Origin of the sequence: Pseudoalteromonas sp. XMcav2-N (assembly GCF_024124545.1) — a bacterium.
In the GTDB taxonomy this organism is placed as follows: domain Bacteria; phylum Pseudomonadota; class Gammaproteobacteria; order Enterobacterales; family Alteromonadaceae; genus Pseudoalteromonas.
The window spans coordinates 1-57,671 of record NZ_JAMXSF010000006.1 but is presented as its reverse complement, the minus strand read 5'-3'; the positions used below and the strand labels follow the sequence as shown (position 1 = coordinate 57,671).

The 57,671-nt window shown below is 49.4% G+C and carries 51 protein-coding genes; 14 read left to right on the top strand and 37 right to left on the bottom strand.

All coding sequences use genetic code 11. The annotated features are described in order from the left end of the window. Positions 1 to 162: 162 nt before the first annotated feature. The 8 genes from NH568_RS09765 to NH568_RS09730 form a co-directional block, all read right to left on the bottom strand. Positions 163 to 1,467, bottom strand: a complete 1,305-nt coding sequence (locus tag NH568_RS09765; protein WP_253046584.1) for a hypothetical protein — start codon at positions 1,465 to 1,467, stop codon at positions 163 to 165. Positions 1,468 to 1,531: 64 nt separating this feature from the next. Then, positions 1,532 to 2,425 carry an EamA family transporter gene (locus NH568_RS09760; RefSeq protein WP_253046582.1) on the bottom strand — a complete coding sequence of 298 codons (894 nt, stop codon included), beginning with the start codon at positions 2,423 to 2,425 and terminating at the stop codon, positions 1,532 to 1,534. Beyond that, positions 2,419 to 4,227, bottom strand: a complete 1,809-nt coding sequence (locus tag NH568_RS09755; RefSeq protein WP_253046580.1) for an alpha/beta fold hydrolase — start codon at positions 4,225 to 4,227, stop codon at positions 2,419 to 2,421. The genes NH568_RS09760 and NH568_RS09755 overlap by 7 nt, the downstream gene beginning before the upstream one ends. After that, positions 4,214 to 5,464, bottom strand: coding sequence for a condensation domain-containing protein (locus NH568_RS09750; RefSeq protein ID WP_253046578.1), 1,251 nt, complete (start codon positions 5,462 to 5,464; stop codon positions 4,214 to 4,216). Before NH568_RS09750 ends, NH568_RS09755 begins: the two co-directional genes overlap by 14 nt. A gap of 2 nt (positions 5,465 to 5,466) precedes the next feature. Continuing rightward, complete coding sequence (locus NH568_RS09745) at positions 5,467 to 6,930, bottom strand: FAD-dependent monooxygenase (protein WP_253046576.1); 1,464 nt, start codon at positions 6,928 to 6,930, stop codon at positions 5,467 to 5,469. A gap of 53 nt (positions 6,931 to 6,983) precedes the next feature. Next, positions 6,984 to 7,982, bottom strand: coding sequence for an aldo/keto reductase (locus NH568_RS09740; protein WP_253046574.1), 999 nt, complete (start codon positions 7,980 to 7,982; stop codon positions 6,984 to 6,986). Positions 7,983 to 8,119: 137 nt separating this feature from the next. Continuing rightward, positions 8,120 to 8,845 carry an HAD-IB family hydrolase gene (locus NH568_RS09735; RefSeq protein ID WP_253046970.1) on the bottom strand — a complete coding sequence of 242 codons (726 nt, stop codon included), beginning with the start codon at positions 8,843 to 8,845 and terminating at the stop codon, positions 8,120 to 8,122. Beyond that, positions 8,832 to 9,596: an AfsA-related hotdog domain-containing protein gene (locus NH568_RS09730; protein ID WP_253046572.1), complete on the bottom strand. Its 765-nt coding sequence runs from the start codon at positions 9,594 to 9,596 to the stop codon at positions 8,832 to 8,834. Before NH568_RS09730 ends, NH568_RS09735 begins: the two co-directional genes overlap by 14 nt. Before the next feature lie 273 nt (positions 9,597 to 9,869). Between NH568_RS09730 and NH568_RS09725 the strand changes: the two genes are divergently transcribed. Further along, positions 9,870 to 10,580 (top strand): hypothetical protein, encoded by a 711-nt coding sequence (locus tag NH568_RS09725; RefSeq protein ID WP_253046570.1) that lies wholly within the window; start codon positions 9,870 to 9,872, stop codon positions 10,578 to 10,580. 94 nt (positions 10,581 to 10,674) lie between these two features. On the opposite strand, the gene NH568_RS09720 is transcribed toward NH568_RS09725, so the two are convergent. The 7 genes from NH568_RS09720 to radC form a co-directional block, all read right to left on the bottom strand. After that, a complete protein-coding gene (locus NH568_RS09720; protein WP_253046568.1) occupies positions 10,675 to 12,018 on the bottom strand; it encodes an aminotransferase class III-fold pyridoxal phosphate-dependent enzyme in 1,344 nt (447 codons plus the stop codon). After that, positions 12,018 to 13,151, bottom strand: a complete 1,134-nt coding sequence (locus NH568_RS09715) for an aminotransferase class III-fold pyridoxal phosphate-dependent enzyme (protein ID WP_253046566.1) — start codon at positions 13,149 to 13,151, stop codon at positions 12,018 to 12,020. Before NH568_RS09715 ends, NH568_RS09720 begins: the two co-directional genes overlap by 1 nt. Positions 13,152 to 13,159: 8 nt before the next feature. Beyond that, complete coding sequence (locus NH568_RS09710) at positions 13,160 to 14,686, bottom strand: AMP-binding protein (RefSeq protein ID WP_253046564.1); 1,527 nt, start codon at positions 14,684 to 14,686, stop codon at positions 13,160 to 13,162. Positions 14,687 to 14,694: 8 nt separating this feature from the next. Beyond that, positions 14,695 to 15,585 (bottom strand): TauD/TfdA family dioxygenase, encoded by an 891-nt coding sequence (locus NH568_RS09705; RefSeq protein WP_253046563.1) that lies wholly within the window; start codon positions 15,583 to 15,585, stop codon positions 14,695 to 14,697. Positions 15,586 to 15,963: 378 nt separating this feature from the next. Next, on the bottom strand, positions 15,964 to 16,119 hold the full coding sequence (rpmG, locus tag NH568_RS09700; protein ID WP_005493124.1) for a 50S ribosomal protein L33: 156 nt from the start codon (positions 16,117 to 16,119) through the stop codon (positions 15,964 to 15,966). 12 nt (positions 16,120 to 16,131) lie between these two features. Next, positions 16,132 to 16,368, bottom strand: coding sequence for a 50S ribosomal protein L28 (rpmB, locus tag NH568_RS09695; protein WP_010383680.1), 237 nt, complete (start codon positions 16,366 to 16,368; stop codon positions 16,132 to 16,134). A gap of 278 nt (positions 16,369 to 16,646) precedes the next feature. Next, positions 16,647 to 17,321 carry a DNA repair protein RadC gene (radC, locus tag NH568_RS09690; protein ID WP_253046561.1) on the bottom strand — a complete coding sequence of 225 codons (675 nt, stop codon included), beginning with the start codon at positions 17,319 to 17,321 and terminating at the stop codon, positions 16,647 to 16,649. 160 nt (positions 17,322 to 17,481) lie between these two features. Here radC and coaBC point away from each other — a divergent pair, with 160 nt between their 5' ends. From coaBC to NH568_RS09675, 3 genes are all read left to right on the top strand, one after another. Then, on the top strand, positions 17,482 to 18,681 hold the full coding sequence (gene coaBC / locus NH568_RS09685; protein WP_253046559.1) for a bifunctional phosphopantothenoylcysteine decarboxylase/phosphopantothenate--cysteine ligase CoaBC: 1,200 nt from the start codon (positions 17,482 to 17,484) through the stop codon (positions 18,679 to 18,681). A gap of 156 nt (positions 18,682 to 18,837) precedes the next feature. Then, positions 18,838 to 19,428: a nucleoid occlusion factor SlmA gene (slmA, locus tag NH568_RS09680; RefSeq protein WP_138545261.1), complete on the top strand. Its 591-nt coding sequence runs from the start codon at positions 18,838 to 18,840 to the stop codon at positions 19,426 to 19,428. A 152-nt stretch (positions 19,429 to 19,580) separates the two neighbouring features. Next, on the top strand, positions 19,581 to 22,340 hold the full coding sequence (locus NH568_RS09675) for a prolyl oligopeptidase family serine peptidase (RefSeq protein WP_253046557.1): 2,760 nt from the start codon (positions 19,581 to 19,583) through the stop codon (positions 22,338 to 22,340). Positions 22,341 to 22,383: 43 nt separating this feature from the next. Here NH568_RS09675 and NH568_RS09670 read toward each other — a convergent pair whose 3' ends face one another. After that, positions 22,384 to 24,573, bottom strand: a complete 2,190-nt coding sequence (locus tag NH568_RS09670) for a YgiQ family radical SAM protein (RefSeq protein ID WP_253046555.1) — start codon at positions 24,571 to 24,573, stop codon at positions 22,384 to 22,386. 63 nt (positions 24,574 to 24,636) lie between these two features. Beyond that, positions 24,637 to 26,823: an EAL domain-containing protein gene (locus NH568_RS09665; protein WP_253046553.1), complete on the bottom strand. Its 2,187-nt coding sequence runs from the start codon at positions 26,821 to 26,823 to the stop codon at positions 24,637 to 24,639. Positions 26,824 to 27,007: 184 nt separating this feature from the next. On the opposite strand from NH568_RS09665, the gene NH568_RS09660 reads away from it, so the two are divergent. Continuing rightward, a complete protein-coding gene (locus NH568_RS09660) occupies positions 27,008 to 27,532 on the top strand; it encodes a hypothetical protein (protein WP_253046551.1) in 525 nt (174 codons plus the stop codon). A gap of 2 nt (positions 27,533 to 27,534) precedes the next feature. Beyond that, positions 27,535 to 28,416 carry a TIGR03899 family protein gene (locus tag NH568_RS09655; protein ID WP_253046549.1) on the top strand — a complete coding sequence of 294 codons (882 nt, stop codon included), beginning with the start codon at positions 27,535 to 27,537 and terminating at the stop codon, positions 28,414 to 28,416. Between the two features lie 62 nt (positions 28,417 to 28,478). Here NH568_RS09655 and NH568_RS09650 read toward each other — a convergent pair whose 3' ends face one another. From NH568_RS09650 to NH568_RS09610, 9 genes are all read right to left on the bottom strand, one after another. Further along, positions 28,479 to 29,240, bottom strand: coding sequence for a TIGR04219 family outer membrane beta-barrel protein (locus tag NH568_RS09650; RefSeq protein WP_253046547.1), 762 nt, complete (start codon positions 29,238 to 29,240; stop codon positions 28,479 to 28,481). A gap of 4 nt (positions 29,241 to 29,244) precedes the next feature. Then, positions 29,245 to 30,219, bottom strand: coding sequence for a DUF2333 family protein (locus NH568_RS09645; protein ID WP_253046968.1), 975 nt, complete (start codon positions 30,217 to 30,219; stop codon positions 29,245 to 29,247). 32 nt (positions 30,220 to 30,251) lie between these two features. Next, positions 30,252 to 30,764: a copper chaperone PCu(A)C gene (locus tag NH568_RS09640; RefSeq protein ID WP_253046545.1), complete on the bottom strand. Its 513-nt coding sequence runs from the start codon at positions 30,762 to 30,764 to the stop codon at positions 30,252 to 30,254. 139 nt (positions 30,765 to 30,903) lie between these two features. Beyond that, a complete protein-coding gene (locus NH568_RS09635) occupies positions 30,904 to 31,227 on the bottom strand; it encodes a hypothetical protein (protein ID WP_253046543.1) in 324 nt (107 codons plus the stop codon). A gap of 9 nt (positions 31,228 to 31,236) precedes the next feature. Next, on the bottom strand, positions 31,237 to 31,443 hold the full coding sequence (locus tag NH568_RS09630; protein WP_253046541.1) for a PspC domain-containing protein: 207 nt from the start codon (positions 31,441 to 31,443) through the stop codon (positions 31,237 to 31,239). A gap of 60 nt (positions 31,444 to 31,503) precedes the next feature. Beyond that, positions 31,504 to 32,169, bottom strand: a complete 666-nt coding sequence (locus tag NH568_RS09625) for a PspA/IM30 family protein (protein WP_253046539.1) — start codon at positions 32,167 to 32,169, stop codon at positions 31,504 to 31,506. Between the two features lie 172 nt (positions 32,170 to 32,341). Then, positions 32,342 to 33,355 (bottom strand): tRNA dihydrouridine(20/20a) synthase DusA, encoded by a 1,014-nt coding sequence (gene dusA / locus NH568_RS09620; protein WP_253046537.1) that lies wholly within the window; start codon positions 33,353 to 33,355, stop codon positions 32,342 to 32,344. A gap of 206 nt (positions 33,356 to 33,561) precedes the next feature. Continuing rightward, the gene (gene galE, locus NH568_RS09615; protein ID WP_253046535.1) at positions 33,562 to 34,578 is read right to left on the bottom strand and encodes a UDP-glucose 4-epimerase GalE; all 1,017 of its coding nucleotides are present in this window, start codon (positions 34,576 to 34,578) and stop codon (positions 33,562 to 33,564) included. Positions 34,579 to 34,655: 77 nt separating this feature from the next. Beyond that, positions 34,656 to 35,528 carry a hypothetical protein gene (locus NH568_RS09610; protein WP_253046533.1) on the bottom strand — a complete coding sequence of 291 codons (873 nt, stop codon included), beginning with the start codon at positions 35,526 to 35,528 and terminating at the stop codon, positions 34,656 to 34,658. A 170-nt stretch (positions 35,529 to 35,698) separates the two neighbouring features. Between NH568_RS09610 and NH568_RS09605 the strand changes: the two genes are divergently transcribed. From NH568_RS09605 to yjjG, 3 genes are all read left to right on the top strand, one after another. Next, positions 35,699 to 36,598: a phosphoribulokinase gene (locus NH568_RS09605; RefSeq protein ID WP_138550802.1), complete on the top strand. Its 900-nt coding sequence runs from the start codon at positions 35,699 to 35,701 to the stop codon at positions 36,596 to 36,598. A gap of 74 nt (positions 36,599 to 36,672) precedes the next feature. Next, complete coding sequence (gene yjjX / locus NH568_RS09600; RefSeq protein WP_253046531.1) at positions 36,673 to 37,206, top strand: inosine/xanthosine triphosphatase; 534 nt, start codon at positions 36,673 to 36,675, stop codon at positions 37,204 to 37,206. Beyond that, positions 37,203 to 37,898, top strand: coding sequence for a pyrimidine 5'-nucleotidase (gene yjjG, locus NH568_RS09595; RefSeq protein ID WP_253046529.1), 696 nt, complete (start codon positions 37,203 to 37,205; stop codon positions 37,896 to 37,898). Before yjjX ends, yjjG begins: the two co-directional genes overlap by 4 nt. A 31-nt stretch (positions 37,899 to 37,929) precedes the next feature. On the opposite strand, the gene rlmB is transcribed toward yjjG, so the two are convergent. The 3 genes from rlmB to NH568_RS09580 form a co-directional block, all read right to left on the bottom strand. Continuing rightward, positions 37,930 to 38,670, bottom strand: a complete 741-nt coding sequence (gene rlmB / locus NH568_RS09590; RefSeq protein ID WP_253046527.1) for a 23S rRNA (guanosine(2251)-2'-O)-methyltransferase RlmB — start codon at positions 38,668 to 38,670, stop codon at positions 37,930 to 37,932. Positions 38,671 to 38,672: 2 nt separating this feature from the next. Next, positions 38,673 to 41,168, bottom strand: a complete 2,496-nt coding sequence (gene rnr / locus NH568_RS09585; RefSeq protein WP_253046525.1) for a ribonuclease R — start codon at positions 41,166 to 41,168, stop codon at positions 38,673 to 38,675. 84 nt (positions 41,169 to 41,252) lie between these two features. Next, the gene (locus tag NH568_RS09580; RefSeq protein WP_253046523.1) at positions 41,253 to 43,352 is read right to left on the bottom strand and encodes an ATP-binding protein; all 2,100 of its coding nucleotides are present in this window, start codon (positions 43,350 to 43,352) and stop codon (positions 41,253 to 41,255) included. Positions 43,353 to 43,661: 309 nt separating this feature from the next. Between NH568_RS09580 and NH568_RS09575 the strand changes: the two genes are divergently transcribed. From NH568_RS09575 to NH568_RS09565, 3 genes are all read left to right on the top strand, one after another. Further along, on the top strand, positions 43,662 to 44,525 hold the full coding sequence (locus tag NH568_RS09575) for a DMT family transporter (RefSeq protein ID WP_253046521.1): 864 nt from the start codon (positions 43,662 to 43,664) through the stop codon (positions 44,523 to 44,525). After that, positions 44,522 to 45,244, top strand: a complete 723-nt coding sequence (locus NH568_RS09570; protein WP_253046520.1) for a glycerophosphodiester phosphodiesterase family protein — start codon at positions 44,522 to 44,524, stop codon at positions 45,242 to 45,244. Before NH568_RS09575 ends, NH568_RS09570 begins: the two co-directional genes overlap by 4 nt. 132 nt (positions 45,245 to 45,376) lie before the next feature. Further along, positions 45,377 to 46,582, top strand: coding sequence for a methyl-accepting chemotaxis protein (locus tag NH568_RS09565; RefSeq protein ID WP_253046518.1), 1,206 nt, complete (start codon positions 45,377 to 45,379; stop codon positions 46,580 to 46,582). A 34-nt stretch (positions 46,583 to 46,616) separates the two neighbouring features. Here the strand turns inward: NH568_RS09565 and epmA are convergent, their stop codons facing one another. Continuing rightward, positions 46,617 to 47,615: an elongation factor P--(R)-beta-lysine ligase gene (gene epmA / locus NH568_RS09560; protein ID WP_253046516.1), complete on the bottom strand. Its 999-nt coding sequence runs from the start codon at positions 47,613 to 47,615 to the stop codon at positions 46,617 to 46,619. 105 nt (positions 47,616 to 47,720) lie between these two features. Further along, complete coding sequence (gene efp / locus NH568_RS09555; protein WP_253046514.1) at positions 47,721 to 48,287, bottom strand: elongation factor P; 567 nt, start codon at positions 48,285 to 48,287, stop codon at positions 47,721 to 47,723. Positions 48,288 to 48,328: 41 nt separating this feature from the next. Here efp and epmB point away from each other — a divergent pair, with 41 nt between their 5' ends. Then, on the top strand, positions 48,329 to 49,348 hold the full coding sequence (epmB, locus tag NH568_RS09550) for an EF-P beta-lysylation protein EpmB (protein ID WP_253046512.1): 1,020 nt from the start codon (positions 48,329 to 48,331) through the stop codon (positions 49,346 to 49,348). 54 nt (positions 49,349 to 49,402) lie between these two features. On the opposite strand, the gene NH568_RS09545 is transcribed toward epmB, so the two are convergent. Further along, a complete protein-coding gene (locus NH568_RS09545) occupies positions 49,403 to 49,600 on the bottom strand; it encodes a hypothetical protein (protein ID WP_040644570.1) in 198 nt (65 codons plus the stop codon). Between the two features lie 72 nt (positions 49,601 to 49,672). On the opposite strand from NH568_RS09545, the gene NH568_RS09540 reads away from it, so the two are divergent. After that, entirely contained in the window at positions 49,673 to 49,966 is a 294-nt protein-coding gene (locus tag NH568_RS09540; protein WP_253046510.1) for a prephenate dehydrogenase, read from the top strand. Between the two features lie 64 nt (positions 49,967 to 50,030). On the opposite strand, the gene NH568_RS09535 is transcribed toward NH568_RS09540, so the two are convergent. The 5 genes from NH568_RS09535 to NH568_RS09515 all read right to left on the bottom strand — a co-directional run bounded on the left by NH568_RS09535 (position 50,031) and on the right by NH568_RS09515 (position 57,652). Further along, positions 50,031 to 50,516 carry a DUF3016 domain-containing protein gene (locus tag NH568_RS09535; protein ID WP_253046508.1) on the bottom strand — a complete coding sequence of 162 codons (486 nt, stop codon included), beginning with the start codon at positions 50,514 to 50,516 and terminating at the stop codon, positions 50,031 to 50,033. Between the two features lie 164 nt (positions 50,517 to 50,680). Then, positions 50,681 to 53,737: an efflux RND transporter permease subunit gene (locus NH568_RS09530; protein WP_253046506.1), complete on the bottom strand. Its 3,057-nt coding sequence runs from the start codon at positions 53,735 to 53,737 to the stop codon at positions 50,681 to 50,683. After that, positions 53,734 to 54,801, bottom strand: coding sequence for an efflux RND transporter periplasmic adaptor subunit (locus NH568_RS09525; RefSeq protein WP_253046504.1), 1,068 nt, complete (start codon positions 54,799 to 54,801; stop codon positions 53,734 to 53,736). The genes NH568_RS09530 and NH568_RS09525 overlap by 4 nt, the downstream gene beginning before the upstream one ends. Positions 54,802 to 54,813: 12 nt before the next feature. After that, positions 54,814 to 55,503 carry a DUF3313 family protein gene (locus NH568_RS09520; RefSeq protein ID WP_253046502.1) on the bottom strand — a complete coding sequence of 230 codons (690 nt, stop codon included), beginning with the start codon at positions 55,501 to 55,503 and terminating at the stop codon, positions 54,814 to 54,816. A gap of 238 nt (positions 55,504 to 55,741) precedes the next feature. Further along, positions 55,742 to 57,652: an FAD-dependent oxidoreductase gene (locus NH568_RS09515; RefSeq protein WP_253046500.1), complete on the bottom strand. Its 1,911-nt coding sequence runs from the start codon at positions 57,650 to 57,652 to the stop codon at positions 55,742 to 55,744. Positions 57,653 to 57,671: the final 19 nt, after the last annotated feature.

The following is a 57,671-nucleotide window of genomic DNA, read 5'->3' as shown; positions in this document are numbered from 1 at the left end:
AGACCATATAACAATGAATAAAAATAAAGCATACCAAATATTGAAATTAATCATGAACCATCGTGGTGCACTATTTACACTTAGTTCACCAACCAACATACGCGTTGTACTGTTGTAGTTATTCACACAAATACAGAAATACAACGCCCCGTCGTCATAATATTAAGCTGCCATTGCCTGTTCATCAGTTTCAGACTCCGCTATCTGCCAATTCTCAATGACAATTTCACAGCTATTCCCTTTGAGGACTTCAACATTTCCAAAGTTAATCCGCAGTGCGCCTTGCCTGTAGGCGCAGGGTTCAAATACATCCAGGCCCAGAGTTTTTGCAGCATCATGTAACTGCTTTTTAGCACGGCACAGTTTGACATTGAACTGAGTTTCATTGTCGCCAATCATACGGTGCAATAGCTCCCGCTCAACCCACCCGGTCAGCAAAGGATCGACTTTTTCGCCTTCTTCCCAGGCTTTCATTGCTTGCTCATGGTATTCGCGCACCAATAATAGCAAGATATAGTGATGTACACGCTCGCCCAGATCCACACTCTGAGAACCACGCTTAAGCAATAAGCGCACATGCCAGTCGTTGTCGCTGACCTCAAAACGCAGTGAGACTGGCGTGTCATTTTTTATCGCCGGCGTCATTTGCACGTTCCCAGGTACAGCAGTGGGAGCAGGCGTAACCTTCAGTGCTTCTTGCTCTACAAATGCCTCATCACCACCAAATAAACGTAGACAGATATATTTTTCGAGCAATGCCAGGTCAAAAAAACGCTGATAGTCACCGTAGCTTTCCAGCACTGAGCCGATCGCCAGAGCGCACTGATCTCGATTAAAAAAATGTGCACTCACCTGCAAGTAGTTGCAGCCATGTTCTATTGCACGCAGTGCATTATCATGAGCGTCAATGTTTGAAGAATAGAAGATAAATTCCGTATTCAGCTCGTAGGCCAGTGCTTTGGGCGCCAGCCACAGCATAAAATTTTCAACCCCGGCAGGGCGGAACCCGCCCAGACAATCTTCAAATGCGATCCGATCGCTGCCAATCATGTCGCAGACTCGCAGCGCTTTTTTAAGCTCCTGACTGCCAATGCGATACGCCTCTTGCAATACCAGCCTGAAGCGAAAGACCTTATGCGTCAGTGCCGACTCAAGTATATCGATCAGATCAGCAACCCGCGCTTTGCTTGCCAGCAATTCAGGCTCAACACGTACATAACATAACCGGGGCAAGTCCGCGCCTCCTTCCTCCAGCATCTGTTGCAACTGTGCTACTGTCATCGTGCCCCAGACGTCGTCCATACAGGCATCTGCCCCGGACCAGACTATGTCTGCAAATTTCGCCTGTTTACTCAGAGCCAGCAGCTCAGCCGCTACCGGCTGCTCTACACGTTCAACAAAACCCTGAAATGTGACTGGATACAGCTGTCTGTTCCAATTTTCCACCTGTTTTCGAACGGTTCCCATTTGTTGATCTCCTTTTAATCCCTCATAATCTCGACGGTAAACAGAACCACATAGTTAAATTTGTCTAGACAGCGTGCTGCGCCTGCGCACGCTGAGCCAGCACAAAGTACACCGCAATGCCGCCCCAGATAAATGCCAGTCCCAGCCACTGACCTGCCATCACCACTTCTTTAAACAGCAGCACCGCAATCAACAACATCAGTGTCGGGTTAAGATACTGGGACAGAGACACAAATGCGCTGCTAAGATGCTTCACAGAAAAGTTATAAAGTAACAAAGGCAATGTAGTTACCACCCCCAGTATGCACAGTTTCATCATGTCACCCTGCTGTAACTGATGCGATAAACCACTGCCCGGCGCGATATACTGAGACCACGCCAGATACAATAAAGCGGGTAATGCAGCACACACATGCTCCGCCGCCAGAACCACCACCGCAGGTTCCTGTAAATACCGCCTGAGCACCACATAAAGTGCAAACGTCAAGGCAATAACCAGCCCCTGCCAGGGTAGCGCAGCATAAGCTTGCATCTTGATGTACAGCAGCACGCCACACAGGCACAAGCTCAGACACGCGTACTCTTTGAGCTGCAGCCCTTCTCGATTAACCAGCTTGAGTAACAGCAAAGTCAGGACCGGTGCCAGGTAGTATCCCAGACTGGCGCTGTTGAGCTGCTCGCTGCTAATGCTGCTGATCACCAGCAACCAGTTGCTGGCTATGAGCAGAGCACTGAGGGCGATTAACTTAAACCGGGCACGCAGCAATGCAAGCAACGCGCTTTGTTGCCCCATCAGCGTTACTAACACCAGACACATCAACGTCGCCAGGACAATTCTCAGGCTCAGTAAATCAAACAGGGCAATGTGCGTCAGCTGATGAAAAAAAATCGCTGCTGACGCCCACAACAGGTAGGCAAGTAAATTACTTGCCTGCGCGGTTTTAGTGCGCCTCAACATGGCTGCGCACTCACTTGCTGAAACAACACAAAATCCTGGCCACTGGCCACACTCAGCCTGTCACCATTTCCTACTCGCTGAGGCCCGGCCTGAGGGGTGCCCTCATTGCTGAGTATGGCGGCCACCCGGGTAATATCACGACGACAGTCCGCCAACAGCTCCTGTACTGAACAACGCGGCAGCTGCTCCATTAACAGGTTAATCGGTACCAGACTGTGCAGGCTCAAACCTCGACCATAAAGTGCCCGGGTCGGGAACTCCCGGTGATAATGGAAAGTAAAGAACCCCCCGTCATGACAGCACAGTGGCAACAGCAGCTGAGGATCAATCACAGGCTCCAGTTCTATCACAGTGGTAAAGGCCCCCTGTAAGGCATCTTCTTCCAGCTGCACTGTGGTGACAGTCTCAATTCCAGCAATCTGGCTCTGGATAAGTGTCTGCTTTTGCTGTTTATTATCAACTAACAAACTCACCTGATAGCCAGCTTCGAGCAGGGCATCTGCAACCAGCGTCGTCGACAACCGCTCGCGGCCCACCAGCAAAACCCGTCCCTGCTGAACATGTTTGAGTTTTTGCCGTATCAGCCAGGCTTTGCTGTACGGGTAAATCAGGTTACCCAGCAGCTTATCATCGAGTTTCTCCGGTGCTTTAATAACATGCTGTTCACTCACCAGCACAAAATCCGCCAGCGCGCCCAGCCGCTGGCTTTCTGCCAGCAAGCACCCAAACACCCGATCGCCTATTTTTAGCGAGCTCCGACTCTCTGCCACATGCACCACTTCGCCGATAAACTGACTCAACGGTACCAAAGCACTTTGCGACAACAGCTGGGGGTATTCACCAGCTAAAATGCGCTGATCCAGCTCCGAGAAACCACATCCGGTCACTTTTACCAGCACTTGTCCGGCAGCCACCACAGGACGCGCCACAACCTGTTGATGTAAGGTCTGATCCTCGCTGTTTAACCGGCTTATCCGCATGACCTTATCATTCAGGCACCGCTCCAAAAAAGCGCTCAGTGCCCGGTTAAACTGCTGTGCATCTTCCACATGCGGACAATGATGACAATCCGCAAAAGTAAGGGCCTGAAACTGTGCAATTTGCTGCTCCAGGCCCGTGACATACTCACAGTGAATGAAAGGATCTGCTGCACCTGTGATGGCCAGTGACGGGATCTGAGCTTGCTGTAACAACGCAATTTCATCACATAGTGGCCCGCTCTGCAGACCTGCCAGGATCCCTTCGCGCACATCGGGCTGAGTCAATTCAACACTGTGCGACACTTTCAGCCACTGTGCCAAAGAAACTTGCTCTTTATTGACGAACAGACCACACACCTGCTCAACATCCTCATCGCTCAATTCAGAGCGAAAAATGCGCCCCTGAGAGGGCTCTTCTTTAAACGCTTGCGCAGCCGTATCGGCTGAAAATGGTGGTGCGCCTGCCAGTACGACGCCTTTCACCTGAGGCAAGTGAGGCAAAGCATCCAGTGCCACGTGTCCCCCCAGGCTGTGGCCAATGATGACACATTCATCCAGCTGCAATGCACCGATGAAATCACGTAATTGAATCACACATCCGGCAAAGCTGTAGGCATCACTCTTATGTGCAGCAGACGACTCCCCATGGCCAAGAAAATCCACAGCCAAACAATGGAAATGCGCACCGAAGTAGTTCATCTGGGCGTCAAACGCCGCCGCTTGTGAAGAGTTCCCATGCAAAAATATCAAAGTGGGGCCGCGCCCGGTCGACTCCAGATAACTGATGGTGCCCTGGGAGGTGGTGAGTCTAGCTCGCTTCATGATAAATCTCCTGATATTGTTCAATAAACGCGCTCACCTGACGACTAAATAGCGCATTAATTTGCTGTGCCATCGCCGTTGACATCAGAGGCTCACAGTAAGTGAAGACACAGTTCAACCTGTGCCCTGAGGTTGCCAGGTGACATGCAATCCCAACGTTTCCGGCATTGCGATTGGCAAAATTGGCATACTCCCGAACAACCACTCCGTGTCGGGCAGTATCAAACTGCACCACACCATGGTTTGTCATGGCAAAATCACAACTAAAGCGCGACGGGTTGTCCGCACTCTGACGTAACTGGTGCAGCGATTGCTCATCCATTGGCGACACATAGCCAAGCTCAGTATCAATCGTTTCAGCTAACTGCTGATCAAACTGTCGAGCAAAGGTCGGCCAGTTCGTGCTGCCTGGCATATCCAAAGCACTGACGGCTATCAAACACCCGAGTGCGGAAGCAGCGCTTTTTACTGCGGTACGCTGCCTGAGTGAGATAGCCATTAACAGGCGCAACTTGCCTGTGCTGTGCACTTGTTTAATGGCCTGAGTCAAAATGTATGTCAGGACCGTATTGAGCGCACTGCCACTGTGTTTGGCAATCGCTTTCAGTGCAATCAGTGCGTCTCGTTCAATGGTTTGTCGGCAAAACCGGGTGTGTCGTTGAGCCGGTTTTGCCTGGGTGATAACGGGCCAACCCAGATGAGCTGGCAGGGGCGCTACATTGCCTCGCGCCCGCTCGAGCTGAGATTCAATCGCCGGTGCCAGTGCACTGCGCTCGCTGTGTGTCAGGTTGTGATAACAATGCAGTAACTGGTCAAGCAGATAGGCCAGACTGTGGCCATCCACCAGCGCATGGTGGCAAGTCAGTGCAATGTGGCTTATCGCCGTATCCTGCTGCTGGACAAGCAGAACAGAGCATAACTGCCGCTGCGGCTGTAGGGGCGTGTTCAACACCGCCTGGATCAGCGACGCCAGAGCTTTGTCATGCGCGACTTCCGCCACACCGAGCTCGTGCAGCTGGCCGGTTGCAGCCGCCTCTGTAAAAGTATTCTGCTGATTATTCAGTGTCAGCATCAGTGCGGGGTTCAGCTGTAGCCAGCGTGCCATCGCTTTAGTCAGCCTCGCCTCGTCGAGCTGTTGCCCAAGTGTCAGTAAAGACGTCGTCTGAGCATTTCCCTGCACATCATGCAGGGCTGCCATTTTTCGCTCCAAAGTGCCAAGTGCTCTTATTTCATTCATGGTCAGGCACTCTCAGCCAGTAACAGTGTGTCGTTAAGAAAACGGCTGCACTGTCGTTCATTGCCACTGAAGGCAATGATCTTATCGGGCCGGACCAGCACACACTCGGCCTCAGGATCAAATTGATGTGCCACCGTCTCCCGTTGGCATACCTGGATCTGAGCCTGTTCACCGGAATACGCCACTTGTTGAGCCAAACGCTCCGCGCATGCAGCATCACTGGCAAACAAGGTATATCCCGTGCCCTGATGCCGATAGCCTTGCAGATCAAGGGGTAAATAAATACGGCCTACGCCTTTTGCTGACCCAGTTGCAGCATAATCAAGCTGATAACCTGCCGCCGCCTGAACAAATTGACGAATAAAAGGACGATTTTTCTGTTTGGGCGTAAATAGCGCTTCGTCATCTGCCGAGTGCCGGTCAAGACGCGCGATCAGCGAGGTATTTTTATCAGTCAGGCGCAGTAACGATTTGGCGTTCTGGCGGCGCTCTGCGTCATAGCTATCTAACAGCACTTCTGGCGCTTCGCCTTTAGCTACCTGAGCCAGCTTCCAGGCCAGATTATACGCATCACCAATGCCTGTATTCATACCAAAGCCACCGATCGGGCTAAATAAGTGACAGGCATCTCCGCAGATAAACACATTGCCACGTCTGAACTGGCTGGTTTCGCGATTATAAAAGGGGGCTGAGGAAATCCAGCTGGGTTCGAAAATCTCCAGATCAGGATCAAGACGCTGTAAATAGGCCTGGATCAGGTCAAAGTCGATGGTCTGCTTAGGGTCAAACGCCCCGGAAACCTTTATAACAATTCGGTGATAGCCCTCGGTCAGTGGCAGCAAAATAAAAAACCCATCTTCGCTGACCATGTAGTAGCTCTGACTGGTGTCACGGTTCCAGCGCACCTTCACATCCGCCAGAACAAAATGCATATCATAATCGTACCCACTGAAGGGTAATTTGAGTAACTCCCGGGTACGACTGCGCGCGCCATCACAGCCAACCACATAATCATAGGTCTCTTTATAAACCTGGCCATCTCGGGACAGCGTCACCTGTACCTGATCACCCTGCTGGTGCAAATCGACCAGCGCCGTGCCACGCGCCACCTCACAGCCGGTTTCGGCCATACGCGCCTGCAATGCTGCTTCGGTATCTGGTTGTGGCAGCATCAAAAAGTACGCAAAGCGGCTGTTCAGTTGTTTAAAGTCCAGCTTAAACAAACGCTGGCCTTCATAAATTAAGTTTACACTCTGGTTTTGTTTGCCACGCGCAAGTAACTGCTCCGTCACGCCCAAATCATCCAGAATATCTAGCGAAGCCGGGTTCACACTCAGCGCTTTAGAACCGGATCCCGCAGCCAAACGTGAATCAATCACGGTTGCATCAACGCCTAAACGTTTGAGTTGTAGCGCCAGCACCATGCCTGTTGGTCCGGCCCCTACAATTAAGACTTGCTTAACCATTACACATACTCTTTTGTTGAGGGGCACCCAAACCTGGGTGCCGGAACTTAGAATTACAGGTTAGTGCCTGCCAGAATCGCTTCAGGGTAGCGCTCACCCGCAACATTGTCGCGAGAGAACAACTCATCCAGAGACGTGATGATCGAGTCAGACAGGGTGACGTTCTGTGCGGCGAAATTGTCGCGCAGATATTTCACACGTTTGGTACCCGGGATAACATGGACGTTTTCATGACGGTTCAGTAGCCACGCCAGTGCAACCTGGCCTGTTGAGCAGCCCAGCTCGCGACTGATCTCTTCCACTTTATTGACCAGCGCCAGGTTAGTGTCGATATTTTCTTTCTGGAAACGAGGGAGTTTGGCGCGAAAATCTGAAGCCACGTCCGCCTGCTCGATTTGCTCTTTGCTGATCTGCCCGGTTAAAAAACCGCGCCCCAGCGGGCTGTAAGCGATAAACTGCACACCCAAGTCAATACAGGCAGGCAGGATCTCTGTTTCAATATCACGGCTCCACAGTGAATACTCACTCTGTAATGCTTCAACCTGGTGTACCTGGTTTGCACGACGCAGTGTATCGGCAGAGACTTCAGACAGACCGATGGCCTTGATCTTGCCCTCTTTAACCAGCTCAGCCAGCGCTTCCATAGGCTCTTCGATAGGCACATTCGGGTCACGACGGTGCATATAATAAATGTCCAGCGCTTCGAGGTTCATACGCTTCAGTGACGCCTCGCACGCTGCTTTGACATATTCTTTGCTGTTATCAATGATCAGGTTGTATTTGTCATTTGGATCGCGGCGAATACCAAATTTTGAGGCAAAGACGATATCATCACGCTTACTACCAATGTCACTGACAAACTGGCCCAGCAACGATTCGTTGTGACCCTGACCATACATATCCGCAGTATCGAAATGGTTATAACCCATATCCAGTGCTGCGTGCAGCGTTTCCAGAGATTGCGCATCATTGCGCTCACCGTAGAACTCACTCATTCCCATACAGCCCAAGCCAATTGGAGATACCAGTTTGTTTGCTAGTCGTTTAGACATAATTCTCTTCCATTTTAGTTAAGTTAAATTGTGTTCAATTACATTACCTGGATGCCAGAAAGCGCTTCCCCGCTGTGCAGTGCTGCTTTCTGGTTATCCTGCTGTGGTTATCCAGTTGCGTTTATTGTTGATTAAAATTAGTGGCAGACGTACTGCCTGAACGTACAGTTCTGATCAGAAATCGTGGTGAATACTTCATACCCGACGTCCTGATTTGCAATCAGAGTTGGCGCCAGCGGATCCACCAAAAACCCTTTATTAACAGCACCTAACATAGGGAAGTCACTGAGGTCATCACCAAAAGCCAGGCAAGCATCGGCAGAGATCTGGTGCTGATGTAAAAACTGCGCAATAAAATGTGCCTTCCCCTGACCTATGCTCGGCAGGTCATCCAGTTCGCCTGTATAGCGCCCACCTTTTTGCTGTTGAGGCGCGCACAACACATCACTGACCTGCCACACTGCCGCAAAAGGTGCCAGCAGGTGATACCCGGATCCGGAGACCAAAATGGTGTTATATCCGGCTTGCTGTAATGCCTTCAGTGCCGCCAGCGGAGCCGGCTTAGTGTAAGCATCTGGCTCGGGCAAAGTGGCAAACCACAGCTGCGCCGCCTCAGCAAACGCACTGACTTCAACCCCCTCAAATAAGGTGTAGTAAAAGCGATTGATTTCACTGCGAGGACGCTGCGCTGCAAATAAGCTCTCCAAGCGCTCGCGCCAGGCTCCGAAACGTTCAGCCGGAACCAAAAGCGCTTTGTCCTGTAAAAAATCGGCGAATGAAAACATACTTTTCAGGTCGATAAGCGTGTTATCGACGTCAAAGAAAGCGCAGGGTCTCTGCGCGATGACGTTAGGCTGCCACATCACAGACGGCTCCTTGCTCTGCCAATGCCGTTTGCAGGTGCTCCACCGCCTGCTTGGCCATGCTGCCTTCTTTGCGAGACAGGAATTTCTCCGGGTAGGTACTGAACTTGGTCTTCACACGAGCACAATCCTGACCGTTTTGCGATAAGGTCATCTCTACATCGAAGCACAAAGTGCCGCGTCCTTTGTCGGTGAAGCTCAAAATGCGATATTCCAGCTCCAGCGGCAGTGGAAACGCAAAGCTCAGATATTCACTATCCAGCGAGTTAATCACGAAGTAACTTTTTTCAGCTTCGGCCAGGAAATAGCGTTCGGTAATAGCCAAAAACGCCTGACGTGCCGATTCTGTCAGCACCATGCCCTGAATGTGGTGCCCGGTGACATGGTCACCCATTTCATCGCAGGCATCGTCAATATAAATAGGCAGGCGGTATACATTGTCTTCAATTTGTTGCGGTTCCCCTAACATACCGTTGCGTTTTTGATGTTTATGGGTTTCCTGTTTATTCAGCTTATTAAAGGAAGGAGTTGCAAAGGCTGCTGCCATGCCTTTTTCCTCCGCCAAATTAAGTAGTGCCTGGTAAGCATCTGCACAAATTCCCTGACCTAATACAAACTGGGTGGTCGAGAGCTGTTCATCATTGGTTTCCAGCATAGTGCGTGCTTGTTCATAAGTAGTAACGCCCGGGTTTTGTGCAAAGTTAGTGAATTTATTCCCGACCAGTACTTGGGTTTGCTTAACTGTTTTCATGATTATCTCCGTTGATGTTGGTTTATTAAGCCCGCGGCAATATTGTTGTTGCTGTCTGCCGCTTTGGTGTTTCCCATTAAAATCAACAATCGCCATGAAATATATTTCACAACCCAACACGCTGTTTCAGGTACACCGTGAAATGAAGCGATAAGCAAAGAAATATCCTGAAATGGTCTGAAATAAGGTTCCGGGTCAGACTGGTAAGCAAGTCAACACCACGTTGACAACCAACAATAACGAACTCAACTTCCACACTAAGGAACAAAGACAATGAATAAATTTCTGACTCTGGCAGCAACCACCGCACTGACTTTTGGCACAACCAGCGCTATGGCGCAGGATGATGACTGGCAAGACAATGAGATGGCTTACCAGCAAGCACAAGATGCGCCGCCATTTAACATTAAGCGAATTCTCAGAAATAAAACCTTTTTACGCAGCCTCAATAAACAACATGCATATTTTGAGGGCAGCCAGATTGTGCGACGCTTTTTCCTGTGCATTCCGGAAGCGTCTAACTTTAAGGAGGATTATGTACGGGTTGATGAAGTCAAAGCCTGCTTTAATGACATTGTCAGCCCGGCGATTGAGCTGGATCTCAATGGTAGCCTGTCCACCGGGATTGATTCCACCATACAGATCGCAACAGAAGGTCTGGCCCAACTGAGACAGAATGCATCTTTTTCACCTACTTCTTTCTATATCAGTCATTATGAAGAAGGTAACCGCCCGGGTACTGGCAGAATGGAGTTAAACTTTAATGTCCTGGTTCATCAGGAAATTGTGCAGTCCACGGATGTTGAGCTGCCATTTGAGCCATTGTTAGGGCCGCAGCTGTTCGTCAGCAATAACACCTTAGGCGTGATTGCCACTAAGCCGGGTGAGTGGAAGATTGATTTGCTAAAAGTGCGTTCAATTTTCACTGAGCAACGCCCGGATATCAGTTACCAGAATCCATTCCCTAACTATCCGATCAACTAATTGGGTGAATCCGCATCATCGCGGGTGAACTTCCATCTCCAATGTGGTCCCAAGCCCAAAAGACTGGCCTCGCGCCAGTCTTTTTATTTTTCGGTTATGCCGCTTTGACACCGGTAATTTTATATAACCACTTCCTGGGCATAGTGAACTGACGTTTGATCAGCGCATTCATCAGCTTCAGGAATAGTTTTGGACGCTTACCTAAGGTTGCAAGCACCCCTTCCAACGCTGTGATACAACGCGTGACCTCATCATGAGACACAGTCAGTGGCGGATAAAATCTTAGCACCGGATGCGTTGCCTTTTCATTCATGGAGTGACCCAAATGAATGTTGTGACGTCCCATCATCATAGTAATCGCCGTTTCAACTGCCGGACTGGCGCACTTTAATCCAGTCATCAGACCAACCCCGGGCACATCTAATACCAGATCTGGATATTTAGCTGCCACCCGGCGCATTTCGCTAAGCAGATATTCACCTTGCTTTTGCGCACGCGCCACCAATTGCTTCTGCTCGATAAAATCCAGGGCTGCCAGAGCGGCGCTGCTGCTATAGGGGTGGCCCCCGGCAGTCGCGAAGAAAGCCTCATCCACCAGGATGTCATTGCGCAGCCGCCTGTCCAGGCGCTCGGAGAAAACCGCAACAGCAATCGCCGCATGTCCACCGGTCAGACCTTTAGACAGGATCACGATATCCGGCTCCACCTGATCATAGTCGATCCCAAACATTTTGCCGCAACGACCAAACGCAGTCTGGATCTCATCTGCAACCAGGTAAGTACCATACTCCCGGCACAGGCTTTCCACTTGTTTCAGATAACCCAGCTGAGGCACCTGCAGGTAAGGCCCACCCAGTATGGGCTCGATGAAAACGGCTGCAGCACCACCTGCAATGGCTTCACGCATTTGTGCAATGTCACCAAAATCTACATACACGACGTTATCTGCCAGCTTACCAAATGGCAATCGATGACCACGCTGACCAAGAATATTGAGCGCCCCCAGAGTTTTGCCATGATAACTGTTACGGGCTACCACGATCCGGTCGCTGCTCGGGTGAGCGGTGATCACCGCACGCATAGACAATTCACTGGCCTCGGCACCCGAATTGCAGTAGTAGCTGCGATTCAGGTCGCCCGGCAGCATCTCTGCCAGACGCTGTGACAAACGCTGTGTTTGCTGGTCTTCCACCCCGACAGCACCAATTGATACTTGCTCCAGCTGCGCCGTCACTGCGGCTTGGATCTCAGGCTGGGTATGACCGACGATGAATACACCATAACTACAGGCAAAGTCGAGGAATTCATTACCAAGATGGTCGCGGATCACTGTATTGTGCGCGGTTTGTTCCATAGTACGACGGCTCACTCGGTACAGGCTCGCAGCTGTCGGGTTCCAGTGTTGATCTAAAGTCTCTACTGTTTGTTGCAGATCCATTATGCTGCCTCCTTGACGTTAACTTGCTTGATGACTTTACTTAATGTGGCGCAGGCCTGTGCTAGTTCACTGTCGCTGATCATCAAAGGCGGAGTCAGATGCAGCTCATGCCCCCGGGTAGCGACCAGTAACCCGGCTTCAGCTAATGCCAGCTTCATGGCCTTCGCTTGTGCAGCGTTTTTCAGCGTGACATACACCAGGCTCCCCGCCTGCTTACAGCTTGCCTGTCCGTCTATGCTGCTCACCAGTTGCGCACCTATCTGAGTTTGCCTGTTCGCAACCCCCTGAGACTCCAGCGCAATTAGTGCCTGTAATGCTGCCACACAACTGGCCGGGTTTCCGCCAGTGGTGCTACCATGCAACGATGGGTTTTGCTTGCCGTAAACCAAGTCATTCAGTGCCTTGTGTGTGACATACCCCCCCACTGGCACACACCCTGCGTTCAGGGCACCGCCAATGACCATCACATCGGGTACCACTGAAGTCAGTTCAGTCGCAAAATTGCGACCACAACGACCCATCCCCGTATTCACTTCATAGGCAATCATGGTGGCACCTGTACTCTTGGACAGGGTGCGCATGGTCGTCAGGAAATCTTCGTTCAATGGCAACAACTGCTGTTGCGTCAATACAGGCTCATAAACCACAGCAAGCGTTTGCGCGGTAATAGCGCTGGCTAACGCCTTACTGTCATTGGCTTCGACAAAGACAGGACGCAATGGCAGATAATCCAAAGACACGCCTGATTGTGAGAAATACTGGCCATAGCTCAGGCAACCTAAATGGCTCCCGGATACCACCACCACCTGATCGCGATCCGGGTTAGCGCCCCGGGCCAGCTTCAGTGCCCCATCAAAAGACTCTTCTCCAGAGTTACAGATATAGCTGACAGACAGCTCGCCTGGCATCAGCTGTGCAATTTTATCCACCAGACTTGCCAGCACTGGCGTGATCATTACCCGGTTTGATAATGGCATGGCCTCAACCTGGGCCTTAACCGCCGCGACAATCTCGCGCTGCCCATGACCAAAACCGCCACTGCACAAGTCAATTGCTGTACTGCCGTCATCAAATGTCAAAGTGGCGCCAGAGGCGCTTTGCAGCGCCCGGCTTGTTGATTTTACTGTCATCATTTGCTCCTTTATGCTGCGATATCAGCAAAGAAATCCTGGGCTATCTTGTCCCGCATAGGACGCCCGGTTACGGTAAAGTAGCGGCGTCTGAGTGATTCACTCAGATGTTGCACCCGCACTTGCTGGATCTGACAATATGTCGGTAGTCTCGAGGCCACCTTTGCCAGCGCAGTCTGGATCTGTGCTTCGTCCATTTCTTGGTTAGTAAACACCACACCGGAAATGCTTTCCTGTGCTTCACCGAACACCACCACATCAGCCACGTCATCCAGCTCTTTGTAGGTCGCCTCGACCCATTCAGGGCTGACATTGCGGCCACTGGATAAAATGATGACATTCTTGATCCGACCTTCAATATAGAGGTAACCCTGTTCATCAAAGTGAGCCAGATCACCGGTATGCAAAAACCCTTCGTCATTGAACTCACACGCACTGATATCGCGATTAAGGTAACCGGCACACAAGCTGGGACTCTTGATCAGCAGCTCGCCTTCTTCAATCCGTGCTTCAAGCCCGGGTAATAGCTTGCCAACACTGCCCAGTTTTTTCCCGGCACCAGTGTTAATCGCCACCACAGATGAGTTTTCGCTCAGCCCGTAGCCTTCATCAACCTCCAGTCCATACGCTTGCAGGTCAATCAGCAGTTGTGCCGACACTTTTGCCCCGCCAGTGACAACGTGTACCTGATTTGAACCGAAGATATCCGCAACACTTATTTCACCACGCTGTAATATGCTGAGTGTCTCCTCAAGTAGCTTAGGAGGCAGGTAAAGGACATTGCAGTCGGCATAACGGACACTTTCCAGATATTCGTCCGCCATACCGCTTTGGGTACTGAAAGGCCGGATCCCGCTCGGCAGTAAAGTGCAGGAGCCGCCGCTGCTAAAGGGCAAATAAATGGCCAGCACCTGCTCAATCAAGAGTGAAAACGGCACCATAGAATAGTAATGCCAGGGACCCAGATGTTGATAAACCTGCGCCAGCGTCTCTATCAGACCACCCAGCCCGGCATCGCGGATCAACACGCCTTTTGGCGCTGACGTTGTGCCCGAAGTATGAATGATTTTAATCACATCCTGCTTTTTCAGCTGGGATAGCAACTCCGCATTGGGTGCTTTTTCGGTGGCTTTGATAAGGGTGCCATCAGAGAATATCACGCCAACCTGAGGGGCTGCGGCCATGATCCGTTTTGCCACCTGAAAATCATCCACAAAACAGTAGCCAACCGGTTCAAGCAAATGCGCAATTTGCTCGTCACTGAATTCAGTTGGAATTGGAACACTGATTGTTTTGCTCACAATGCAATGGGTATCCAGCAAAATCCAGTTCGCACTCGGATCTATGGCTATCGCAACAAGGTGCTGATCGATGTCAGCCACTTGTGCGGTTAGTCTGGTATTGAGCTGTGCCAGTGCATGACGAAAATCCTGCATCGTCAGCTTCTGTGCACTGCCACACTGCTTAACAACAACCTGCTGCGCCTCTGTGTTTTGAAGAAATTGTCCGACTATCTCGGTTAATTTAGCCTGTTTCATGTCCACTCCTATGCCACATAACTGAGCGCGTTGAATAATTCGCGATCGGTGTCGATGATTTCGCGACGACCGTGCATCACCCGGGTGTTATCGAGTACCACGACATCATGATCCTGCCAGTCAATGTTTTTGGTATGGGCTTCGGTGACCTCATTAATGTGCTGCCAGACAGCCTCATCAATTTTCTGATCATCCCCAAAGGTGATTTTAGGTGGTTCATAGTTATAGGAAGGACCCAGCAAGCTGTTAGCAAACCCTTTAACCTGACTAAACTTAGACTGGCGGATTGCAGGCACAACCAGCTCTGAGTACACCACCCCCTCTTCAAGTAAGGTAAAAGTCTGGCCAGGATTGTGTGCAGCCAGTTGTTGCAAGTGCTCAAAGGTCACTTGCTCGATACGCTCCAGGCCATCCACTTCATTGAGCGTGTACTTTTTCCATAGTGCTTCAGGTAAGTGACGCGCATACTTGATTTGTCGCGTGGTAAAGTCTTGGTTGCAGGCAGGATCCAGGTCATCCAGCACGCTATAGCCATCGCAATAGGTTGTCTGAGAGCCTCGTTTCGCCGCTTTTTTACAGTAAAACCAGGCGAGATCCGGCAAGTTTGGCGCGTTACCATTTTCTAAGTGCAGTCCGACCGGATCAGTTCCGGCATCGACCAGCTGTGCATTATCAGAAAAATGCTTACGTGCGGGGTCCAGTGTCACTTTGTCGCTGGCACGGGAAACCAAGGCTGAAAATGCATCCAGAGTGGTGTCAAAGCCACGGAATAAAACCGCACCATGGGCTTTTACCAACTCCAGTACATCTTCTCGTGTCAACGCATCCAGGCCCAGTGCAGCATTCGCCTCGACTATTTGGATCTCCCCTTTTTCCCGATTTTTCAGTGTATATTTCATTACCATCTCCTTTTTGAATTCGATCGGAGATAGCCTAAGGGATTGCCCGACAAGCAATAACTGTCCAACTAAACAGGTAGGTCTCAAAGAGGTGGGAGTTCTAGGCTAAAAGCCCTATACCAATTTCACTTAATACATGTTCAATTTGACGGACCTAATATGGCGCTAACGGCGTTAAAAATTTCTTATTTAGAACAACTAAATAGCAAAATTTTTGCCTTGTTATCGACCATATTTTCTCGCCTCAAAATAGAACACTTAATTAAGCAAATTGGTATTAATTAACAAACAGGTAGGTATGAGTAAGAAAAGTAGCATGGCAGAAAACAGGCAATAAAAAACCCGGCCGGAGCCGGGTTTTTCGAATCTGAAAGCGAATTACTTGATTTTCGCTTCTTTGAAGATCACGTGCTTACGTACTTTAGGATCGTACTTTTTGATCTCCATTTTTTCAGGCATGTTACGCTTGTTCTTGTCGGTAGTGTAGAAATAACCAGTACCAGCAGTAGAAACTAGACGGATCTTATCACGCATGATTTAAGCTCCTTATACTTTTTCGCCGCGAGCACGGATATCAGTTAATACCGCGTCGATGCCTTTTTTATCGATGATACGCATACCTTTAGTAGTAGTGCGTAGAGTAACAAAGCGCTTTTCGCTTTCAACCCAGAAACGGTGTGTTTGCAGGTTAGGTAGGAAACGACGCTTAGTTGCGTTGCGCGCGTGTGAACGGTTGTTACCAACAACCGGGCGCTTACCTGTAACTTGACAGACTTTAGACATGTCTATATATCTCCAATAACTTCGCTCGAGCTTAATTTCCCCTTAGGCCTTCAAACTGTTTGCCCTGGGTAAAATCAAAGGGCGCTCTTTATACAGTATTTACAGGCAGAGTTCAAGGATCTGATGATATCCTAATCAGCTCATGGGTAAATTTGATAGCGGCCAATTATAATGATCCATGGCCGCTTAGGAAAGTAAAAACTGCATTTAAATTAAACTATTTTTAATTTATGCTAGGAAAGCGGGGTAAAACCAATCAAATAGCGCATAATCGGGCGCTATAACAGCCCTCTTTGTGCGAATGAGAGGCAACAACTGCCTGCCACTATCATGTGATCCAGTACCTGAATATCAACCAAAGCCAGCGCGCGCTGCAGCTTATTGGTGATCAACCTGTCAGCTTCACTGGGTTCAGCAACACCTGATGGGTGATTGTGCGCAAAGATCAGAGCCGCCGCATTATATTTGAGCGCAGCTTTGACCACTTCTCTGGGATAGACACTGGCGGCATTGATGGTCCCTGAAAATAAAATTTCATCGCGGATCAGGCGATTCTGATTATCTAAAAACAGCGCCATAAAGACTTCATGATGCAGCCCTTTGAGCTGAATTTTTAGGTAGTCACTGACCGCCTGAGGCGAACCAAACTGCGCATCACGTACCACTTCCTCCAGTAAATAACGTCGACTAAGCTCAAGCACGGCTTGTAACTGAACATATTTGGCTTCACCTACCCCTTTATATTCACAGAACTCACCCAGGGTGACGTTCATCAGATTGTGTAACGAGCCACTTTGTTCGATTAGAGACTGAGCCAGTTCTATCGCATTCATGCCGGCCACACCCGTGCGTAGAAAAATAGCCAGCAATTCGGCATCACTCAGTGCTCCCGCACCACACTTTAACAAACGCTCTCTTGGTCGCTGCGCTTTCGGTATTGTCATCAGTTGCATAATTCCTCCTTGTTAACCAAGCCAATCTGCTGAACAGGGGTGTAAATTGTTCATCATCACGTCACTGTGATGATCTGAGTGTAGACGGGCAGCAGAATAATTCAAAACCACAGGCGGGCTATGCTATCTTAGCGCTAGTTTCAATTTGCAGGGGCCGAGCATGAGCCAAACACACAAGCGTATTCTTCTGGGGATTAGCGGTGGGATCGCCGCCTATAAATGTGCCGAACTGGTACGACGGTTAAAAGATCAGGCCTGTGAAGTCAGGGTTGTAATGACGGAGTCAGCCAAACAGTTTATCACCCCGCTGACTATGCAGGCCGTATCCGGCGAGCCCGTTGCAGACTCATTGCTCGATCCGGCTGCCGAAGCCGCAATGGGCCACATCGAGCTTGCAAAGTGGGCTGACCTGGTTTTAGTGGCTCCGGCCAGTAGCAATATCATCGCCAAGATGGCCGCAGGTATTGCCGATGATCTACTTACTACCTTATTGCTGGCAACGCCGGCCAAAGTGGCCATAGCACCGGCCATGAATCAGCAAATGTATGCACACCCGGCAACCCAGGCCAACCTCAGCACACTGGCAAACCGGGAAGTGGCTATCTGGGGACCTGGTCAGGGCGAGCAAGCCTGTGGCGATGTGGGCAAAGGCCGCATGCTGGAGCCACATGAACTGGTCGCATTGGCACTGGGTGAGCTGACACCTGAAGCCCCGCTATTGGCAGGTAAAACCGTGACTATCACCGCAGGCCCCACGCGCGAAGCACTCGATCCGGTGCGCTATATCAGTAACCATAGCTCAGGTAAAATGGGGTATGCGCTGGCCGAAGCGGCACTTGCACTGGGCGCTCATGTTCACCTTATCTCCGGCCCGGTCGCACTCACACCACCACCAGACTGTGACGTGCACATGGTGAGCAGTGCGCTCGATATGCATCAGGCGGCCATGAAATTAGCGCCTAATTCAGATGTCTTCATTGGCTGCGCGGCCGTGGCGGATTACCGCGCCGCAGACATCGCCGAACAAAAAATCAAAAAGCAGGGCGATGAGATGACGCTGACGCTGGTGAAAAATCCCGACATCATTGCCGATGTTGCCGCGCTGACCGCGCAGCGACCCTATACCGTTGGCTTTGCCGCTGAAACTCAGGATGTCGCACAATATGCACAAGGTAAATTGAAAAACAAAGGTTTAGATATGATCTGCGCTAATGATGTGAGCCAGGCAGGGATCGGTTTTAATGCCAATGACAATGCACTTACCCTGTTCTGGGACAAGGAACAACAATCTTTACCGCTGGCAAGCAAGTCAGAGTTAGCGCTTACTGTCGTCAAAGCAATTGCGGGTAAACTTAATTAAGTTCATGTTAAAAGACTGGAAAGAAGCTGAATAAAGCATTAACATGGCCAGATAATTGAGTACAGGGCCCATTGTGCAATCGTTCAGGTGTGCGTAACGACTGCCTGCTCACGGGCCCGCTCCTACTAAAATAACGATAATCATAAAGGAAATCTCATGCCAGCGACTAAACGCAGTAATCGCAAAGAGCAAATACTTCAATCCCTTGCGCAGATGCTTGAAACCAGTCCCGGGCAGCGTATTACCACCGCCAAGCTGGCGACGGAAGTCGGTGTTTCTGAGGCTGCGTTGTATCGTCATTTCCCCAGCAAGGCCCGCATGTTTGAAGGGCTGATCGAATTTATCGAAGATACCTTACTGTCTCGCATTAATTTGATCCTGGAAAATGAGAAAGAAACGCAAAGCCGTGTATACAACATCCTGATGCTGTTACTCACCTTTTCCGAGAAAAACCCGGGGATCACCCGTATTCTTACTGGCGATGCACTGCAGGGTGAACAGGAACGATTACGAGAGCGTGTACAAGGTTTGTTTGAAAAGCTTGAGACACAGTTCAAGCAAGTACTGCGTGAACGCAAATTACGCGAAGGCAAAACCTTTGCCAGCGATGAAGCCGCCCTGGCAAACTTTTTTCTGGCCTATGTGGAAGGCAAAATGAACCAGTTTGTTCGCAGTGACTTCAAAGCCAAACCCGCAGCGAACTTTAGCAGTCACTGGCAAGAACTACAGCGTATCTGGTTGCCATAAAGGCGCGCCTGACGTTTTTAACTTGTGGTTTGTATGGCGGGCCTTGTCCGCCTGGCTTTATCCAGTTTTTCCTCACACCCAACGCAGCACTGTTTTGTCTCCCAGATAAAAGTGTTACAAAGTTACAACTCCTATCGAACAAGAATCATATTATGACGTTTGCGAAATCTTTACTCACGGCCGCGCTGTTTTCAGCTTCCGCACTGGCCGCTAAACCCAATCTGGAGTTTAGTGATGTATTTGACTTTAAATATGCACAAGGCAGAGTCTTATCAGAAGACGGGCGCTTTGTTGCGCTCAGCGCTAAGCCCTATCGCGGTGATAGCACAGGTCAGGTTTATGACCTCAAAACCAACCGACTGCTTGCCAGCGTTGAACGTGGTACCAAAGCTCAACTCAATCGCGCCGCTAACTGGGCTGCTTTCACTCAAGTCCCCAGCTTGCTGACGTCAGAGACGTCTGATAAAAAAGCCCGCAAAGAACTCAAACATGCGCTGGTACTGGTCAATACCCTCACTGGTGAGCAACGTACCTTTGATGCGGTCAAAGACTATCAGCTGAGCGACGATGGCCGCTGGCTGGCATACCGCCAGGATGTAAAAGCCGAGCCGTCAGAAAAATCAGAACAAAGCGACGACGCTAAAATCCCTGCTGATAAGAAAGACAAAGCCTATCCACTGGTTATTGTGGACTTAAACTCAGATCAGCAGCACCAATTTGAACAGGTTGGCCGTTATGCATTGAGCCCGGCAGAATACGGCGTACTCATGAGCCAACACAGTGAAGACGGCGCAAGCAATCAGATACAGTACTTTGACCTTGCTCGCGCTCAGGCCAGTGTGCTGATAGATGAACCGGGTGTAACCCTGTCACATATCGCCTGGCACCCCTACTCGTCACTGGTCGCCTTTACTCAGGGCAATTATGTCAACGACGATACGCGCCGCCGAGCTTACCAGGTTAGATTGTGGGATGCCAAAGTAGACCGCTTTACAGAGGTCGTGCAACCACAAGGCTGGTACAGTGCCAAATCAGCGGCACTAAGCTGGTCGGAACAAGGCGAGCGACTTTACTTTGAAAACCGCCCGCTATTGGCGCCAAAGCCGGTTGAGAAAAAATATCAGGATCAGGCGTCACTGACAGATCTGGATACCATTATGGCGCAGTCAGGACTTAAGGTCTGGCATAATAATGACGCCCAGATTAAACCCCGGGAGATCAAAACCTGGGAAGAGACAAATCGAGATCGCAATTATCAGGCGGTGTACCACTTGAACAATCAACGTGTTGCGCAGCTCAGTGATGAAACGGCCCGTGACGTCACACTCAATCGCGAAGCAACTTTCCTGCTTGCCAGTAATGATCAGCCCTACCTGGAACAGATCATGTATAAAGGTTTCTATGCGGACTATTATGCTGTTCAGGTTGCCACTGGCGCACGCAGCTTTATTGTGAAAGAAGCGCCCAATCGCCCGACCCTATCACCCACAGGCAAACACGCCGCTTACTTTATGCAGGATCAGCTGTGGCTCAAAGACTTGCGTGCGCAAAAAGAAACGGCCGTGAGCAAAGCTGTGCGCGATGCCTTGTTTGCCGATGCTCGCCATGATTACCCAGAGCCTAACCCAGGCTATGGATTTGCCGGCTGGCAACAAGACGGCGGTACACTATATGCCTACAGTAAATTCGATATCTGGGCTTTTGATACTAAAACAGGTCAGGGCACACGCCTGACACAAGGCAAGGAGCACCAGACACAATACCGGGTTATCAAGCTGGATAAAGACTTTGTCGGCTTTACTACAGATGAGCAGGTGTATCTCTCTGCTCATAACCTGGCAAACAAGCAAACACACATAGCAAAACTCAGCCTGGCAACAGGCAAGCTAACCACTCTAACCTCCGGCGAAACCAAGTACAGCCTGATAGAAAAAGCTAAGCAGGCAGACACACTGCTGTTTACCAGACAGAGTTATCACGAATTTCCGGATCTGTGGCAAACAGACAGCACCTTTGATAAACGCAACAAAATTACCAACCTGAACCCTCAGCTGAGTACCTTTGCCTGGGGACAAAAACCGGAGTTGGTGCAATATCAGGGTTACAATGGTGAACAATTACAGGGGGTGCTGATCAAACCCGCTAACTATCAGCCCGGCCAGAAAGTCCCTGTGGTATTCTATTTTTATCGATACATGAGCCAACGCATGTACAACTTTCCACATATGGTGCTGAACCACAGACCAAATCTGCCGATGTTCACCTCCAATGGTTATGCCATATTCCTGCCTGATATTCGATTTGAAATCGGTTATCCGGGTCGCTCTTCTACGCAAACATTAGTCAATGCTGCACAAAAGCTGATAGACCTGGGTGTGGCTGATCCTGACAAAATTGGTCTGCAGGGACACTCCTGGGCAGGCTATCAAAGTGCCTTTGCCGTCACTCAAACCGATATGTTTAAAGCCGTGGTATCTGGTGCACCGGTTTCAAATATGACTTCAGCTTACAGCGGTATTCGTCTGAAGTCGGGCCTGGCGCGCCAGTTCCAGTATGAAACCGGGCAGAGCCGGATCGGCAAGCCCCTGACCGAAGCGCCTGAGCTATATATAGAGAACTCTCCGGTCTTCTATGCTGATAAGGTCAAAACCCCTATCTTACTGATGTTTGGTGACAAAGATGGCGCTGTACCCTGGCAGGAAGGGATCCAGTATTACCTGGCACTGCGTCGTCACAATAAAGATGCGATCTTCTTGCAGTACGAAGGCGAGCCACATCACCTGAAGCAATTTCCAAATCAGGTCGACTACTCTATCCGGATGAAGGACTACTTTGATCACTATCTGATGGGCAAACCCGCCGCAGACTGGATCAAGTCCGGGATCCCTTATCGCAAAGAGAGCAGCAACTAAAATAAAAAAGCCGCTATTAAGCGGCTTTTCTTTACTCAGTTCACTAGCGTTTGGTGCTGCGACCTGAAGGTTTATTCTTACCGACTCTGGGCTTGGTATTGGCCTGGTTAAACTGGCCAAAGCCACTGTGGCGGGTCAGTGCTTTAGTGCCGGGCTTACGTCGGGTGTTGCTCTTACCTTCATTGCGTCCAGCCTCAGGCACTAAGCATTGCGGTCCGCGACCGATCAAGTTTGCCTTACCCATTTTTTTCAGCGCTTCACGGATCATCGGCCAGCCAGCCGGATCATGGTATCGTAAAATCGCCTTATGCAGACGGCGCTGCTTAGCCCCTTTGGGCACAGCCACTACTTCTTTGTTGTTTTTGATATTACGCAACGAGTTCATCTCAGTATGATAAATGGTGGTTGCGTTGGCCATGGGAGACGGATAGAAGTTTTGCACCTGATCGAGTTTAAAGTCATGGGCTTTTAACCACAACGCCATATTCACCATGTCTTCATCCGTCGTGCCCGGATGTGCAGAAATAAAGTAAGGGATCAGGTACTGCTTTTTGCCCGCCTCTTTGGAATACTTATCGAATAGCTCTTTGAACTTGTCGTAAGTGCCCATGCCCGGCTTCATCATTTTAGACAGTGGCCCCTGCTCAGTATGCTCTGGCGCAATTTTCAGGTAACCGCCGACGTGGTGAGTCACCAGCTCTTTGACATAGCGAGGGTCCTCTATCGCCAGGTCATAGCGTACACCTGAGGCAATCAGGATCTTTTTCACCCCGTCAACATCCCGGGCCTTACGGTACAAGTCTATGGTTGGCGTGTGATCTGTGTCCATATGCTTACAAATATCCGGGTATACACACGACAGGCGACGACACGTACTTTCTGCTTTTTTACTCTTACAGCGCAGTTTGTACATGTTGGCCGTTGGTCCCCCCAAGTCAGAAATCACGCCGGTAAACCCAGGGACTTTATCGCGGATCTGTTCAATCTCATCAATGATAGACTGCTCAGAGCGACTCTGAATGATGCGCCCTTCGTGCTCTGTGATTGAGCAGAAACTACATCCACCAAAACAGCCTCGCATGATGTTCACTGATGTTTTTATCATGTCATAGGCCGGGATTTTTTCATCGCCATAACGAGGGTGCGGTACACGTTGATAAGGTAACCCGAATACTTCATCCATTTCCTCGGTTTCCAGCGGAAATGCTGGTGGGTTTACCCACACACTGCGATCACCATGGCGCTGAAACAGTGCCCGGGCACAACCCGGATTGGTTTCCTGATGCAGGATCCGCGATGCATGGGCGTACAGAGGCTTGTTTACGCTAACCTGCTCATAGGCAGGCAGCTTAACATAGACTTTTTCCCAAGGTTTGAGCCTGGGTGGCTGCACTACAATGGGTTGCGCCTGTGTTTCGGCCTGCTGTTTTTCAGCCTGAACAAACTCCGACTTACTGCAGCCTACATCATCAGCCCCATACGGGTTAGGGATTGGGTCGATTTTACCTATTTTATCGATCGCCGTTGAGTCGCTACCGCGCCATTCTGGCAAAGGTTCCTTACGGATCACAGCAGTCCCGCGCACATCCTGTATGGTGTCGATTGGTTCACCGTTTGCGATACGATGTGCAACTTCAACCAACGGGCGTTCAGCATTACCATAAATCAGCAAGTCCGCTTTGGCGTCAAAGATAATGCTACGACGCACTTTTTCCTGCCAGTAATCATAATGAGCAATCCGGCGCAGGCTCGCCTCAATGCCACCGATGACCAAAGGCACGTCTTTGTATGCTTCACGACAACGCTGACTGTATACCACCACGGCACGATCGGGCCGTTTACCACCCACATTACCAGGTGTATAAGCATCATCATGACGAATACGCTTTTCTGCGGTGTAACGATTGATCATGGAATCCATGTTACCGGCTGTCACCCCGAAGAACAGATTAGGCTTACCCAGGCTCATAAAGGCGTCTTTGCTCGACCAATCCGGCTGAGCAATGATCCCAACCCGAAACCCCTGCGCTTCTAATACTCGCCCGATCACCGCCATACCAAAGCTGGGGTGATCTACATAAGCATCACCTGTAACAATAATGATGTCGCAACTGTCCCAGCCCAGCGCATCCATCTCTGCACGACTGGTGGGTAAAAATGGGGCGGGACCATAACATTCGGCCCAGTACTTGGGATAAGAAAAAAGCGGGCGCTCTGCCTGTAACGCATTCATGATGACGGCTCAATGCTGAAAAAAGAAGCGGATTATACTGAAAAGCACCACAGCTTCCCAGTACTAGCTTTTCAAATATGCGAGCAAATCATCTTGTGCCATAGGCCTGGCAAAGAAAAACCCTTGCACTTCATCACAGCCTAATGCCCGGAGAATATCAGCCTGCTCCTGTGTTTCCACACCTTCAGCAATGGTTTTCAGGCCAAGGTGACGACCTAACGAAATCACCAACTCAGCAATGGCACCTGAGTCTTCCTGGGGGATCCCTTTTACAAAAGCACGGTCAATTTTGAGCCGGGCTAAAGGTAATTTTTGCAAATAGCTCAATGACGAAAACCCTGTACCAAAGTCATCTATCGCGACCTCGACGCCGAAGGACTTAAGTTCACTCAGTGTATGCACCACAGTGTTGATCTCATCCATCACAACACTCTCTGTTACCTCAAGTTCAATTTTCTCAGGCGGGACATCGTGTTCCACAATAGTTTGTTTAACCTGCTGAGCGTAATTGGCCACTTTAAATTGTGGCACAGAGACATTGACCGCCACACTGATATCATGGCCAAGCGAGCTTAATTGCTTTTGCATACTACATGCCTGCTCCAGCACCCACTGACCAATTTCGACAATCAAGCCCGCATCCTCGGCCAAAGGTACAAACACCCCGGGAGAGATATAATCACCTTTTCCGGTAGGCCATCTTAGCAAGGCCTCGCATCCTATCACCGTCATAGTTTGCAAACACAATTGCGGCTGGTACCACACCTCGAGCTTTCTTAGCTCAAAGTCTTGTCTTAGCTGGCGAATGAGGCCTAATCGCCAGGCCATTTTTTCTTCCAGATCTGAGCTGTACCAATTGAGTGTTTGCCGTGCTTGTTTGGCCTGGTTCAGAGCAATATAAGCCAGCTTCAGAGTCTCCAGGCCCTGCTGCGAGAAATCACTTTGACAGCACACACCAATGTGGAAATGCATAGTTAGAACATGCTCCCCGACCTGATAAGGCACGGTAAGCGCATCCAGAAAAAGGGTTTCGTCGAACCCTTGCTTTGGTAACAACACGCCAAATACATCGGCACCAATGCGCGAGAGTAACTCCCCTTGCGGGCACTCTTGTTCCAACCGTTCCTTTACAGCCAGCAGTAGCAAGTTGCCGACTTCCTGACCCAGCCCATTGTTGATATCTGAAAACTGAGCAATATCAATCAGCACAAACACCAGCTGATCGTGCTCTGGTTTGTAATATTGCGCGATTTGATCCACAAAGTTTGCGCGGTTCGGTAACCGCGTGAGCGCATCTTTATAAGCAACATCGCGCAGTTCGTTAATCAATTTAATATTGTCCAGACCCACGCTGACATTGGTTAAAAAGATTTCCGCAAACTGCATTTGCGCCGCACTCGGCGGCTCAGCCACTTCAAGATAAATGGCTGCACGGCGATTTTTGCCTTGTAACAAGAAAGTAACGTCATGGTCGGTTTGCTGGTGTGCATCCATATCAAAGCAATTTTGCACCTGCATTATCACCCGGCCATTGTCGACTTGCTCAAGGCCCTGGCCGATATGGGTTAGGTAAGTTTGCGTACCCCCAAAGACGATCACTTTGGCATCTTTTTCAATCGCACCGGCAACCAAACCATGTGGTTCAGAGCCGAGGATTTTGGCCAGCTGATTCACCACAGACAAGCCAAATGAGGGCATATCTGTGTGACCTAAAATGGCATGAGAGGCTTCAAGAATATTGGTCAGTGCCAGGCTCTGTTGCTCCAATTCACAGATCTGTTGATAAGAACGAATGGCTGTTAACAAGGATGTGACCAGCTTACCGCGTGTCAGCTCGGTTTTCATTTTATAGTCATTGATATCATATTCTCGAATGACTTTTTCTTCCGGTGCATAGCCGGGCTGACCCGTACGCAAAATAATCCGAACCGCGTAGTTGCCAAACTCTTCGCGGACTTTTTTTACCACAGACAAACCTGCGTCGTCACTTTCCATGACAACATCAAGTAGTAAGATGCAAATTTCAGGATTGTGCGCTAAGACTTCAAGCGCCTCTTTACCAGAATAAGCATGATGAAACTTAAGTGCACGTCCCCAAAATTCAACGCCGGATAAGGCCAACTTAGTGACGGAATGAATCTCTGGATCGTCATCCACAACCAGTACATCCCAATACGCGCTGACTGTCTCTAGTGAGTCATGCGTTGAGTCTTGATCCGCAAACAAAAACTCTTCTTGTTCTGACGCCATCATCAACCTTATGTTCAACTACTTAGTTTCTGCGCACATGGCATATTTGCCTATGTGTTTTCTTATAAATTATGATAGGTTTTTACTATCAAGATCCATACCCGTTAACACTCAAGTAATATTATAGTCGATGTTCAACTACTTGTGCTCGTTAACTAAATAATATAGCGGCTCAAAGCGAGTTATGACAGCAACTATTTTCCGAGCTTTTCTATTCGGCATCGTTTTTATATTTGGCCTGGTCGTACTGACCGCTTTGCTTCCCGCTCACTATCAGGCCCATGCGAAGCAAACAATCGCTGCGCGAGATGTGCAAACCGTGAAGCAGTATTTAAATGTCGAGCATTGGCAAGGGTTATTGACGCCACAATCTGACTTACAACTGTCCTTTCTGACTCAGGCTCAGCAGGTAGGTGGCTATGGTGAACTGGTCCACCCCTGGGGACTGGCCGAAATAACCGTATTGAGCCTGAACGAGCAAAGTGTGACAGTGCAAATCAGATTTGATACCGAACACGTCGCTCATATTCAGCTTGCTGTGAGTCAGCAAGAAGAAAACGTGGTGGTCACACTCAGCGCCAAAGGTGAAAACCATGCGCCTCTGGTCGGGGGTCTGTATGCCCGTTTCGCCGCTTACTATATTGAGCAGCAGCTAAAAATGATGATGAACCAAATTATCAGCCAACTAAAATTACACAGACAGGGATAGGTATGACTATTAAAAATGCTCAGGCGCGCTCTAGTTTGGCACTTCTGATAGAAGAAAAGCTCGGCTATGCCATGATCAAACAGCCTAAAGCCGCGATTCAATCCGAAGATCGGCGCTTTTCAAGCACACCTAACCCTAATCAGAATCAATTTATCGTACGCAGTGAACACGGCGTCCTAAAACGTGCACTTAAACGAAATCAGTTACAGCGCATTGCCCAGCAGCGCAATATTGAATCCATTATGGGCATGTCGCTAACCCTATGCCCGGATGTTACAAGCCGGGGGCGCCCAGATCCTGACTGGCTGGAACACTTCATTGCGCTTGCCGAAGACATTGCCAACAGCGCGATGCAAAAACTATGGGCAAAAATACTGGTTGGGGAATCAATCTCACCAGGTACCTTTTCAATAAAAAGTTTGCAGACCCTGAAGCAGATGACACAAAAAGAAGCAGATGCACTACAACGCTGTGCCTCACTGTGTGGCTATCTGGAAAAAGAGGACAGTTATCTGATTTTGCTTGGCTTTTACAAGAAGCCTTCGCTATTTGATTTACTGAGAAAAGGGGCAAAAGAGTCGTTGAACCTGGCTCAGGCAGGATTGAGTTTTCCGCATATTCTGACCCTGATGGATATTAATCTGATTTACCGCCAGGAGATTGAATCAGCAAACCTGCAAAAAGGTCAGTCTATGACCCTGGCATACCAAGGTAAACACCTTACTATTGAAGCCAACAGCAACGATCTGGTACTCAGTTATTACAAGCTGACTCAAACCGGAGATGAATTGAAAAAACTCATCAACACACCGGTCAACAAAACCTACAGGCAATTGCTTGGTAAAGCACTGGAAGAAGAATTTACTCTGACCTGGGAGTCATGAAAGGTGTAAACGTATCTAAGCACCCAGCGGATGCTTAGATATGCTACTGCAAAACGCGCTTCTTAGAAATGGATCTGTAAGCCAGCGAACGGGCCCGATGCATCCAAATCAGTAGTGATATCGTCGACATCATCCAACTCTACCACCATAGAGCGGTAGCCCGCACGTACCGCAATATCCACTGCCATGTTGTCGATGAATTCCCACGCTACACCGACCTGGAAGTCCTGAATTTTACTGTCATCGATAGCCAGTAAACTGCCTTCAGCAAAGACGCTCAAGCCAGTGAGTGGCAGGCCGACTTCCCCTCTCAGATAACCGAGTGGAATAAACCCTGAAAAGTCGACAGTCTCAGTGGTGGTTTCGCCATTAGCAAAACCCGTTACGCTGATATCACCGTCAAAGTGCTTGGCATTCAGACCGAAGTCAAAGGACACCAAGTCATTATCGAACAGTTCATAGTACAGGATGTAGTCGATATGATTCAGATCGCCCACAGTATTCACTGTGCCACCCACGGTGAAGCTCTTGTCGCCGAAGTCGAAGGTTTCATTCAGTACTGCTGAACCTTCCAGTTTTAACTCGGTATACTTGAGCTTGACGTTAGGCACTAAAGGCACTGGGTGTTCCAGTGCAGCATAGAAGCTCGAGAAATTTTTATCAGCAAAGTCAAATTCTTGCTGATTACCTTTGTTCGCAAAGCTCCCCTCAGGTTCAGCACCCCAAGCTTCACCACCTAGGTACAAACCTAACAGAGTGTCTGCTTGTGCTGCAGGTGCGAGGCAGGCCAGAGATAACGCTGCCGCTAAACAGTACTTTTTCATTTATTTATCCTTGCGCTAAAAGTTCACTGAGTTCAATAAGAGCCGCATTGGCTCGAGAAATATAGTTAGCCATCACCAACGAGTGATTGGCCACCAATCCAAAACCACTACCATTTAAAATCATCGGGCTCCACACGGTTTCTTGCGTGGCTTCAAGTTCCCGGATGATCTGTTGGAGGCTCACTTTTGCATTTTTCTTCTCAAGCACATCCGCAAAATCGTATTCAACCGCTCTTAAAAAGTGTAACAAGGCCCACGTCGCCCCACGGGATTCATAAAAAACGTCGTCAATTTTCCACCATGAAGTTTTGACTTCGTGGTGATTGGCCGCGTAGGTTGCCTGATTAGCGGCGCTGTCACCGGCCAAATCGGTATTCAATCTGTCCTGTCCGACACTCGCACTGAGCCGCTGGCTTAAACTCCCCAAGCGCTTCTCGGCCTCTTTGAGCCACCCTCTCAGGTTGTCTGCTCGGGCATAAAATTGACTGCTCTGATCAACCGGGTTAGATATCTGCAATAAATAATCGTTTAGGTGTGCAATACCTGTGCGATACTCGCCTTCTGCACTTGGCCATAGCCAGGCCGTAGAGCTGATATTAAACTGTGGTTGCGCTTTTTTAAGACTGGGGTGCTCCGTAGACTGCGATTGCGAACGGCTGAAGTCCTTACGCATCGACAAGGCCATATCACGTACCATTTCCAGCGCGCCATATTCCCAGGCAGGCATATTATCCATCATCACACTGGGAGGCAGCACATCATTAGATAAGTAACCACCCGGTTTGTCGAGCAACGTCTGCGACACAGTGATCAATGTATGCGTGGTAACATAACCTGTGACCAGCTGGGTATTTGACTGTTCAGCATGACTTTTCGCATTGCCGACCACATCGAACTGGTCTGGCTCAGCACTCCAATATACCGCCAGGCCGTAGCCCAGCACCAGCACAGTAACCAAAACGATCCAGAATTTAGCCATGTGATTGTGTGTGTTGTGATCCATCAAGACTCCTAGTGATGCTGATGTCCATTGTTCGCGTTATGCATCTGCGTTTTAAGCGAAATCACTTCAATCAAACCATAGACGCGATTTCCATCAGCAAAATATAGTGTAAGTTTACGATTTTCGCCCACTTTTAATGGTTTTGTCGGCTCAAAAGCCATCAGGTGATAGCCACCAGGCTTAAACTCAACCTGGCTACCAGGTGCAATCTCCAGTTTATCTATCTGCTGCATGCGCATCATACCGTTGGCATGTACATGTTCGTGGATCTCCACTCTCCCCAGCCCCTCAATCTCGGCTTTCACTAAAGTGATTGCCTGCTCAGTGGTATTAGACAGGGTGAAGTATCCCGCGGTCGATTTGGCAGCGGGCAGAAAATCACGAATAGTGGCGTGCGTTAATGTCACAGGAGCCTGTTCAGCGTGAACATGCTGGTGAGATTCGCCATGTGTGTGGCCGGAGTGAGCCTGCGACACCCAAGGTAATGAACACAGCATAAAGAAGGCTAAATTTTTGATCATAAGCGCTTTCCTTGTTGAGTATAGTCTGTTCACTATACCACATTGCCCTTAGTTTACCGCGCTTTCATCACCATTTCTTTACAGCTACTGAGCTGTTTAGCCGGTCGTGCCTGAAATGCAAACCGCCCGGCCAACCAGTTTAACAGAGCACCTGTTTGTCACTCACCAGCCAGCCAATGGCAACCAGGAATAACAAAGGAACGGCAATCAGGATCGAATTAAATAACAGTGTCAATACTAGCCCAATGAGCACCACTAATATCACGCCAAGCAATCCTATACTCAGCAACGCCAGCAAAGCGAAAACGGCAATCATAGCCACAACCAGGCTGAGCATTTCGATCCCTACCCAGCTTACATCCGTGACCACGTCAGGAATGCTGAACCAGGCTAGGGGTGAGGACACCCAGGATAAAGCCGATAATACAACCAAACCAACAAGTAAGATAAATGCCGCTTTCATAATGCCTCCTCAGGAACGCTCCGACAGTACGATCCAGGCAATAAAGTACGCCATCAGCACTAAAACTGGTGCTTTCAATGCCAATAACACGGTGATAAGGCGAACCAGCCAGGTTGGCATATCTAGTCTTTTTGCTAAATTGGTACACACCCCCGCTATTTTTTTACGGGGTTGCTGCGAACGTGTTGTGCTGTAATAAGTGTCATGTTCTGTCATCAGAGTTCTCCTCATTGCTGCTATATTCGGGGCCTATCTGGCACCTGAGTGTGCCAATACCTAAGCTGAGTGTGTTTTTTGTTTCAGTTCGGCCAGCGCCTTATCGACTTGCTCTTCACGCGCCAATGTCTCCAGTGCCTGCCACTGCGCTTGTTCTTTACTCACTAACTCATAGCTGTCTACCTCAGCTTCAACCCGCTCAACCTTGCGCTCCAGGTGCTCAAAACGTGCCATAGCTTCTTCTACCGACTGCTGACTCGCCACGCTGCGGGCTTTCAGCTGGGTAGTGGCGGTGTGTTCACGGCGCGCCAGCTGGGCTTCTTTATGGCGCAGCTGATTGAGCTTTTCAGTCAGCGTCTGTGCATCCTGCTCCAGCTTGTTGTAAGCCTGTTGCAGCTGTGCCGCTTCCTCTTCAATCTGTTGCTGTGCTTCCTGACATTTTTGCTTTTCCACCAACGCCGCACGGGCCAGATCTTCGCGGTCCTTTTGTAACGCGTACTCAGCTTGCTGCTGCCATTGCGCCGCTTTTTTGGCCAGCGCCTGATCCCGCCGGGCCAAGGCTTTTTGCTCACAGATCACCTGAACCACAGTGCTGCGGCATTCGCTGAGCGCCTCCTCCAGCTGAGTCAATAAGTGACGCTGATCCTTCTTGGGGTCATCCGCTTTGTCGAGCAACGCATTGAACTCGGCTTTGATTAAATCTTCAATTCGGTCGATTAAGGCCATGACAGGCTCCTTGATAAGCTAATGTGAGTTAACTTATTCCAAGGTTTGTGCCAAAAACCAGTTACACTTTGAAATCAATAACTTAGATTTTTTTGGTGAATAAAGAGAGGAGATATTTCTGAGGGGGTTTGGTCAAAAAAGCTCATAGTTAGCCTTTTTGACCATATTACTATTAGAGTTCTGGTACAAAGGTCAGGGCTTTTTCCATCACACTGATATCGGCGCTCTTACCATGACCATTTTCAGACAAGTGGCGACGGAAGCCTCGCGCACCCGGCTGATTCTGGAAAATGCCCAGCATATGGCGGGCAATGTGCCAGAAGTTCGCCCCTTTAGACATTTCCGACTCAATGTAGTCGTACATGCTACGGACGACCTGATGACGGGTCTGAGTAAACGCGGGCGCGCCATACAGGGCGCTGTCGACTTCAGACAGCATAAACGGGTTGCTGTAAGCCTCCCGGCCAATCATCACGCCGTCCAGGTTTGCCAGATGATGCTGACATTCCTCAATGGTTTTCACACCGCCATTAATGCTGATGTGCAGATCGGAATAATCCTGCTTCAGCTTGTACACACGAGGGTAATCCAGGGGCGGAATTTCTCGATTTTCCTTCGGACTCAGGCCCTGCAACCAAGCCTTACGGGCGTGAATAATAAAGTCATCACAGCCGGCGGCCTTTGCAGTCTCAATAAGCTGGGTCAGAAATTCATACGAATCCTGCTCATCAATCCCGATACGGGTTTTCACCGTCACCGGAATAGACACTTCGCCTTTCATCGCTGCAACACATTCAGCCACCAGCTCAGGCTCAGCCATCAGACACGCACCGAAACGGCCATTTTGCACCCGATCCGACGGGCAACCCACATTGAGGTTCACTTCGTTATAACCATATTGCTCCGCGCGCTTGGCACATTCAGCCAGCGCTTTAGGGTCGGAGCCGCCCAACTGCAACGCCACTGGCATTTCGTGCTCACCAAAGTGCAGGTAATCACCCTTACCAAAGATAATGGCACCCGTGGTGATCATCTCTGTGTAAAGCACTGCGTGTTTGGTCAGCATACGGTGAAAGGTCCGGCAATGGCGGTCCGTCCAGTCCAGCATGGGCGCAACGGAAAAGCGGCGAAACGCTGTATCGCTTGTATTTACTGGGCTTGTGCCTGAATTGTCTGAGTTTGTCATACTACCTCTGAAACACTCTGATCACGGTTCAAAACCGCCACCAACGTCAATAAACGAACCACATTCCAGCCTATGTTCTGCAAATAAGGCGCCGCTTGTGGTCATCACATTAGTTAAGGGGGGAATTATACACGCTGTTGTGGTTAGTTTCATCCAGCGCTGATAGGGTGAGGAGTCGGCGGCCATAATGGGCCGCCCAGTGAAAATCAGTCTTCATACCCGTTCGGGTTTTGGCTTTGCCAACGCCAGGTGTCCTGCATCATTTCATCAATGCCACGTTCAGCGCGCCAACCCAGCTCATTCAGGGCTTTTTCAGGCGTAGCATAACAAGCCGCAATATCGCCGTCGCGGCGTGGTTTAATTTCGTAGTTAATGGATTTTCCCGCCGCCTTTTCAAAGGCTTTCACCATGTCCAGTACCGAATAACCATTGCCTGTCCCCAGGTTATAGATATGGCTACCAGCCTGCTCAGCAATCTTATCTAAGGCTTTAAGATGACCAATGGCCAGGTCAACCACATGGATATAGTCTCTTACGCCTGTGCCGTCATGGGTATCGTAATCGTCTCCGAATACGCCCAACTGTGCCAATTTGCCCACCGCAACCTGCGCAATGTAAGGTAATAAGTTATTGGGTATGCCATTGGGATCTTCACCAATCTGACCCGAAACGTGCGCGCCAACCGGATTAAAATAGCGCAAAATGGCAAACGCCCAGCGCTCATCAGACTTGGCTAAGTCCTGCAGGATCATCTCCACCATCAGCTTTGACGTACCATAAGGGTTGGTTGTACCACCTACAGGAAACGTTTCACGAATGGGCAAACAGGCCGGATCGCCGTACACAGTGGCAGACGAGCTAAACACCAGCTGGAATACCCCAGCGTCGCGCATCGCGTCTAGTAAGGTAAGCGTACCCTGAACATTATTTTGATAGTACTCAACTGGTTTTTGTACTGATTCGCCCACCGCTTTCAAGCCGGCAAAGTGAATAACCTGACTGATCTGATGCTGAGCAAATACCTTGTCCAGAAAGGCTTTATCGCAGATATCACCGCGATAAAAGGTTGCATCGCGCCCGGTTAAGGCCTGGACACGCTGCAATGACTGCTGTGATGCATTACTCAAGTTGTCAACAATGACGACGTCCTTTCCTTTAGAAAGTAACTCCAAAACGGTATGTGAGCCAATATATCCGGCGCCACCGGTAACTAAGACGGTCATATTTCTTTTCCTGAATCCATAATAATGCTCATTGTAATTGATCATGTCCTATGTGTCAGTGATTGGCCGGCAATGTGCTATTTCGTCTTTGCCGGGTCGCACACAAACACTAATCGCTTTCCTTGCTTACTCAAACGCGAGATTGTGCCGGGACAATACGCTGACAAATTACGCCACAGAGTGACCTGTTCCGGCTTGTCCAAATGACGTGTATAAATTCGACCCGCAATGGCATAGGCCACCGTATTGTCATCAAACCAGGTGTAGTACTGCACCTGTGCAGGTAATGCAAAGTGCCCGGTGATGATCTGGGTTTGCGCATCAAAGCTCGCAAACCATTGCTGTCCCTGTTCAGTATAGGAAAAACTGTATATTTTGCGCGCGGCGTTATAAGCCAGAGTACGGCCAATCTCACTGGCCAGGACTTTCGGTAGGTGTCCGTTTAAATCGGTAAACTGCAACGTGTGCGGCTCACCCACGATAAACATCACCAGCTGATCATTCTCCCCCCAGGCGTGATACCCCACAGGTGCGATATGGGTAAACAGCCGCTGAGGCGACTGCTCCTTGGAAAATGGATAATACCAGAGCCTCTGTGAGCCATCCGCTTCAACCACCACCGCTGAGAGCCCGTCACCATGAGGGTATAACGTCGGAGAGTATTCAGATACCGGAGAGTTAGTCAGATTGCGAGCGCTCTGCGTCGTAAAGTCGTAGAAAAACAGATCAGTTTGTGCGCCATCCTCACTGGGTACTTCCTGAGTGAAATAGACGCCATTGTCGACAACCAAAGGTTGATTGTGATAACCATCTGCCGTACTTATTGGCGTTACTGACAGTGCCCCGTCTTGCTCTTCTGCCAGCCAGAGTTGCGATACTGGCATTGCACTTAACGCCTGCGTTACGCCCAGCAGCAACCAGGTTGCGATAATCTTTTTCAACAATGTCATTGTGTTATATCCCTTGCTTTTTTCGCTATCATACCGAGCGACAGCAGGAACTCAATCACTGGCGTTCAAGTCACCGCGAAATGCCTTGCGAATTTTCCCTTATCGAGTAACATCGAATGGTGTTAATCGGAAGTTACGCTCAGTCCTGCTGGGCCAGGTAAGGGGACAAAATGTCTGCAAAGCATCCAATCATCGCGATCACGGGGAGTTCTGGTGCCGGTACAACCACCACGACAGCTGCGATAAAGCATATTTTTCGCAGCCTGGACGCCAAAGCCGAAATCGTAGAAGGTGATAGCTTTCATCGTTACACCCGCCCGGAAATGGACAAGCTAAAACGAGAGGCCCTGCAAGAAGGTAAACATCTGAGTTACTTTGGTCAGGAAGCCAATGATTTTGCAGCCCTGGAAGAGCTGTTTGCCACTTATGGTCAGACTGGCACCGGGCAAGTCAGGCGCTATTTGCATACCTTTGACGACGCTGTACCCTATAACCAACTACCCGGTACTTTCACCCCGTATCAGGAGCTGGATAGCAACAGTGATATGCTGTTTTATGAAGGTCTGCACGGTGGCATTGTTACCGAAGAGCACGATGTCGCACACCATGTTGATTTACTGATAGGCATGGTGCCCATTATTAATCTGGAATGGATCCAGAAACTGATCCGGGACACCCATGAGCGAGGCCACTCACGAGAAGCGGTAATGACTTCCATTGTGCGCAGTATGGATGATTACATTAACCACATCACGCCGCAGTTTTCGCGTACCCATATCAACTTTCAGCGCGTTCCCACGGTAGACACTTCCAATCCTTTTAGCGCCAAAGACATCCCATCGCTGGATGAGAGCTTTGTGGTAATTCGCTTTCGGGATATCAAAGACGTTGATTTTCCCTATTATCTGCAGATGATCCAGGGCAGCTTTATGTCCCGTGTGAACACTTTGGTCGTGCCAGGTGGTAAAATGGGTCTGGCCATGGAGTTGGTATTAACACCACTTATCAAAGACTTGCTCACCAAAAAACGGGCGCTTGAGCAAATCGTTCCGCTCGACTTACCAGTTTAACGCCCGGTTACACTTCACCGCTTGCAGCCGTGCTATCACAGCCGTTACACTAGCGATTTTTCAGGGCATCGCAAATGGCAGTTATTAAGGTACTCGTCGGGTCAAAGAACCCGGTTAAGGTCAATGCCGCACGGCAGATATTTACGCAGTATTACCCGGATCACGATATCCAGTGTGAAGGCTTGCATGCCCCAAGTGGGGTCGCTGATCAGCCATTGGGAGAGCCTGACACTCTGTTAGGTGCACAAAATCGCGTGCATCACTTAGTTGACCACCACACAGCCGATTATTACTGCGCTATGGAGGGCGGTGCCCACCAGTTTGCTTACGGCCCCGCTACCTTTGCTTTTGTGGTGATATCTGACGGACTAAAGGAAAGTGTGGGTCGCAGCGCCAATCTGCCACTGCCGCAACGCATTTATGATGCATTGCTTGGCGGTGAAGAATTGGGCCATGTTATGGACCGTATGTTCGATACCGACAATATTAAACAAAAAGGTGGGGCAATTGGGTTACTGACCAATCACCTGGCGACCCGCGAAAGCGCTTATACCCAGGCCCTGCTGCTGGCTATGGCCCCCTTTAATCATGCAGAGCTGTATTCATGAAATATACCCATATTCTTTTCGATGCCGATGAGACCCTGTTCAGTTTCAATGCCTTTTTAGGTTTGAAAACCCTGTTTGCCCGCTACGGCGTGGACTTTAGTGAAGCCGATAATGAAGAATATCAGCGCATCAACAAACCGCTGTGGGTGCAATATCAAAACGGCGAAATCACAGCAAAAACACTACAAGTGACTCGATTTAAATTCTGGTCCGAACGCCTGAATGTGCCAGCTGAAACCCTCAATCTGGGCTTTTTGGAAGCCATGGCTGAGTTATGTAACCCGCTGCCAGGGGCAGCTGAATTGCTGCATGTCCTGCAAGGCAAAGCCACCCTGGCTATCATTACCAATGGCTTTACAGCCCTTCAGGAAAAACGCCTGGCACATACTGGATTTAAAGATTATTTTCATAGCATTGTCATCTCTGAGCAGGTAGGCGTCGCTAAACCCGACTCCAGAGTGTTTGAACATGCACTGTCATTACTGGGCAATCCGGATAAGTCACAGGTACTCATGGTTGGCGACACCCCCGCCAGTGACGTGCTGGGTGCCAACCGTTTTGGTATCGACAGCTGCTGGCTACGCCACCCTGGTGCCACTTGCCCGGCAGAGATCAGTCCGACCTACACAGTTGATACCCTGCCTCAACTACAGACGCTGCTGCTGGATTCAGAAACAAAAAAGGCAAGCTAAGCTTGCCTTTCTCATACGCCAGACCATGGGGCTACTGAGCATTTCGCTGACGCAGCACCTCAAACAGGCAAATGCCGGTGGCCACCGACACGTTCAGGCTGGACACTGTGCCTATCATTGGTATTTTCACTAAAACATCGCAATGTTCGCGAGTTAGCCGGCGCATACCATCACCTTCGGCTCCCATCACCACTGCAATAGGCCCTGTGAGACTGGCATCAAATAGTTCAGTCTCTGTTTCACCTGCGGTACCAACGACCCAGACACCCGCTTCTTTGATGTCTCTGAGGGTACGTGCCAGGTTGGTTACCTGAATAAGCGGCACTGTTTCTGCTGCTCCGCACGCAACCTTTCGGGCCGTGCCGTTTAGTTTTGCAGATTTATCTTTTGGCACGATTAACGCGTGTGCACCCGCGGCATCGGCACTACGTAAACAGGCCCCCAGGTTGTGTGGATCGGTAACGCCATCCAGTACCAAAAAGAATGGTGCAGACTCTCTGGCTAAGATCTCATCCAGATCGCGCTCATTGAGTGTTCTGGCGGCTTTCACATTGGCAATGATCCCCTGATGTTGCTCACCATTAGCTTTGTTATCCAGCGCCTTACGTTGCATAAACTGGACTGAAATACCGAACTTGCGTGCTTCATTGACTACCGCATTAAGGCGTTTGTCGTCCCGCCCTTTTAACGCATAGATCTCTAAAAAACGCTCTGGGGTGGTAGATAAAATGGCTTCAATGGAATGGAAACCATAGATTAATTCATTACTCAAAATTATGCTCCCGCACTCGATTTGTTTCTTTTACGCGCGTTTTTTCCCGGCCGCTTTGCCTTGGTCTTGCTGGCGCTTTTCTTGGCTTTCTTCTTAGAAGTCAAAATGGCAGCTTGTTTGGCTTTTTTAGCCTTGCCTTTGGGCGTGGTTTTCTTACTCTTTTTCGGCTTTTTCCCGTCACCTTTAACCGCTTTCGCGTCTTTATCGGCTTTGCTGTCTTTGCTGGCTTTGCCCGGGATCTTGCCGTCTTTCAGTTGTGCACGAACACTTTTAGCCGTGCTGTCTGTCGTTGTTTTACGACGCCGTCTGGCATAGCGATCCGGCACCGCTTCTTCTGCCAGGGCCAGATTGATGCGCCGCTCATCCAGGCTCACGGAATTTACCACCACACTCAGCTTGTCACCGAGTCTGAATACGCTGCGACTGTGCTCACCAATCAAGCAGTGTTTGGCACCATCAAAATGGAAATATTCGTGACCCAGATTGCTGACATGGATCATACCATCGATTTGCAGCTCATCGAGTCGTACAAACAGGCCAAAGTTAGTAACTGAGGAGATCACTCCGGTAAACTCATCACCGACATGATCCTGCATAAATTCGCACTTAAGCCAGTCTGCAACCTCGCGCGTGGCATCATCCGCACGACGCTCGGTCATTGAACACTGCTCACCCAGCTGGTCGGCCTCATCACTCTCATAAACGTAGGCACCCGACACCTGCTGCCCCTGCTCCGCCAAAATCCCTTTGATGGCACGATGCACCACCAGATCCGGGTAACGACGAATGGGTGACGTAAAGTGTGCATAGGCTTTCAGGGCCAGACCATAATGACCAATGTTGTCTGGCTGGTACACTGCCTGCTTCATCGAACGCAATAGCATTGTCTGGATAAGCTCTAGCTCGGGACGCTCCCCCAAACCTGCCAGTGCTTCAGTGATCTCTAACGGAGTTGGCTCATGGCCAAGAGTGCTCTCGATCCCTAGATCTTGCAAAAATAACCTAAACTGGCTGAGTTTTTCCGGATCGGGCTGGTCATGCACCCGATACAAGGCACTCGCTTCATGTTTTTCCAGCAAGCGTGCGGCCGACACATTCGCCAGGATCATACATTCTTCGATCAGCTTGTGCGCGTCATTACGCACCACGGGGACGATCGACTCAATCTTACGATGGGCATTGAAAACAAAGCGGGTTTCCAGGGTTTCGAACTCAATGGCACCACGGGCCTGACGCTCAGATTTCAGTGCCATATACATCTGGTGCAATTCGCTGATATGCGGGTACAGTTCACTATACTGCTCGCGCAATCCTTCATCGCCCTGCAACATCGCGTGGACTTTGGTGTAGGTCAGGCGGGCATGAGAATTCATAACGGCCTCATAAAACCGGTAGCCGGACAAACGCCCCGCTTCGGACACCGTCATTTCAGCCACCATGCACAAGCGATCCACCTGTGGATTCAAAGAGCACAGGCCATTGGACAACACTTTAGGCAGCATGGGGACCACCTGCTCAGGGAAATACACTGAGTTCCCCCGAGCAATGGCTTCTTTATCCAGTGCACTGCCTTTAGGTACATAGTGAGATACGTCAGCAATGGCAACCCACAGGCGCCAACCACCAGACTTTTTACGCTCGCAGTAAACTGCATCATCAAAATCCCGGGCATCTTCCCCATCTATGGTGAGCAGCGGCAGTTCACGTAAATCGACCCGACCAAGTTTATCGGGCTCGGCAACAAATTCGCCGTGTTCAGCGACCTGATCCAGCACCGCCTCTGGCCACTCATAGGGAATTTCATGATTGCGCAACGCCACTTCAATCTCCATACCCGGCGCCATATGATCGCCAAGTACTTCTGTGACTTTACCCACTGCATTCATTTGCTTACTGGGGCTTTGCGTGATCTCCACCTGGACCATCTGATTATGACGGGCGCCATTTTCGCTGCCAGGTAAAATGATAATGTCCTGAGTAATGCGCGGGTCTTCGGGCACAACCACGGCCATGCCATGCTCAACAAAAAAGCGCCCCACCAGCGGTGCACGTTCTTTTTCGAGCACGCGTACAATACGCGCATCCACTTTGCCACCGGAGCCACGGGAGCCAGCTTTCGCCAGCACCCAGTCACCGTGCAATACTCTGTCCATCTGATACTTAGTGATAAACCAGTCTTTGGCTTCCCCTTCTACTTCCAGAAAACCAAATCCGTCTCGATGCCCGATGACACGCCCTTTTACCAGGCCGTCTTCGGTTGGGATCACGTAACATTTAAACTTATTGAAAAACAACTGACCGTCACGTTCCATAGCCCTCAGGCGACGTTTAAACGCGATTTGCCGCTCATCTTCAAAGACCTTAAGGTCCTGACAGAGCTGATTGAAGTTAGTCTTGTTATTGCTTTTCTGAATATGGTCAAGAATAAACTCGCGGCTGGGCACCGGGTTGTCGTATTTTTCTTGTTCTCGGCTGAGATAAGGATCCTGTTTAGACATTCACTGAGTATGTAGAGAAGTTATACCTGTATTCTAACTCAAATCCTGCCAATGGCCCACCTAACCTTGCGCTTTTTCAAGCACTCAGGCATTCATGCGCTGGTGGCAGGATTGCAGAGCCGAGGCACTTTGCTTTGCAAACTGATGCAACGCAGACCAGTCAATGTCGCGCTCCTGAGCCGCACGCCGTCTGGTCTGGTGTAATGCCTGACGCAGCGCATACAACCCTAACTGTTCAACTTCGTGCTCCAGTTGTAATAATTTCTCACGTAAAGACTCATCGGCTTGAATATCAGCCAGACCCCGCAACTGAGCGAACTCGTAGTCCAGTCTGTCACTGAGGTACATTAAGCGAGAGGAAAATTCTGAGCGTTCGGTTGATTCACTTAACTGGCGCTCAACAAAGGCCAGGTCAACATAAGCCGCTTCTGTTGTAGCCAGACCACTACTGTTCTGTTGCACAATGCGCTCTAATGCCTGGCGCAATACGTTGATACGCAATGGCTTTTCCAGACAATCATAGATACCGGCCTGCTGATACGCCTGACGGGCTTGCTGATCCACATCGCCCGTCAGCGCCATAACAACCGCAGAGGCCAGGGCTGGCAGCTGATTACAGTTTGCCTGATACCACTCCAACCCATGGCCATCCGGCAAATGCATATCCAGCAATACCACATCAAAATAGCTGTGCGTCAGTTGTGCATGGGCCGCAGCAAGGTTCTCAACCAGGCAGTAAGAAAGGCCCAGATTATCGAGGTATCCGCGTACCACTTCCCGGTTCAGGTGGTTGTCTTCCACGACCAATACAGACACCTCCCCCAGTGACGTTGGTTTACTGTCTGCCACATCAAGTTGTTCAGCCAGTTCCGAATTGACCTGCATTTCAAAGAAGAATTCGCTGCCTTTATCAGGCTCGCTTTCGACTTCCAGGTCAACCCCCATGTTCTCCAGCAACTGCTTGCATAAAGCCAGACCCACCCCGGCACTGTCAGCAATAGCACGCGATGCCCCAAAGGTCACAAAGGGGTCAAACACTTTTTGTTGTTGAGCTGAGCTCAGTCCTATCCCGGTGTCTTTCACCGCAATGCGCAGCTGATGACGCGTCTGGCTAAGCGCATAGCCATAGACAATCAACTCCACCTCTCCACGCTCCGTATACTTGATGGCATTAGAGAGCAGATTCTTAATCACCAGTGTAAAAGGGTCTTTGTCCAGCATCACCTGTAAATTGGTATCAATACCTTGCATTGTCAGCGTCAGCTTCAAGTGCTTTTTCTCAGCAAGCGGTCTGAAAAACGTCATCAGCTCCTTAAGGTGATGTGCAAGATTGACTGGTTCAACGGTGGTGTTGGGCACAGTACCACGTGCCTGCAACAGAATTTGGTTAGCCAGATCGGACATCGACATGGATGTGGCAATAATCACATCACAAAACTGTGCATGCTGTTGTGGCTCACGTGGCGCACGTTTAAGCAACTCAGCATGCCCGACAATGGCATTTAAAGGTGTTCTGAGTTCATGACTTAGCAAAGTCAGAAAGCGTTCTTTATGCTGTGCTGCCAGCTCGGCACGATGGCGTAGCTCGTGGAGCTCTTTCTCACGCCGCCCACTACACAATAAACATAACGAGAAACACAAGATCAGAGGCATAACAATCACGGACACAGAGAAGAACTGATTCACCCAATTATTCGTCGTCAGGCTATCGTGCTGAGTATAATGATGGAGCATCAGCACCCGCACAGTAAAGACTGCAAACAGACACACACAGGATAAGGCGAAGGCCCAGTGCGCCGGAGAAAAACTCTGCCACTGACGCCGCTGGCCCAGCCATAGTGCCCGCAGGCATAAGAGCATACTCAATGCCCAGCCAAGATAATTGAGTATTACGCGGGCGATGAAGTTGGCATCAATATAAGTGTAGTACAGGTAGCCAGGAAAGAAGATGGCGCCAAGTAACCACCAGGGCCAGCTTAAACGCGGCACAGAAAAAAACGCTTCACTGCCCCGACTCAGGCAATACAAACCAATTAAGATCAGACTGTTTGGGATAAAAATGGTCCAGGTCACGGGCAAGGAAAAAGAAGCGATGAAAATACACCCCAGCGCAGTACAGAGTGAAAAGCCGGCCCATAATGCGGTACCCAGCAGGCGGCGATGAATGAACCAGTTGACCATCATAAACAACGCACACACGCACGAAGTTAAAGCCAGGATCTGTAAAAGTTGTTTAGGATCGCCCATACCGCATTAAACATCGTCAAAAAGAACTACTAGTATAGTATTAATTTTGTGCTGGCAGGAAGCAAAATCTAATCCACACGGCATTACACGAGATTACACCTAACCCTTTTATCCTATAAAATATCAATGAAATCAGGTTTTACACTGCATGAGTGTGTGCATTGTCCAGAGTATCGTGTTTTGTCATTGTGCTTTAGTGACATCTGTTTACCATGGTAAGCTGATGAAAAACATACCGAGTTCGCTATGCGCCCCGAACAATCTTCATTAGTTAATTTACATCTGGCTGTACTGCTGTTCGGTGGTACCGCGTTATTTTCTAAGTTAATCTCCCTCTCAGCGCTGGATATTACGGTCTATCGTACCGCCGTCGCTTTCATCACACTGGCATGTATACTCGCCTTCAAAGGCAGTGTATTTAAGCTCAATGCGGCAAAAGATTATGCCATAGTGGTACTGCTGGGTATTTGCGTCGGACTGCACTGGGTGACGTATTTTGCCGCCATGCAAATGGCTGGGATCGCTGTGGGCGTGATTGCGTTTTTTACCTACCCAGTGATCACTGTTCTGCTTGAGCCGCTATTTTTCCGCGGTCGCCTGAAGCGCAAAGATGTGTTTACAGCTATCGTGGTGATGTTGGGCATTTATTTGCTTGTGCCATCGAGCGATCCCGGAAACCAAGTCACGTTGGGTATACTCACAGGGGTCATTTCCGGGGTCTTATTTGCACTGCGAAATCTGCTGCAAAAAAAGTTGTTTTCCAGCTATGGCGGGCCACATACTATGTTTTATCAAACCCTGATAGCCGCCCTGATGCTGTGTGCTTTTGTTGAGGTTCCACCGACAGAATTAAGCGAGGATAACCTCATTCTGATCGTACTGGCAGGCTGTGTCTTTACGGCGATCCCGCATGCTTTATTTGCGTCCAGTTTACGTTACTTATCAGCGACAACCGCAGGGCTGATTTCTTGCTTACAACCCTTGTACGCAACAGTGTTGGCTTATATGCTGTTGGCAGAAACCATAACTCTAACCACCCTGGCAGGGGGCGTCCTGGTTGTCAGTGCAGCCTGCTATGAAACGTGGTCGATCACAAGGAATAAGCTATGATCCAGGTTTTTGCACACCGAGGTGCCAGTGGAAACTATCCGGAAAACTCACTCAGCGCCATTCAGGCGGCACTGGAGGTGGGGGTCGACGGCGTAGAGCTCGATGTGCAAAGTTGCCTGGATGATTACGCCATTATTCATGATACCTGGCTGGATCGCACCACCAATGGGCGGGGTAAAGTCAATGAAACCAGTCGTGAGGCTTTGTCTCAGCTCAAGCTCAGTAATAACGAGCCTGTGCCTACACTGCAACAAGTGCTGGATACCATTGGCCAGCAAACCACTATAAATCTGGAGCTCAAACACACGTTCAGTCTGGATAAGTTTGTAGCAACCGTAGAAGACAATGTGCAGCGTGGTGTGATAACCAGAAACCAGCTATTGCTGTCGTCATTTGACCACCACCAGTTGCTGTGGCTCAAACAGAAATTGCCCTGGGTAAGGATTGGCGCACTGACGGCGTCAATTCCGCTTACTTATGCGCAGTTTGCTCAGCAACTTCATGCACAAAGCATTCATATTGATAAAAACTTCATTAACCATGAGTTTGTTCAGGATGCCAAACAACGCGGCCTTAAAGTTCTGGCTTACACCGTCGATAAAGCCAAAGACATTGAATTAATGTTAGATTATGGTGTAGACGGCATATTCAGTAATTATCCTTGTTACGCCAAAATGGTGATCCAGCAACAGCTTAACCATTCGTCTCAGGCCAATTGACAGGGTAGACAACTCACCGGATTATGCCGCTGACTAAAATAATTTGCTTAACCTGTAAACAGTTGCACCTGCCGGGTTTACTCTATACTGTATGCTAAAAGGCACAGTGAAGAGCCAAATATGAGTTTATACATGCGCATATATAATTTGATCGAAGAATCTTTGTTCTTCACCCTCACCCGTAAGATTTTTGGCAATCTGGGGTTTTTATTAGTTTTTCAAATCGTCACCTTGCTATGGCTACACGGTGAGCTGACTGAACACGGGGGATCTACCGGGATATTCTGGTTGCTTGCGTTGATCTCAGTCGGTGCGTTTATCTTCACCTTTTTCTATATGCGCTACCTCATTGTGCGGCCCGTGCAAGCCATGCGAGATACACTGGAACAGATCAATCGTCAGGACGGCGATCTGGATGCCAGACTGCCCCAGTTTACCTACGATGAATTTCGCGACCTCAGTGAGCAGTACAATACCTTTACGCAGCATCTGAGTGAGTTGCTGGCTGCCACCTATCAAAGTGCAGAGGCTGCGAACCGCAGTAATCAGCAGGTTACCGACTCTATGAAGCAAACCGCCTTGCTGGGTGGCCAACAGATAGATCAAGGTGACACCATTATCGCTGCCAGCGATCAAGTCACACATAGCCTGCAAAGCATAGTGCACAATACCGACCAGGTGTATCAGGCCAATACCGAAAGCCTGCACTTTGTCCGCGGCTCGTCACAGTCACTGGCCACTTTGGTCAAAGAAGTGCAGCAAATTACCCATCTGCTGGGTAGCTTTTCTTCAACTGTCGCAGGGTTGAAAGAGAACAGCGAAAATATTCGCAGCATTTTGAAAATGGTCGAAGAGTTTTCCGATCAGACCAATCTGCTGGCGCTGAATGCCGCCATTGAAGCTGCACGGGCCGGTGAAGCCGGCCGTGGCTTTGCGGTGGTGGCCGATGAAGTTCGCAACCTGTCGGTTAAGGTCAACGACGCGACCCGTCAGATCAGTGATTTTATCAACCAAATGGATGTGCTAGTGGGAGAAACGCATCAGGAGTCAGAACAGCTGATAGATCACTCCAGTTCCGCCGAGCAAGCCATTCGCACTACCTCACAGGGGTTTGCCGATATGTCTGAGGACTTTGAGCGTAACCAGTCACAACTCGAAGAAATCGTCAGTGCTGTGCATCAGCTGGAATCGACACAGCAACATACCCATGGCTCCGTACAACGGATTGTAGAGTTAGGACAGTCGGCCAAAGCACAGATAGATGCGGCCCTGGCGGACTGTCAGGATGCACAGCAACGCTCCACCAAGACGCAACAAGAGTTAAAACGCTTTGTGTAGGGCCAGCGCTCTGGCCCTGAAGAACACCTTTGCCTCAAGCTCTGTCTATATCAAACGCAATGACTTCTTTTAATTGCGTTTTACCAGTTGCCAGCATCACCAGCCGGTCGACGCCCAATGCGACCCCGGCACAAGCTGGCAAACCTTGTGCTAATGCCGCCAAAAAGCGCGTGTCTTTGGCCACCGGTGCCAGCCCCATTGCTGTGCGCAGTGCGTTGTCCTCATCAAACCGGGCGCTCTGCTCAACCGCATCCGTCAGCTCATTAAAGCCATTGGCCAGCTCCATACCACGATAGTACAACTCAAACCGCCCCGCGACTCTCGAGTCGTCGGCGTTGAGTTGAGCCAGTGCAGCCTGCGAGGCCGGAAAGTGATAGACAAAGCACGGTGCCTGCTGGCCAATTAACGGCTCAATCTCCATACAGAACAGAAGTTGCAGCAGCGTATCGCGATGTTGCTCTTGTTCTGCAATGTGCTCATGGCCACGCTGACAAGCCAAATGCCTGAGGTCATTCAGCGACGCTGTGAGCGGATCTATACCCAGATGCTGAATAAAGGCCTGCTGGTAGCTCAACGATTCGGCTTTGGGACAGCCCAAAATAGTTTGCATCAAGGCATCCACCTCAGCCATCAGTGCAAACTCATCATATCCGGGGCGGTACCACTCCAGCATAGTAAATTCAGGATTGTGGTGGCGACCTGACTCTTCATTACGAAAGGCTTTACCAATCTGGTAAATTGGCCCACTCCCTGCGGCCACTAAGCGCTTCATGGCAAACTCTGGCGACGTCTGCAGATATAACGGCGTACCCGCTGCATGACCGGGTCCGACAAACATGGTCGAAAAAGTCGCAAGGTGAACATCCGTGACTGACGCCTGTGCCAGGCTTGGTGTTTCCACTTCTAACACGTCACGTTCTGCAAAGAACATTCGGATTTTTGCGACGATCGCAGCACGCTGGCGTAAGGTATCTATGCTGGCACTGGGTGCCCATAAACACTCAGATGCCGGGTCTGATATTGCATGACTCATAATGACTCCAGACAAAAAAATCCCGGCTGCTGCCGGGATCCGTTTAACTATGTGCTTTAGCAGTTCACCTAATACTTGGGCAAACTGATTGTAAAGCGGGTTGGGTTACTTAACCCGGCTGACGTATTCACCGCTGCGCGTATCGACTTTGATCACTTCGCCAATTTGCACAAACAGAGGAACACGTACAACGGCTCCTGTGCTCAAAGTCGCAGGCTTACCACCAGTACCCGCAGTGTCACCTTTCAAACCAGGATCTGTTTCAGTGATCTCCAGTTCTACGAAGTTAGGTGGTGTCACAGCGATTGGGTTACCATTCCACAGTGTGATGGTACATACATCGTTTTCAACCAGCCACTTCACGCTGTCGCCCAATGCTTTTTCATCGGCAGCGATCTGCTCGAAGGTCTCATTGTTCATAAAGTGCCAGAACTCGCCATCTGTATACAGATAAGCCAGATCTGTGTCCATGACGTCCGCACCTTCAACCGATTCGCCAGACTTAAAAGTTTTCTCTAAAACTTTACCTGAGATCAGCTTACGGATCTTAACGCGGTTAAACGCCTGGCCCTTGCCGGGCTTGACCACTTCATTTTCCAGGATGGAGCAAGGCTCTCCATCGATCATAATTTTTAGGCCGCCCTTGAATTCGTTGGTGCTATAATTCGCCATCGTATCCTCTAATCTTTGTATTTCGAGTAATAAACCCGCTAATGATACAAATAAATGAAGTAAATTTGCATACTAACTGGCAAAAAGAATTGGCGAATGTCGTCACCAGTGCCGATGAACTGCTCAAACTGGTTGGTCTGGAGGGCCACTTCAGCGAACAGGATTTAGCCGCTAAGCGCTTGTTTCCACTTAGGGTTCCACGTCCATTCATTGCAAAAATGCGCTATGGGGATGCTCAGGATCCACTGTTGCTGCAGGTGCTGCCTCAGCACCAGGAATTCTTGGCTAAAACCGGATTTAACAAAGATCCCCTCGACGAACAACAGGCAGCACTGCCTGGCTTGCTACATAAATACCGTTCCAGAGTGTTGTTGATGCTTAAAACCGGCTGCGCTGTTAACTGCCGCTATTGTTTTCGTCGACACTTTCCCTACCAGGATAATCAACTCAATAAGCGTACTTTACACACAGTCTTCGACTACCTGAAGGCGCATCCCGAGATTAATGAGGTCATTCTGAGTGGCGGAGATCCGCTGATGGCCAAGGACGACATGCTTGCCTGGCTGCTTGAGCACCTCGAAGCCATTCCACACCTCAGGCGCCTTAGAGTACACACACGCTTACCTGTGGTGATCCCAGCCAGAATCACAGACAGCTTATGCGATATACTGAGTCATAGTCGCCTGAAGCCCGTTCTGGTAAACCATATTAATCATGCCAATGAAATCGATGTACACTTTTCCGTAGCAATGCAAAAGCTCAAACGAGCCGGCGTTATGCTGTTAAATCAGGCGGTATTACTCAAAGGGATTAATGACAGCCTGATTGCTCAACAAGCACTGAGCGAAGCCTTGTTTGACGCGGACATAATCCCTTACTACCTGCACTTATTGGATAAAGTAGAAGGAGCGAGTCATTTTGACGTCACGGAACAAGAGGCCATTACGCTGATGCATGGATTACTGGATGCGTTACCAGGCTTTTTGGTCCCCAAGCTGGTAAGAGAAATCGGCGGCCAACCTAGTAAGACGCCGATTGATTTGGGACTGAGCCCGACCTGATACCACACGCAAGCAAAGGTTTGCGAATTCAGGTTAGGCACAGCATATCAATGCCTACACGTAGACGTTGATATTATTGCCCATGGTGGCCGTAGTTGATTTTGCTGGAGCTGAATTTCCAGCAGACTCAATTAAGGCCAGGGCGGCTTGTCCATCTGCTTTTTGCTGTTTTTTGGCTAGTTGTGCGCTCATTACTTCGCCACTTTGCCCCGTCCCAGACATAGCAGGTAGGTTACTTCCGGATATATTCATAAGCTTATACCTGACAAGATTGATGGATCCAAGTACAATATCGGCCAGTTCACATAAGTCTTTAGGAAAAATATGCAGACCGTTATCGAAAAGCTGAATGAAAATCTAAAACTTGTTTACCGTCAAGCACTTGATGCCGATAAAAAATTAGACGAACTACAGCAACAAGGTCACGGAAAATTCCAGGCATTATTTGCCGAAGACGCCGGTTTTGATTTTGCTGCCAAGCGCTTCAAGCCTTACGTGCTGGATGTTGCCGCTGATGTCGAAGCACTCAGCCAGTCAGAGCAATTAGACGAAGCGCAACTTAAAAAAGCGGTTTTTAAACTCCAACAGCTAATTCAGCTATTGGCAACATTTAAGTAGTGCGCGCCATCAAACACAGCCGGGTCAGCTAACCCGGCAAAATGCCCTAATCCATGACTCAGAATTACCCCTTCAATTTGTCTGCGATTTTTTCTTTGTACCAAGTGCTTAACAGCCGCTTATCATAGTAAAATTCACTGTCTCGCCCGGTTCTTACCCGATCCATAAACGACAGGTCTTTAAGCACCATTTCCTCAGCCTGCGCGACCACAGCACCTGTGTTATCGGTCAGTGTGTAACTGATTTTCAGGCGTGGAAAGAAAATCGGCTTAACAATGCGAATATCATGCATGTTAAAACGTACATCGCCAGCTAAGTCAATATCATCAAAAGTAATATCAAGTTGGTAACCCTGCGGCGCATCCGTCATCAACTTGCCAAGGTGTTTCTCAAATTGAGAGGCGATCCGCTTGTGATAACCCGCTTTGCTCTCATTGGCTGGCACCACATCACGATACTCTTTAAAATCCCGCCAGGTGACATTTGTTTCACCAGCCAGTGTAGTCAGAGGACTCAGGCAAACCAGCGTGATTGCATATAGATATTTCATGGTCTTCTCCTCATGGTTGCTCACCCATCTGCGGTCACATTAACCAAGCCGCATTCACTGTTTAATCATCTGCATTTTTTGCTGAACGCGCAATGAAAGGTAACATTTGACGACAAATTGATACCAATCCACTGACTTTAGCAGATTGGTATCGACGGCCCATGCTACGCCTTCACCGAAATACGGTACAGCAACGCATATAAAACGGGCACAACACCTAATGTCAGTATAGTTGAAAACAGCAGGCCGCCCATAATCGCCAGTGCCATCGGCTCCCACATTTCGCCGCCCCCCAGATACAGTGGTACTAAACCCAATACGGTGGTTGCAGTGGTCAACAGAATTGGCCGCATCCGCTGTTGCGCAGCCTGAATAATGGCCAGTACCGGTTCGCCGCCCTGATCTAACTCATACTTAATTCGCTCCAGTAACACAATTGCATTGTTGATCACTATGCCTGCCAAAGAGATGATCCCAAGCAGGGTCATAAAGCCAAAGAAAGATTGCCCTACCAGTAGTCCGGCAACCACTCCGATAAAGCCAAGCGGTACGGTCGTCAATACTATGGCCGACTTACGTAACGAATTAAACTGACCAACCAGCAGGATAACTATGATAAATACTGCAATAGGCATTTTCTCTGCAATGGACTGGTTTGCCTTACCTGACGACTCTGCTTCCCCCCCCAGTTCATAGCTGTAGCCAAATGGCCAGGTTTTTTGCTGCTCATTCAACCAGGGGATCAACTTAGAAAAGCCCTCGTCTGCGGTGATTCCGTCCAGCTGAGCGCCCACAGTCACAGACTTGAGGCGGTCACGCCTGAGGATTTGTGCGTTTTCCCATACCACTTCGATATCTGCAACCTGCTTAAGTGGCACTGACTTACCCGATGCCTGGGAATAAACGACCATGGCTTCAAGTTTGCCAATGTCCTGTCTGTCAGCAGCCACAGAGCGCAGTGTCACCGGAATAAGTTCATCTCCCTCGCGATATCGCGTTAACTCCAGCCCACTGAGCCCGGTTTGCAATGAACTGGCAATATCCTTACTGGATACGCCAGCGCGCCGGGCACGAGTCTGATTAATTTTAATCTGCAGCTTTTTAATGGGTAATCCCCAGTCATCACTCACAGCCTTTAACCCCTCAGTGTTACGCATCTGCGTTTTCAGCTCATTCACCAGCCCTGTCAGAACATGAATGTCATTACCTGACAGCCTCACTTCAACCGGGTTTTCTATGGGTGAGCCGTTTTCGATTTTGCGCTGTTTGATAAGCAAATCGGGGTGTCGTTGCAGGGCATAAGTCTCTATCTTCTCCATAAGTTCGTCTATATGACGATAAGAAGTTGTTGAGACTATCATCAAAGCATAATTCGAGCTGGTTGGTTCTGGCGTATGCGTTAACAAAAACCTCGGCCCGCCATTACCCACGTAACTTACCCAGTTGGTAACCCCTTTTTCACGGCTCTCATTCACTTTGAGATCGCGAAGTAAGAACGCTTCCATGTCTTTGACCATAGCTTCTGTTGCACTCAGGCGCGTGCCAATCGGCAGCTCCAGCTCAACCTTAAAATAATCCCGATCAGACGGTGGGAAAAATAACTTAGGCACCAGCTGCAGGCCCTGTAGTGCAATGAAAAACATCAGGACACAGCCACCAACTGTCATCCAGCGATACTTAATCAGTCCCATCAGGATTTTCTTGTAGGTTAAGTACACCCCGCTGTCGTAATTGGCTGCCTCAGATTTTACTCGGGTAAACAGCACACAGAGCATAGGGATCATGGTCATTGCCAGCAACCAGGAGCACAGTAGCGTGATGGTAACCACTTTAAACAAAGACGCGGTGTACTCACCTGTGGCTGATTCCGCCAGAAAAATAGGTAAAAATGCCGCCCCCGTTGTCAGTGAAGAAACCAGCAAAGGGACTTTCAACTCTTCAGCCGAGTCGACTGCGGCATCGACGGCAGACTTACCTCGCTCCATCTGTACCATAATGCTTTCTGACATCACAATACCGTTGTCCACCAGCATTCCTAACGCAATGATCAGTGCCGCCAGAGAAATTTGATCTATGCTGATGTCAAAAAACGACATAGCAAGTATGCCGAAAACCATACTCATCGGGATCAAGCTGGCCACAATCAAACCGGTTCTCAGTCCTAAGCTGAACAACATCACGATCGTGACTACCAGTACCGCCTGGATAAGATTTGATACAAAGTCATCGACTTTCTGCTCAACTTCTCGCGGTAAAAAAGACAATAGCTCGAAGTCGACACCTATCGGATACACAGACTCCAGATAATGAATTGCGTTGAGTACTTGCTCACCCAATAGCAAGTTATTACCGCCATGGCGCATTGAAATGGCAATGGTCATACCTTGTCTGTCTGCGACCCGTACCTTCACTTTGGCCGGATCGACATAATCTCGATACACCCTGGCGATATCACTGAGCAAAATGACCTGCTCAGAGCCGGCGATATTAATAATGGTACCGGCAATGTCCTCTACCGACTCAAAATTACCGCTGGGCTCCAGTGCCAGTGTTTCATCGTCAATAAAGATTGAGCCACCCGGATTCACAATATTACGAGCTGCCAGTTGATCTTTCAGTTGCCCTGGCGAAATCCCCAGCGATGCCAGTTTGGCATTTTCAAATTCAATAAAGACGCGCTGTTCCTGGGCGCCAAAAATATCCACTTTGGCTGCTTCAGGGAGTCGTAACAGTTCATCTCTGACCTGTTCAGCCACTTCCTCCATTTCCCGATAGGAATACCCCTCAGCGGTCAGTCCTATGACAACCCCAAACACATCGCCAAATTCGTCATTCACTATGGGCTTTTGCGCGTCACTGGGGAGATCGTTTTCGACGGTTTCAATCTTACGACGCAGATTGTCCCAGATTGGCCGCATTGCTTTATAGCTTTCTTTGATGTTTACGCTAACGATCGAGACACCCGTTTTCGAGGTGCTTTTTACAAAATCCAGTTCTGGAATTTGTTGCACAACCTTTTCAATTTTATCGGTAACCAGCTCTTCGACTCGCTGTGGGCTTGCGCCGGGAAAGTAGGTAACAACCTGGGCTGTTCTGATGATGAATCCGGGGTCGTAATCTTTGGGCATTTTATTAAACGCCACTACACCAAAGAAGACCAAGGCAAAAATCAGAACCCACGTTGTGCGATTATTTTCTAACGCTAAACGGGTAATGTTCACTCACGACCTCCCTGGAATTTCACGACTTGCTGATCCGTCACTTTGCTCATACCAGCGGTGACCACATGAGCACCCGCAGTGACGCCGGAGATAACCGGAAAGCCCAGCGAAGATACTTCGCCGATCTGCACTGGCGTTTTACTTATTTTGCCTTTTCCTTCACCAAGCGATGATACCGTCCAGACATAATGCCCTTGTTCATCTTTCAACACTGTAGATAAGGGTAAATACAGGCGAGAACGCGCTTCGCTTGGTGCGCTGGCCATCACTTTTGCCGTCATGCCCGGCAAAATATTGTATCCAGGAGGAGGGAGCATCCCTAGTGTCACTTCGTAGGTTTTCGTCACCTCGTCAGCTTGTGTACTCACCTCGACAAACTCCAGTTCAAAGCGTTTACCCTCAATCGCAGCAAACTCTGCAAACACCTGCTTTGGCGTGTCTTTACTGACATGGATCATCAGGCTTTCCGGCACATTCACCTTCAAATTGATGTGCTCTATATCCTGTAATGTCGCCACCACTTGTTTGGCCTGCACTTCCTCAAACTGCTCCACATGTGTCCGTGCCACGATCCCCGAAAAAGACGCCTTCAGCTGTGTATACTCGAGGTTGTTCCTGGCATTGGCCAACTTAGTTTTGGCACTGGCAAACTGCGACTTCAGCAAGTCATAGTCAGACTGACTGATGGTGCCTGTTACAATCAACTGCTTACCACGTTCAAAATCGGCTTCCGCTTTCTCAAATGACGCCTGCGCTTCTTCCACTGCCAATTTATAGTCAGTATCATCCAGTTTCGCTATCACATCTCCTTTGGTGACTTCCTGGCCTTGTTTCACATTCAGGAGGGTTAGCTCACCAGATACTTTAAACGATAAATCAGCCGTGCTGGCTGCATCTACCACTGCCGGAAATTCCTGTAACGGTCCGAAATTATTAACACTGAGCTCAATGGTTCTGACTGGCCTCAATTGTGGCGCTTTGTCAGCCGTGGTCTGTTGTTCAGAACACGCGGACAGGTATGTCGTCATGGCAACGACTAAAAGGAAGGTGTGCTTTCTTATCATAGGTGATCACCGCTATATCATTTTTGATTTACTGATTGCTGTTACGAAGTTATCTATCCAGATATCGAGTACCGCTTTAACAGCCTGTGTATTTTCTTCGCCATTTTGCTTAAGAACTGACTCCACCTCTTTATGTGCAGACATCATCAGCACAGGTTCTGTGCTTTCTCCCAGGTAAAACATGCTTTCCAAAGACACTGAGGTCACAATTTCTGATTGCTCCGTTGCCATCAGATAGGCACTTTTTCCCGCACTATAAACCAGACGGATTGGAATAAAGTCGCGTACTTCCATTGCTGTTTCCGTGAACTCAATTTGGGTAAACGCACCGCGAATTGTCAGTACGTCAGAATTGCGGCTCTGCGGTTGCTCAAGCACAACCCGATAATAGGGCGACAGCTTTTTCTGCAATTGGCTTTGCATATAGACACTTAATTTCGCTAAATGTCTTGGACTCAGTGCCATTTTTCTTTGTTCATCAAGTTGCAGCCAAATTTCAAAGTGAGGCAGGTAAATGGTACGCACCTTCTCCAGCGCACCGCTTTTAAGTAACTCCGATACGTACAGGGCTGTATCAGGGTATGTCTCTGAGGGTGCTAAACGCTGATAATCAGGTAAAAACCCTGACTGGGTTGTCTTTTGAGTACTGCTACAGCCTGTCATGAACAGGGCCAGAAAAAACCATAAGATGATACAACGCATCGTCAAATCTCCATTTGATATTCAGTCCGCAATTCATACATCAGTTCAATGCAACAGTCTGATCTAACGTGTTAATTGATGTATTCACATCGGCATTCAAAGTCTTCTATAAAAATAGCAGCCTTTTGCTTAGGTGCAGCAACATTTCCCCATCAAGACACCATTTATTCAGCAGAAGTGCTGACAATACATAGATCCAGAAGTGGCGTCTGTTGCGCCACTTCTGCTTTTTATACCGCTAAACGCCTTCAACCATAAGACGTGTATCCGGCAGACATGCCAGGTGCGGAATGGCCAGATCCGGACGTTCCATGCGGTTCAACGCGTTCAGTGCCGCGGCAATAGCGCCCTCTTGCCAACCCGGTAATGACGACAGCTGGTCACCCACGATAAAGAAGTTTGGCTGGGTTTGTGCTCCCTCAGAGGTCGTCACTGAACTCCCCTGCGTCAACACGTTAAAGTGGTGCACAGCCTGATCACCAACGACATGCCATTGGGCCCAGCCCCCTTTAATATAGGGCATGTTTTGCCAGGCAATCGCCAGACCATGCTCCAGACCATCACCAAATGCGTGACCAAATAACTTGGCACCTTCACGTGCTTTGTCCAGACGCGCCTGAACTGGTAATTTACCCCACTCATAAGCAATTTCAGAGAAGTTATAAGCCCCGGTAAGTACGCCTTTTTGATCATGATAAGCCGTTGAAGGATACCAGATCTGAGTAATATCATTGTCTGTCCATGAAATCCCACCGAAAATGGGGACCACGCCAATTTCGGAATCTGGCACGCTCAGGACATCCACATTAGCACTATCATCATGAACTTCCTGAACCTGACTACCCTGCCACAAGTAACGGTCTGCCTGCCAGCCCACTTTGGTGGTACAGGCCAGAAACTTAGCCTGATAACCGCCTTGATCATCGATAAACTGCGACTGGTATACCGCCTGTAGTGCGGACTTAAACTCGCCATTGAGGCCCACTTTGCTGTTTGGATCCTGAAGCGTCTCTGACAGTATTTCTTTTAAGAAAGGGATCGCCATATTGCTAAAGCAATAGTCAGCATACACAACATCAACATCTTGGGTGCCTATTTTGGCAATAGAGATTGCAAACTGCTGACGTGATGCGTCCCAGTCTATATGCTTGACCGGACTATTGAGTAATATGGTACCACCGAGTGCGGCGACCTGTTGCGCGAATGCATGCTGAACCTGATCCATGCCCCCTACCGGCTGAAACAACGTTGCCTGCCAGAGAAAATCAACGGGCTGATAAAAACGCGTCTTATCCCAAAACTCTGAGCCCAGCAAGCTATCAAAACTCAAAGGTTCAGCTATCGTGCCGGCATCCACACCTGGCAGTTCAGTATAACCTGCCCGGGAGCGGCCATTCTCCATACCATCCTGACCGGCGGTGACCACGTACTTGCCCATATTCGGGCCACTCGGGACTAGCTCTCCAAAGCTGATCATAAGCTCCCTAAGCTGCTCAGCGCGGCGCTGCACATCTTGCGCGCCGACCCCACACTCTGTGGTCTTGATCAACTGCTCAGCGTTTTCAAATACCATTTGTGCCAGCCAGCCACGCGTATTATGGTCAAGGCGTCGGTATACCAGCGGCAGACCCGCAAAACTATCCGACATCTGAACCAGGTTTGATTCACTGTTCATCACGTAAACTTCCACATCTACACTGAACTGTTTGAGGTATGACAGCAGACGTTTATGGCTCGAGGGGATCCGCCCCGGACCGGCATTCAGGTAAGGTTCCGCGTCACCCTGTGGTCTGTCAAAACGGACCACCTGAGGCTGGCCCGGTTTGGAATTAAATAACTGGCTGTCGACATCTTCTATTAACGTGTCCCCTGTACGCAGGCTCAAACAGCGACCTCCTGTGCGGCTTTGCGCTTCTAACACAGTGACCTCCATACCCGACTGTTGTGCTAACAACTCATAGGCAGTCGTTAGCCCGGACACGCCTGCACCGATGATCACGGCTTTTTTGCCCTGATATTTATTTTTGGTCAGAGTAACGGGGCCCGGAGTGACCTTAAGTTGCTGATTGGTTGCATCATCCAATGCGGCATGTGCTCTGGCTTTGGGATGCTGTTGAAAAAAACGTGCGCGTGATTGGTGTTCTGCCATGAGTTGCTCCTTAAAAAAA

What these genes read in the sequence shown, in the direction of transcription:
- NH568_RS09610 (WP_253046533.1), bottom strand. Translation starts at nt 35,528, where the DNA reads ATGACATTGTTGAAAAAGATTATCGCAACCTGGTTGCTGCTGGGCGTA.
- epmA (WP_253046516.1), bottom strand. Translation starts at nt 47,615, where the DNA reads ATGAGTCATGCAATATCAGACCCGGCATCTGAGTGTTTATGGGCACCC.
- NH568_RS09725 (WP_253046570.1), top strand. Translation starts at nt 9,870, where the DNA reads ATGAATAAATTTCTGACTCTGGCAGCAACCACCGCACTGACTTTTGGC.
- NH568_RS09570 (WP_253046520.1), top strand. Translation starts at nt 44,522, where the DNA reads ATGATCCAGGTTTTTGCACACCGAGGTGCCAGTGGAAACTATCCGGAA.
- dusA (WP_253046537.1), bottom strand. Translation starts at nt 33,355, where the DNA reads ATGACAAACTCAGACAATTCAGGCACAAGCCCAGTAAATACAAGCGAT.
- NH568_RS09740 (WP_253046574.1), bottom strand. Translation starts at nt 7,982, where the DNA reads ATGTCTAAACGACTAGCAAACAAACTGGTATCTCCAATTGGCTTGGGC.
- coaBC (WP_253046559.1), top strand. Translation starts at nt 17,482, where the DNA reads ATGAGCCAAACACACAAGCGTATTCTTCTGGGGATTAGCGGTGGGATC.
- galE (WP_253046535.1), bottom strand. Translation starts at nt 34,578, where the DNA reads ATGACCGTCTTAGTTACCGGTGGCGCCGGATATATTGGCTCACATACC.
- NH568_RS09755 (WP_253046580.1), bottom strand. Translation starts at nt 4,227, where the DNA reads ATGAAGCGAGCTAGACTCACCACCTCCCAGGGCACCATCAGTTATCTG.
- NH568_RS09670 (WP_253046555.1), bottom strand. Translation starts at nt 24,573, where the DNA reads ATGAATGCGTTACAGGCAGAGCGCCCGCTTTTTTCTTATCCCAAGTAC.
- NH568_RS09630 (WP_253046541.1), bottom strand. Translation starts at nt 31,443, where the DNA reads ATGACAGAACATGACACTTATTACAGCACAACACGTTCGCAGCAACCC.
- radC (WP_253046561.1), bottom strand. Translation starts at nt 17,321, where the DNA reads ATGCAACTGATGACAATACCGAAAGCGCAGCGACCAAGAGAGCGTTTG.
- NH568_RS09545 (WP_040644570.1), bottom strand. Translation starts at nt 49,600, where the DNA reads ATGAATATATCCGGAAGTAACCTACCTGCTATGTCTGGGACGGGGCAA.
- NH568_RS09745 (WP_253046576.1), bottom strand. Translation starts at nt 6,930, where the DNA reads ATGGTTAAGCAAGTCTTAATTGTAGGGGCCGGACCAACAGGCATGGTG.
- NH568_RS09605 (WP_138550802.1), top strand. Translation starts at nt 35,699, where the DNA reads ATGTCTGCAAAGCATCCAATCATCGCGATCACGGGGAGTTCTGGTGCC.
- NH568_RS09715 (WP_253046566.1), bottom strand. Translation starts at nt 13,151, where the DNA reads ATGATGACAGTAAAATCAACAAGCCGGGCGCTGCAAAGCGCCTCTGGC.
- NH568_RS09540 (WP_253046510.1), top strand. Translation starts at nt 49,673, where the DNA reads ATGCAGACCGTTATCGAAAAGCTGAATGAAAATCTAAAACTTGTTTAC.
- NH568_RS09640 (WP_253046545.1), bottom strand. Translation starts at nt 30,764, where the DNA reads ATGATCAAAAATTTAGCCTTCTTTATGCTGTGTTCATTACCTTGGGTG.
- NH568_RS09675 (WP_253046557.1), top strand. Translation starts at nt 19,581, where the DNA reads ATGACGTTTGCGAAATCTTTACTCACGGCCGCGCTGTTTTCAGCTTCC.
- rpmB (WP_010383680.1), bottom strand. Translation starts at nt 16,368, where the DNA reads ATGTCTAAAGTCTGTCAAGTTACAGGTAAGCGCCCGGTTGTTGGTAAC.
- slmA (WP_138545261.1), top strand. Translation starts at nt 18,838, where the DNA reads ATGCCAGCGACTAAACGCAGTAATCGCAAAGAGCAAATACTTCAATCC.
- NH568_RS09705 (WP_253046563.1), bottom strand. Translation starts at nt 15,585, where the DNA reads ATGAAATATACACTGAAAAATCGGGAAAAAGGGGAGATCCAAATAGTC.
- rnr (WP_253046525.1), bottom strand. Translation starts at nt 41,168, where the DNA reads ATGTCTAAACAGGATCCTTATCTCAGCCGAGAACAAGAAAAATACGAC.
- rpmG (WP_005493124.1), bottom strand. Translation starts at nt 16,119, where the DNA reads ATGCGTGATAAGATCCGTCTAGTTTCTACTGCTGGTACTGGTTATTTC.
- NH568_RS09765 (WP_253046584.1), bottom strand. Translation starts at nt 1,467, where the DNA reads ATGGGAACCGTTCGAAAACAGGTGGAAAATTGGAACAGACAGCTGTAT.
- NH568_RS09625 (WP_253046539.1), bottom strand. Translation starts at nt 32,169, where the DNA reads ATGGCCTTAATCGACCGAATTGAAGATTTAATCAAAGCCGAGTTCAAT.
- NH568_RS09580 (WP_253046523.1), bottom strand. Translation starts at nt 43,352, where the DNA reads ATGATGGTCAACTGGTTCATTCATCGCCGCCTGCTGGGTACCGCATTA.
- NH568_RS09575 (WP_253046521.1), top strand. Translation starts at nt 43,662, where the DNA reads ATGCGCCCCGAACAATCTTCATTAGTTAATTTACATCTGGCTGTACTG.
- NH568_RS09665 (WP_253046553.1), bottom strand. Translation starts at nt 26,823, where the DNA reads ATGGCGTCAGAACAAGAAGAGTTTTTGTTTGCGGATCAAGACTCAACG.
- NH568_RS09520 (WP_253046502.1), bottom strand. Translation starts at nt 55,503, where the DNA reads ATGCGTTGTATCATCTTATGGTTTTTTCTGGCCCTGTTCATGACAGGC.
- yjjX (WP_253046531.1), top strand. Translation starts at nt 36,673, where the DNA reads ATGGCAGTTATTAAGGTACTCGTCGGGTCAAAGAACCCGGTTAAGGTC.
- NH568_RS09515 (WP_253046500.1), bottom strand. Translation starts at nt 57,652, where the DNA reads ATGGCAGAACACCAATCACGCGCACGTTTTTTTCAACAGCATCCCAAA.
- NH568_RS09650 (WP_253046547.1), bottom strand. Translation starts at nt 29,240, where the DNA reads ATGAAAAAGTACTGTTTAGCGGCAGCGTTATCTCTGGCCTGCCTCGCA.
- NH568_RS09565 (WP_253046518.1), top strand. Translation starts at nt 45,377, where the DNA reads ATGCGCATATATAATTTGATCGAAGAATCTTTGTTCTTCACCCTCACC.
- NH568_RS09660 (WP_253046551.1), top strand. Translation starts at nt 27,008, where the DNA reads ATGACAGCAACTATTTTCCGAGCTTTTCTATTCGGCATCGTTTTTATA.
- NH568_RS09655 (WP_253046549.1), top strand. Translation starts at nt 27,535, where the DNA reads ATGACTATTAAAAATGCTCAGGCGCGCTCTAGTTTGGCACTTCTGATA.
- NH568_RS09635 (WP_253046543.1), bottom strand. Translation starts at nt 31,227, where the DNA reads ATGAAAGCGGCATTTATCTTACTTGTTGGTTTGGTTGTATTATCGGCT.
- NH568_RS09750 (WP_253046578.1), bottom strand. Translation starts at nt 5,464, where the DNA reads ATGAATGAAATAAGAGCACTTGGCACTTTGGAGCGAAAAATGGCAGCC.
- NH568_RS09760 (WP_253046582.1), bottom strand. Translation starts at nt 2,425, where the DNA reads ATGTTGAGGCGCACTAAAACCGCGCAGGCAAGTAATTTACTTGCCTAC.
- NH568_RS09730 (WP_253046572.1), bottom strand. Translation starts at nt 9,596, where the DNA reads ATGAAAACAGTTAAGCAAACCCAAGTACTGGTCGGGAATAAATTCACT.
- NH568_RS09720 (WP_253046568.1), bottom strand. Translation starts at nt 12,018, where the DNA reads ATGGATCTGCAACAAACAGTAGAGACTTTAGATCAACACTGGAACCCG.
- NH568_RS09535 (WP_253046508.1), bottom strand. Translation starts at nt 50,516, where the DNA reads ATGAAATATCTATATGCAATCACGCTGGTTTGCCTGAGTCCTCTGACT.
- epmB (WP_253046512.1), top strand. Translation starts at nt 48,329, where the DNA reads ATGATACAAATAAATGAAGTAAATTTGCATACTAACTGGCAAAAAGAA.
- NH568_RS09735 (WP_253046970.1), bottom strand. Translation starts at nt 8,845, where the DNA reads ATGTGGCAGCCTAACGTCATCGCGCAGAGACCCTGCGCTTTCTTTGAC.
- yjjG (WP_253046529.1), top strand. Translation starts at nt 37,203, where the DNA reads ATGAAATATACCCATATTCTTTTCGATGCCGATGAGACCCTGTTCAGT.
- NH568_RS09710 (WP_253046564.1), bottom strand. Translation starts at nt 14,686, where the DNA reads ATGAAACAGGCTAAATTAACCGAGATAGTCGGACAATTTCTTCAAAAC.
- NH568_RS09645 (WP_253046968.1), bottom strand. Translation starts at nt 30,219, where the DNA reads ATGGCTAAATTCTGGATCGTTTTGGTTACTGTGCTGGTGCTGGGCTAC.
- NH568_RS09525 (WP_253046504.1), bottom strand. Translation starts at nt 54,801, where the DNA reads ATGATAAGAAAGCACACCTTCCTTTTAGTCGTTGCCATGACGACATAC.
- efp (WP_253046514.1), bottom strand. Translation starts at nt 48,287, where the DNA reads ATGGCGAATTATAGCACCAACGAATTCAAGGGCGGCCTAAAAATTATG.